Raw genomic sequence first — 57,671 nt, 5'->3', positions numbered from 1 at the left:
CGGGGTAGACGACCTCCATCGGGTGCGGGTCGAACGTCATCAGCACCGACGGCACGTCGCGGGCACGGGCGGCCTTCACCGCGTGCGCGATCAGCTCGGCATGCCCCCGGTGCACACCGTCAAAGACCCCTATGGTCAGCACGCACCTGCCCCAGTCCGTGGGGATCTCGTCCTGGCCACGCCACCGCTGCACGACCGCAAGCCTACGGCGTGACCGCCCGCGACAAATCTCGTGGCAGGCAACCTGCCCGCCGCGACGCGGATTTAGGCCTGCATTGCCTAAGATTTGTTGTTGTGAGGGCTGACGAAGAGCCTGGCGGGCTCACCGCGGTCGCCCAGGACTACCTGAAAGTCATTTGGACGGTCCAGGAGTGGTCGCCGGACGGGGCTCCGCAAAAGGTGAGCACCAAGCTGCTGGCCGAAAAGCTCGGGGTGTCCGCCAGCACCGCCTCGGAGTCCATCCGCCGCCTCGCCGAGCAGGGTCTGGTCGACCACGAGAAATACGGCGCGGTGACGCTGACCGAGTCGGGACGGCGCGCGGCGCTGGCGATGGTGCGCCGGCACCGGTTGCTGGAAACGTTCCTCGTCGACGAGCTCGGCTACGGCTGGGATGAGGTGCATGACGAGGCCGAGATCCTCGAGCACGCCGTCTCGGATCGGATGATGGCCCGGATCGACGCCAAGCTCGGCTTTCCCCAGCGCGATCCGCACGGTGACCCGATCCCGGCCATCGACGGTCAGGTGCCCACCCCGCCGGCCCGGCAACTGTGGGTCTGCGACGACGGCGACACCGGAAAGGTCGCCCGCATCTCCGACGCCGACCCGGAGATGCTGCGGTACTTCGACAGCGTCGGCATCAACCTGGACTCGCGAGTGCGGGTGCTGGCCCGGCGTGAATTCGCCGGGATGATCTCGGTGTCGATCGAATCCGATGATGGCGCGGCGACCACCGTCGATCTGGGCAGTCCGGCGGCCCGGTCGATCTGGGTGGTGGGCTAGGCCCTACCGCTCGGCGCGCTGGTAGGCGGTGACGACGGCCGCGCCGCCCAGACCGATGTTGTGCTGCAGCGCCGCTGTCACGTTGTCGACCTGACGCTTGTCGGCGGTGCCGCGCAGCTGCCAGGTCAATTCCGAGCACTGCGCCAGCCCCGTCGCCCCCAGCGGGTGTCCCTTGGAGATGAGCCCGCCCGACGGATTGACCACCCAGCGTCCGCCGTAGGTGGTCTGGTTGTCGTCGATCAGCTTCGGGGCCTCGCCCTCGCCGCACAGCCCGAGCGCTTCGTAGAGCAGCAGCTCGTTGGCGGAGAAGCAGTCGTGCAGCTCGATCACCTGGAAATCCTCGGGACCGAGCCCGGACTGCTGGTAAACCCGTTGCGCCGCTTGCACATTCATGTCATGACCGATGATGTTGCGGGCGCTGCCGTCAAAGGTTGACTCGAAGTCGGTGGTCATCGCCTGACCCACGATCTCCACGGCCTGGCCGGCGAGGTCGTGCGCAGCGACGTACTCCTCGCTGGCCAGCACCACCGCGGCCGAGCCGTCGGAGGTGGGCGAGCACTGCAGTTTGGTCAGCGGGTCGGAGATCATCTTCGCCGCCAGGATGTCGTCGAGGGTGTACTCCTCCTGGAACTGCGCGTACGGGTTGTTGACCGAATGCCGGTGGTTCTTCAGCCCGATCTTGGCGAAGTGCTCGGCGGTGGTGCCGTACTTCTTCATGTGCTCGCGCCCGGCCGCTCCGAACATCCACGGCGCCACCGGGAAGGCGAATTCGTCGATCTCGGCCAGCGCCTTGACGTGCCGGCCCATCGGCGATTCCCGGTCCTGGGCGCCGCCCTGCAACGCCCCGGGCTGCATCTTCTCGAACCCAAGCGCGAGTACGCAGTCGGCCAGACCACCGCGGATCGCTTGCGCGCCAAGGTATAACGCTGTCGAGCCCGTCGAGCAGTTGTTGTTGACGTTCACGATCGGGATGCCCGTCATGCCCAGTTCGTAGAGGGCGCGCTGCCCGGAGGTGGAGTCACCTGAGCAGTACCCGACGTAGCCCTGCTCGATCTCGGAGTAGTCGACCCCGGCGTCTTCGAGGGCTTTGGTGCCGGACTCCTTGGCCATCTGCGGGTAGTCCCAGCCTTCGCGGCGACCCGGCTTCTCGAATTTCGTCATCCCGACACCGACGACGAAAACTTTGTTGGCGCTCTTACTAGGCATCGTTGCCCCTTCCCACGCGGCTGAGCACAGTCTGCCAAACCGCTGCGGCGCCGAACGTGGGGCCTATGGCGGCGCGGAGGCCGTTTCACCTACCGGAGGCCCACGCTCGGCGCTACAGAGTCGCCGGGCGGATCACCACCACCGACCTGGTCCGCTCCCCCTCGTCCCGCAACAGCGCTATCACCCGGCCGTCGGCGTCGCTCGCGGCGTAAACACCGTCGATTCCGGCGGCAGCGAGCGGCCGGCCGTTGGCGGTCGCGTCGACCTCCGCGGCATCGAGATCGCGGCGGGGAAACATCAGCAGACAGGCCTCGTCCAGGCTCAGGCCCAGCCGCGGGTGCTCCGCGAGCTCGTCGAGCGACACCGCTTGGGTCCGGTCGAAGCGACCCACCCGAGTGCGCCGCAGCGACGTCAGGTGACCCCCCACCGCCAGCGCGTCGCCGAGGTCGCGGGCCAGCGCCCGGATGTAGGTTCCCGACGAGCAGTCGACGGCCACGTCGAGGTCGATGATGTCCGGCCCGCGCCGCACCGCGGTGATGTCGAAGCGGTCGATGCGCACCGGCCGGGCCTGCAGCTCGACGGCCTGGCCCTCGCGAGCCAATTGGTACGCCCGGCGGCCGCCGACCTTGATCGCGCTGACCGCCGACGGGATCTGGCTGATGTCACCGCGCAGGTTCGCGACGGCGGCTGTGATAGCGGTGTCGGTGAGGTGCTCGGTCGAAACCGATTGCAGCAGTTCACCTTCGGCGTCCTCGGTCGACGTCGACTGGCCCAGCCGAATGGTGGCGGTGTAGGACTTGTCGGTTGCGGTCATCAGGCCGAGGATCTTGGTGGCCCGCTCGATGCCGACGACCAGCACCCCGGTGGCCATCGGGTCCAGCGTGCCGGCGTGGCCCACCCGGCGCGTGGCGAAGATGCGCCGGCAACGTCCCACCACGTCATGACTGGTCATCCCGGCCGGCTTGTCGACGATCACCAGGCCGGGGCCGGTCACGCTCACAGCACGATCGCCGTCAACACCAAACCCCGCTCGACCGACCAGCGTCCCGCCAGCGAGGTCAGGGGCGGGCCGGACAGGGCGGCGGGGTCGATCAGGATGCGGGAGACGAACCGGCCGCTGTCGGCCGAATCGGCGTGAAAGGTGATGTGCGCATCCTCGAAGCCCAACCACCGCTTGGTCAGCGGAAACCAGGCTTTGTAGGTGGCTTCCTTGGCGCAGAACAGGATTCGGTCCCAGTGCAGACCGTCCGGCATCGCCTGCGGCATCTCGGCACGCTCGGCGGGCAGGCTGATCGCGTCCAGCACGCCGTTGGGCAGCACGTCGTGCGGTTCGGCGTCGATACCGACGGACCGCACCGCCTCGCTGCGCCCGACGACCGCACCCCGGTAGCCGGTGCAGTGGGTCAGGCTGCCGACGATGCCGTCCGGCCAGCATGGTTCGCCCTTGTCGCCCTTGAGGATCGGCGCCGGCGGCACACCCAGCTCACCCAGCGCGATCCGTGCACAGTGCCGGACGGTGATGAATTCGCTACGCCGCTTGGCGACCGACTTGGCGATCAGCGGTTCCTCCTCAGGCAGTGGCGTCAGCCCCGGCGGATCCGTGTACAACTCGGCGTAGCCCATCTCCTCGGCCAGCGTGTTGGGCAGCAGCGGCGATACCAGCGTTCGCGCCGTCACCGGTTCTGCCGCTGCCGCAACCGTTCCCGGAACTGGGTGGCCTGCGCCCTCATCTCGGGGGTGATCACGAAGTGGCCACCGAAGTCGTTCAGGTAGCCGGGTGCGTACTGCGGATCCGGCAACACCTGGCGCAACCAGCTGTACGGCTTGCGGCGCCGCCACTCGCGCGGGTAACCCACCGACACCTCCTCGAACCGCACGTCGTCATACCAGGTGGTCCGCGGAATGTGCAGGTGACCGTAGACCGAGCACACCGCGTTGTAGCGGGTGTGCCAGTCGGCAGTCAGGGTCGTTCCGCACCACAGCGAAAACTCCGGATAGAACAGCGCCTCGCAGGGTTCACGCACCAGCGGGAAGTGGTTGACCAGCACGGTGGGCTGCATCCAGTCCAACTCCTCCAACCGTGCGCGGGTCTTGGCGACCCGTTCGCGGCACCACGCGTCGCGGGTGGGGTACGGCTCCGACGACAGCAGAAACTCATCGGTGCACACCACATTCCGCTCTTTCGCGATGGCCAGGCCCTCGGCCTTACTCGCGGCGCCGGCAGGCAGAAATGTGTAGTCGTAGAGCAGGAACATCGGCACGATGGTGGCCGGCCCGCCCCGTTCGGTCCACACCGGGAACGGATGCTCGGGAGTGACGACACCCATCTCGTCGCACATGTTGACCAGGTAGTCGTAGCGGTCGCGGCCGAAGATCTGCATCGGGTCCCGGTTGGTGGTCCACAGTTCGTGGTTGCCTGGCACCCAGATCACCTTGGCGAAGCGCCTGCGCAGCAGATCCAGGGCCCAGCGGATCTCGTCGGTGCGTTCGGCGACGTCGCCGCACACGATCAGCCAGTCGTCCGGCGACGAGGGGTGCAGCGACTCGGTGACCGGCTTATTGCCCAGGTGTCCGGTGTGCAGGTCCGAGACCGCCCACAGCGTCGGCTGTCCCCCACCGCCCGACTCATGCCCTGCCACGGTTATCCACCCTAGCGACGAGGTGAATGGTTTCGCTGTGACGGTGCGAACGCTACTTGTACACTCCCGGCAATAGGACTGCCGAGAGCAGGGGGTGTCGTGTTTGCCAAGGTACGTCTGGCTGCAGCGCTGAGCGCGCTGGTCACCGCGATCATGGTGGGCTTAGCGGGCTGGCACTACCAGGCACCACCGGCCGGCCGCGGCGCCGTCGAGTTGCGGTCGACCGCGCAACCGATGGAAACCACCATGAAGAGCCCGATCGTGGCGACCAGCGATCCGAGCCCTTTCGACCCCTGCACTGACATCCCGTTTGACGCCGTCCAGCGGCTCGGCCTGGCCTACACACCTCCGCAACCGCTGGAGGGACTGCGTTGCCAGTTCGACGCCGGCAACTACCAGCTTGCGGTTGAACCGATCATCTGGCGCACCTACGCCCAGACGTTGCCCCCCGACGCCGTCGAGACCACGATCCAGGGCCACCGCGCCGCCCAGTACTGGGTGCTCAAGCCCACCTACCACAACAGCTTCTGGTACATCTCCTGCATGGTCACCTTCAAGACCGACTACGGGGTGATCCAGCAGTCGTTGTTCTACTCCACGGTCTACTCGGAGCCGGACGTCGACTGCCCGTCCACGAATCTGCAGCGCGCCAACGAACTCGCTCCGTTCTACAAGTTCTGAGCCGATTTCCTAACCTGGGAATGTGAGCACCACTTCCCTGCGGCGCGACCAGGCACGGTTGCGCCCACTGAGCACTGGCGGCCGGTTCGCGCTGGGCGCGCTGGGTGCGGCGTTGCGTCTGCCCCGCGCCAGCACCCGTTTCACCGTCAACCGCGTCGAGATCCCGATGCGCGACGGCGTCCGCCTCGTCGCCGACCATTACGCACCGCAGACGGCTACTCCCGCCGGCACCCTGTTGGCACGGGGTCCGTACGGCCGCAAGTTGCCGTTCTCGCTGGCATTCGCGCGGTTGTACGCCGCCCGCGGCTACCACGTCGTGCTGCAGAGCGTGCGCGGCACCTTCGGGTCGGGCGGCGAGTTCGAGCCGATGGTCAACGAGGCCCCCGACGCCGCCGATACGGTCCAGTGGCTGCGTCAGCAGCCGTGGTTCACCGGCCGCTTCGCGACGATCGGCGTGTCCTACCTCGGCTTCACCCAGTGGGCGCTGCTCGACGATCCGCCGCCCGAGCTGGCTGCGGCGGTGATCACGGTGGGCCCGCACGATTTCCACGAATCCGTGTGGGGCACCGGGTCGTTCTCGGTCGACTTCCTGGCCTGGAGCGAACTGGTCTCCCGCCAGGAGGATCCGCGCCGGCTCCGGGCCTTGATTGCCCGCGTCCGCGCCCCGCGCAAAGTATCCCGCGCCGCCAGCGAGGTGCCTTTGGGTAAATCGGCCCGCAAGCTGCTTGGTGACGGCGCGCCCTGGTTCGAGTCGTGGCTGGAACACAACGAAGCCACCGACCCGTTCTGGGACCCGATGCGCTTCCCGGGCGCACTGGACCGGGTGTCGGTCCCGGTGCTGTTGCTGTCGGGCTGGCAGGACATCTTCGTGCGCCAGACGATTCAGCAGTACCGGCACCTGCGGGACCGTGACGTCGACGTCGCACTGACGGTGGGGCCCTGGACGCACATCCAGATGCTGACCAAGGGCCTGGCGATATGCGTGCGGGAAACCCTGGATTGGCTGGACACCCACCTGGGCCACGCGCCGGCGGCGCGGCGCCCGAGCCCGGTCCGGATTTACGTCACCGGACAGGGGTGGCGCCACCTGCCGGACTGGCCGCCGGCGACCACCGAACGGTCGTTGTACCTGCAGCCCTACGGGCACCTGGGCGACACCCCGCCTGAGATCAACACCCGGCCGGCCAACTTCCGCTACGACCCGGCCCATCCCACGCCGACCACGGGTGGTCCGCTGCTGTCGCCCAAGGGTGGCTACCGGGACGACACCGAGCTGGCGCTGCGCGACGATGTGCTCAGCTTCACCGGGGCCGCCCTGGACGCCGACCTCTACGTGTACGGCAACCCCGTGCTCGAGTTGTCGCACAGCTCCGACAATCCCCACGCCGACCTGTTCGTCCGGGTCAGCGAGGTCGACGCCAAGGGCCGGTCCCGGAACGTGAGCGACGGTTACCGGCGCCTGGCCGACGGCGAACGCACCGTGCGTATCGAGTTGGATCCGATCGCGCACCGGTTCGAGGCGGGATCCCGCATCCGCGTGCTGATCGCGGGTAGTTGGTTCCCCCGCTATGCCCGCAACCTAGGCACCGGTGAACCGTTGCTGACCGGGCGTGAGCTGCGGGCGGCCACCCATTCGGTGCATTTCGGGGATTCCCGTCTGCTGCTGCCAGCCGGCTCAGCCGACGGCCTCGCGGACCCGGGCGGCGATGTCGGCTAGCGCGGCGTCGTCGTGCACCGGCTGAGCCAACGCAGGTTCGACGGGCAGCTGCACCCAACTGGTGCAGCCCGCATAATCCGGGGTCCGGCTCAGCCGCACCGGCTCGGTGAGCGGGGCCGCGGCGACGACGAGCACGGCGAGCTTGTGTTTGGGCCGGAAGTCGAGCCGGTCCGCGCGCACCGACTCCGCCGTCCAGATGTGCAGGTCCTCGATCCGTTCCAGGCCGTCCGGCTGGTTGACGGGCAGCGCCGCAACGACTTTGGCCGCTGCCCGCACGACGATGTGTTCGTCCGTGCTGTCGTCGGCCGCGGGTTCAAGCAGGTCCCGGTGCTCGGGCCGGACCCGCTGCGCGTGGCTGTGCGCTGTCGTCGGGAACAGCAGGAATTCCCGGGCGGCGACCTCGAACCGCTTTTCGCCGATGCCGCCCTTGCGCAGCAGGATGGTCTGACGCCCGTCGAGTAGCGCATGCACGGCGGCGCTCCACTCCTTGAGCGCCGGCCTCATTGCGGTCCCGCGAGTCGGGCGATGACCTCGGGCCGGCGCAGCGGCGGGATGGTCCTGGGCGGCTGGCGGCGTTGCGGCAGGGCGTCCAGCAGCCGGGCGGTGGTGGCGGTGACCTCGGCGACCGCCGCTTCGAACGCGTCGGCGTTGGCCGCCGACGGACGTGTGATCCCGCTGACCTTGCGGACATATTGGCGCGCCGCGGCCGCGATCTCCTGGGCAGTGGCGGGCGGTTCCAGCCCACGCAGTTCGGTGATGTTCCGGCACATGCTTTTCACGATAGGCGCCGCGGTGGGTTGCGTTAGGTTGCGCGAGCAGACGCGAAATCCCCCGACACGCCGAGCGTGCGGGGGATTTCGCGTCTGCTCGCGCACGGGGGTGCCCAGGCCGCCCACCGGCGCGTGGCTACGGTGAAGTCATGACCGACGACATCCTGCTGATCGACAACGACGAGCGGGTACGCACCCTGACCCTGAACCGCCCGCAGTCCCGCAACGCGCTGTCCTCGGCGCTGCGGGACCAGTTCTTCGGCGCGCTGGCCGACGCGGAGAGCGACGACGACGTCGACGTCATCATCGTCACCGGCGCCGACCCGGTGTTCTGCGCCGGACTGGACCTCAAAGAGCTGGGCGGCCAGACCGCGCTGCCGGACATCTCGCCGCGGTGGCCTGCGCTGACCAAACCGGTGATCGGCGCGATCAACGGCGCCGCCGTAACCGGCGGCCTGGAGCTGGCGCTGTACTGCGACATCCTGATCGCCTCCGAGCAAGCGCGCTTCGCTGACACCCACGCCCGGGTGGGCCTGCTGCCGACCTGGGGGCTCAGCGTGCGGCTGCCGCAGAAGGTGGGCGTGGGCCTAGCCCGGCGGATGAGCATGACCGGCGACTACCTGTCGGCCGCCGATGCGCTGCGCGCGGGGCTGGTCACCGAGGTGGTGCCGCACGACCAGCTGTTGCCCACCGCCCGGCAGGTCGCGGCGTCCATCGTCGGCAACAACCAGGGCGCGGTCCGCGCGCTGCTGGCGTCCTACCACCGGATCGACGACGCACAGACCAGCGGCGGGCTCTGGTTGGAGGCCTCCGCGGCCCGGCAGTTCCGGACCAGCGGTGACGACATCGCCGCGAACCGCGAGGCGGTGTTGCAACGGGGACGCTCGCAGGTGCGCTAGCGGCGATCGCGAGCGCGGCGCAGCCGGGCGAAGCGGATCGCCGCCATCAGACCAGCCGCGATCGCAAGCGCGGCGCAGCCGGGCGAAGCGGGTCGCCGCCATCAGACCAGCGGCGATCGCGAGCGCGGCGCAGCCGGGCGAAGCGGATCGCCGCCATCAGACCAGCCGATCGCGAGCGCGGCGCAGCAGGGCGAAGCGGGTCGCCGCCATTAAGCCGAGCCCACGCGGGTCTCGGTTCGGCTGTCGAAGAAGCGCACCTCGTTCGGGTGCGGCACGATCGCCAACTCCTCCCCGACCCGCACCGCCGTGCGACGGTCGGTGCGGAACACAATTCGTTCGGCGAGCGACGCCCAACCCTCCCGCCCCACCGGCGTCGCGTAGACGAACGATTCGAAGCCGAGTTCCTCGACGAGCTCGACGTGCACCGCCAGTGAACCCGCCGCGCCGGCGGGCACCACGTCCCAGGACTCCGGACGGATACCGACCAGCACCCGCTCGGCGGTCCCGCGGGGCACCGGGATCCCCAAGTCGGGTGAGCGCACCACACCGTCGGCCACCGCGGCGTCGATAAGGTTCATCGACGGGGCCCCGATGAACGTGGCGACGAAGGTGTTGACCGGGTTGTCGTAGAGGGCACGCGGGGTGTCGACCTGTTGCAGTACACCATCTTTGAGCACGGCGACCCGGTCGCCCATGGTCATCGCCTCCACCTGGTCGTGGGTGACGTAGACGGTGGTGGTGCCGAGCTGACGTTGCAGCCCGGAGATCTGCGACCGGGTGCTGACCCGCAACTTGGCATCCAGATTCGACAGCGGCTCGTCCATGCAGAACACCTGCGGCCGGCGCACGATCGCACGTCCCATCGCCACCCGCTGGCGTTGCCCGCCGGACAGCTTCGCGGGCTTACGGTCCAGCAGCTCAGTCAATTCCAGCATCGCGGCGACTTCCTGGACACGCCGGCGCGTGTCGGCGCGCGACATGCCGGCATTGCGCAGGGCGAATCCCATGTTGGCGGCCACCGTCATGTTCGGGTACAGCGCATAGTTCTGAAACACCATCGCCACGTCGCGGGCCCGCGGCGGCAGATCGGTGACGTCCACGTCTCCAATCGTTATGCGGCCGCTCTCAACGGTTTCCAGTCCCGCCAGCATCCGCAGGGTGGTGGACTTGCCGCAACCCGAAGGACCGACTAGGACCAGGAATTCGCCGTCGGCGATCTCGAGGTGCAGGTTGTCCACCGCCAGCCCCTGCGCGCCGGGGTAGCGATGGCTGACCGCGCGGTACCGCACTTCAGCCATGGCGGAAACCCGCGAGCTTGCGTTTGATCTGGCGGTCGTAGATGACCTGCAGCTGCTTGTTCATGTCGCTGAATGTCGCACTGACATCGGATCCCTTCAGCCCGATGGACTCCAGTCCGGACGCGATGACGCGCTCGGCGCCGGGTAGGAAGACACGGGCATAATCCTGCGGGCGGGTGTGCGCGAGCTGATCGAAAGCGACTCGGGCATTGGGGTTTTCGGTGAGATACCGCTGCTCACTCGGGTCATCGACCGCAGACTTGCGCACGGCGAGGTAACCCGTGCGCTGGCTGAAGTAGACGGTGGATTGCGGGTTCGTGAGGTAGGCAATGAACTTCAGCGCGTTGATCTTTCGCTCGTCGGACAACTTGGTCGGGATGGCCAGCCCAGCCCCGCCGGTCGGGCACGCGGGCGCCCCGCCGGGGCCGGTCGGCAGCGGCGCCACCCCGAAGTCGAATCTGGCCGCGGCGGTGATGCCGACCAGCGCGCCCGTCGACGCCACCGCCGAAGCCAAAATGCCGGTGGCGAACTCATTGGCGACATTGTTGGCGACCACGGCATACCTGCCGCCATGAATGGAGTCGCGGAAGAAGTTGCCGGCCGCAATCGTCGCCGGGTCAGTGAATTTCAGGTCCCATTTGTCTGAATATGCGCCTCCGAACGCCCAATTCGGCCCTTCAAACGTCCAGGAGATGGCTTCGGAGTTCGCCCAGCCGTGCGCCCAGTTCCGGCCGCCGACCACCCGCTGCAGCCGCGGACCCCAGTCCGCGAGCTCCTGCCAGGCGACCGGTCCGCGATCCGGTAAGCCGGCGCGCTCCCACACGGCCTTGTTGTAGTAGAACAGCGGCGTCGAACGCGCATAGGGCAGCGCATAGCGTTGGCCGTCGAACTCGTAGTCGGCCAGCAACGAGTCCACATAGTCGGGTGTGTCCACGCCCACTTCACGCATCAACTCGTCGAGTGGCGCGATGACACCGCTCAGGGCGAAATGGAACCACCAGATATCATCCAGCACAACGACATCGGGGACATCGGTGCCGATCAGCGCGGCGTTGAATTTCTGCGCCACCTCGTCGTAGTCCTTGCCGGCGTCGATCAACTTGACCTGCAGGCCGGGAAACTCCGCCTCGAATCGGCCGATCAGCTCTTTTTCCACCGCGGTCGACATACCGGGGTGATTGGACCAGAATGTCATCGGCCCGTTTCCGGACTTCACCCCACCGCTGCCGCCCATTCCCGCGCAACCGGCGGTCATTCCCGCCGCGCCGATCAGCGTGAGCAACTGCCTGCGGTTCACGGCATCCACGGCTAACCCTTGACCGCGCCAGAGGTGAGGCCCTTGATCATCTGCCGTTGCAGCGCAATGAAGATGAGCAGGATAGGCAGCATCGCCAGCAGTGTCACCGCCATCACCGGACCCCAGTTGGTCACTCCCTCGGCCTGCTGCAGGAACGTCAGGCCCACCGGCAGCGGCGCCACCGATTCGTCGTCGGCCATCAGGAACGGCCATAGGTACTCGTTCCATTCGTTGACCACGGTGATGAGCCCGAATGCCACCATGGTGGGCCCCGACATCGGCAGCACGACGCGCAGCAGCAGCTGCCACCACCGCGCGCCGTCCATCCGGGCGGCTTCGATGACCTCGGCGGGCAACGACAGAAAGTGGTTGCGCATCAGGAAGGTTCCGAACGCGACACCGGCCAGCGGCAGGATGATGCCCGGAAAGGTGTTGCGCAGGCCCAGTTGGGATATCAACGCGTAGTTGGAGATCACCGTGATCTGATTGGGCACCATCAGCGCGGCGATGATCAACAGGAACACCGCGTTACGGCCCGGGAACCGGATGAAAACCAGGCCGAATGCGCTGAGCACGCCGAGGACGAACTTCACCAACGCCAGCGCCGAGGTGAGAATCACCGAGTTGCGCAGGAAGGTCCAGAACGGAATCTGGTGAGTGGCAGTCCGATAATTCTGCGGATGCCAGTGCGGCGGCCACCAGGTGGTCGGCTGGGAGTAGATGTCGGGCTGCTGCTTGAACGAGGTGAAGAAGACGAATGTCAGCGGCCCGGCGACGAGGGCCACCACCAGCAGCATCGCCAGATAGCCGAACACGCGGGCCAGGCGCGCGGACCTCATTGGCGCTGACCCCGATCCATCACCCGCACCTGGTAGTAGGTGATCGCCAGCAGCACCAGGAACATGATGGTGGCGACGGTGGCGCCGTAGCCGGCGCGGAAGTTCCGGAAGGTTTCCAGATAGACCTGGTACACCATGGTCGTGGTGCCGGTGCCCTCCGGCCCGCCCCGGGTCATCACGTTGATGACGTCGAACACCTGCAACGAGTTGATCAGCACGGTGATCGACAGGAAGAACGTCGTCGGACGCAGTTGCGGCAGCAGCACTCGGCGAAATGTGGTCCACCGGCTCGCGCCGTCGATCTCGGCCGCTTCCAACAGGTCTCGGCGCACACCCTGCAGAGCGGCCAGGTAGATGACGAAGGTGTAGCCGAGGTTCTTCCAGACATAGGTGACGACGATCATGAACATCGCCCAGCGCGCGTCCTGGTAGAAGTCCGGCACACCGGCACCGAGGCGGCGCAGCAGATCCTGCACCAGGCCGAAATGGGGGTCGAAGACGAACTGGGCGGCCAGACCAATCGCCGCACCGGAGATCACAAACGGCGCAAACACCGTGGACCGCACCAGGTTTCGCCCGCGTAGCGGCTGGTCCAGCAGCATGGCCAACGCGAGCCCCAGAACCATCGAGCCGACCACCGCCGCCACGGTGAAGATCGTCGTGTTCAGCACGATCTGCCGCGTGTCGGTGCGGGTGAACCACTCCGCGTAGTTGGAGAACCCGACGAACTCGGCCCGCGGGTCCGAGATGTTCCAGTCGAAGAACGACAGCCGGATGTTGTCGGCCAGCGGCCGGTAGATGAACAGCATCAGCAGCGCCAGGTTCGGCCCGACCAGCACGACGAACAACGCGTAATCGCCCCACGACCGACGCCGGGTCCGTTGGGTCGTCACCGGCGCAGTGTAGCGCCGGGATTGGCCGGACTCAGCGAGTGCCGGTCACGGCCCAGCGTCCCGACACGGTGCGCCAGCCGCCGAAGATCAGCCGCAGCACCATGAATGTGCTCAACCCGGACCAGATGCCGGCCAACCCCCACCCGTAGGCCAGCGACAGCCAGATCAACGGCAGGAATCCGATCAGCGCACTCACGACGGTGGCGGTGCGCATGAACGCGGCGTCTCCGGCGCCCAGCAGGACTCCGTCCAGGGCGAAAACGATTCCGGCAACTGGCAACTGGGCCACCAGGAACCACCACGGCACCGTCACCGCGGAAAGCACCGACGGGTCGTCGGTGAAAAGGTCGGGCAGCACCCCGGCACCGACGCCGAAGACGGTCGCCAACAACGCGGCGGCAAGCAGCGAGAACAGCGTCACCCGCCACGCCACCCACTTGGCGTGCGCCGCGTCGCCGGCCCCGAGCGCCGCGCCCACCAGCGACTGCGCCGCGATCGCCAGCGAATCGAGCACCAGCGCCAGAAACGACCACAGTTGCAGCACGATCTGATGGGAGGCCAGCGCGGCGGCGCCGAACCGGGCCGCCACCGCGGCGGCCGAGACATAACAGGTCTGGAACGCCAGGCTGCGCAGGATCAGATCGCGTCCCATCACCAGCTGGGATCGCAACGCGGCGCGGTCCAGCCGCAGCGGCACCCGTTCGGCCAGCAGGGCGCCGCAGAACAACAGTGCGGCCAGCCACTGGCCGCACAGATTCGCCACCGCCGAACCGGGCAGTCCCACCCTGGGCAGCCCGAACCAGCCGTAGACCAGCGACGGGCACAACAACGCCGACACCGCGAACCCGGTGACCACATAGCGCAGCGGCCGCACGGTGTCCTGCACTCCGCGCATCCACCCGTTTCCGGCCAGCGACACCAGGATCGCCGGTACGCCCAGGATCGCGATCCGCAGCCACGGCAGGGCCGCCGATGCAGTGCTTTTTCCGTCACCGCCCGAGCCCGCGATCGCCGATACCACCGGCACCGCCGCGGCCTGCACCACCACGACGATCGCGGTGCCCAGGCCCAAACCCAGCCACGTCGCCTGCACACCTTCGTTCACCGCCGCCGCCCGGTCGGCCGCCCCGAAGTACCGGGCCGCGCGTGCGGTCGTGCCGTAGGACAGGAAGGTGAGCTGGGTGCTGACCAGGCCGAGCACCAGGCTGCCGATCGCCAGACCGGCCAGGGCCACTGCCCCGAGCCGGCCGACCACCGCGGTGTCGAACAGCAGATACAACGGCTCGGCCGCCAGCACACCCAAGGCGGGCAGGGCCAGCCTGGTGATCTGACGAAAGTCAGCCAAGAGCCGCGCGCAGCGCCGCCACCACGTCGTCGATGGAGCCGGTGGTCGAGTAACCGGCCGCAAGACGGTGCCCGCCCCCGCCGAATCCGGATGCGACGGCGGCCAGGTCCACAGCGGTCTTGGCGCGCATGGAGACCGACCACTGCTGCGGGTCGACCTCCTTGAACACCGCCGCGACTTCGGCCTCCTGCGTGGTGCGCACGATGTCGACCACGCTCTCCACCTCCTCGGGGCGTGAACCGAGCCAATCCTGGTGCGCGACAACGGCATACACCAGTCCGCGACCTTCGACGGCCTCGGGCACCAGGCGCGCGGAACCCAGGACCCGCGACAGCAGCGGCAGCCACGCGAACGGATGGCTGTCCATCAGCGACCGGCTGATGGACGCGTTGTCCACCCCGATCTCGAGCAGCCGGGCCGCCAGCCGGAACGCCCGCGGGCTGGCCCAGCGGAACGACCCGGTGTCGGTGGTCAGCCCGGCGTAGATGCAGTGCGCGACTGCCGGGCTGATCGGCTTGCCCCACGCGTCGAGGATCTCGGCGACCATCATCGTCGTCGAATCCGCCTTCGCGTCAACGAAATTCGCCGTCCCGAACAGGCCGTTGGAGGCGTGGTGGTCGATCACCAGCAGCTGCTGATCGGGCTCGGCCAGCTCGCGCAGCCGGCCGAGCCGGTGAATGCTCGGCACGTCGACGGTCACCACCAGGTCGACGTCGCGTCGCAACTCTTCCGGACCGACCAGCAGCTCGCAGCCGGGCAGCGAGCGCAACGACTCCGGTAGTGCCGCCGGTGCGGCGAAGCTGACCTGCACTTTCTTATCGCAGCCGTCCAGCACCAGGGCCAGCGCCAGGCCCGCACCGATGGTGTCCGCGTCCGGGTGAACATGGCAGATCACGGCGACGGTGTTCGCGGTCTCCAGCAGCTCGGCGGCGCCGACCGCGTCGACACGCGCCCCGGTAAAGCGAGGCATGCCCGTCAGCTCAGTCTTCGGATCGATCGTGCGATCGGTTGTGGTCATCGGTGTCCTTAGCCTCGCCAAGTCCCCCGGCGGCCGGCGTCTCGGCCGCCGACCCACTATCACGGTACGGGTCGGCCTCCCCAGCCGGCTTCGCACCCACCCGAACGCGGGCCAGATCGGCGTCGGCGGCGCGGGCGCGGGCCAGCAGCTCCTCCATCCGATTGACCGTGTCGGTCGTGGTGTCACGCTCGAACGTCAGGGTCGGCGTGAAGCGCACGCCGGTGCCGGCACCCACCTTAGTGCGCAGCACCCCCTTGGCCCGGTCCAGCGCCGCGGCGGCGCCGGCCAGGTCCGGCTCGTCGTCCAGCGTCGGACCCATCACCGTGTAGTAGACGGTCGCGTCGTGCAGGTCGTTGGTCACCTTCGTGTCGACGATGGTGACCCCGGCCAGCCTCGGATCCTTGATCTCATATTCGATCGCCGAGGCGACGATAGTGCTGATTCGTTTGGCCAGGCGGCGCGCCCGGGCGGGATCAGCCATGCCGGGTCACGACCGTTCCTTTTGCACGAGCTCGAAGGACTCGATGATGTCGCCTTCCTTGATGTCGGAGTACCCCAGCGTCAGACCGCACTCGAAACCTTCGCGGACCTCGGTGACGTCGTCCTTCTCCCGCCGCAGCGAGTTGATCGTCAGGTTCTCGGTGACCACGATGTTGTCCCGCAGCAATCGCGCCTTGGCGTTGCGGCGCACCACACCCGAGGTGATCATGCAACCGGCGATGATGCCCACCTTCGAGGACCGGAAGATCGCGCGGATCTCCGCGCGGCCCAGCTGGTTCTCCTCGTAGATCGGCTTGAGCATGCCGCGCAGGGCCTTCTCGATCTCGTCGATCGCCTGGTAGATCACCGAGTAGTACCGGATGTCCACGCCTTCGCGGTTGGCCAGCTCCGTCGCCTTGCCTTCGGCGCGCACGTTGAAGCCGATGATCACCGCGTCCGAAGCCGACGCCAGGTTCACGTTGGTTTCGGTGATGCCACCGACGCCGCGGTCGATGACGCGCAGCTGCACCTCGTCGTCGATCTCGATCCCCATCAAGGCCTCTTCGAGCGCCTCGACCGTACCGGCGTTGTCGCCCTTGAGGATCAGGTTCAGCTGACTGGTTTCCTTCAGCGCCGAGTCCAGGTCCTCCAGGCTGATGCGCTTGCGACTGCGCGCCGCCAGGGCGTTGCGCTTGCGAGCACTGCGCCGGTCGGCGATCTGGCGGGCGATGCGGTCCTCGTCGACAACCAGGAAGTTGTCACCGGCGCCGGGCACCGAGGTGAACCCGATGACCTGCACCGGCCGCGACGGCAACGCCTCCTCGACGTCGTCGCCGTGCTCGTCGACCATGCGCCGCACGCGGCCGTACGCGTCGCCGGCCACCACCGAGTCGCCGACCCGCAGGGTGCCGCGCTGGATCAGCACGGTGGCCACCGGCCCGCGACCGCGGTCCAGGTGCGCCTCGATGGCCACACCCTGGGCTTCCATGTCGGGGTTGGCACGCAGGTCCAACGCCGCGTCGGCGGTCAGCAGCACCGCCTCGAGCAGTGCCTCGATGTTGGTGCCCTGCTTGGCCGAGATGTCGACGAACATCGTGTCGCCACCGAAATCCTCTGCCACCAAACCGTATTCGGTGAGCTGGCCGCGGATCTTGGCCGGGTCGGCGCCTTCCTTGTCGATCTTGTTGACCGCCACCACAATCGGCACATCCGCGGCCTGCGCGTGGTTGATGGCCTCAACCGTCTGCGGCATCACGCCGTCGTCGGCCGCGACCACCAGGATCGCGATGTCGGTGGCCTTGGCCCCGCGGGCCCGCATGGCGGTGAACGCCTCGTGACCGGGGGTGTCGATGAAGGTGATGAGCCGCTCGTTGCCGTCCAGATCGACGGCAACCTGGTAGGCACCGATGTGCTGGGTGATGCCGCCGGCCTCGCCCTCGCGGACGCTGGCCTTACGGATGGTGTCCAACAGGCGCGTCTTACCGTGGTCGACGTGACCCATCACGGTCACCACCGGCGGACGGGTCTGCAGGTCTTCCTCGCCGCCCTCGTCTTCGCCGTAGGTCAGGTCGAAGGACTCGAGCAGTTCGCGGTCCTCGTCCTCGGGGCTGACGACCTGAACGTTGTAGTTCATCTCGCTGCCCAGCAGCTCGAGCGTCTCGTCGCCCACCGATTGGGTGGCCGTCACCATCTCGCCGAGGTTGAACAACGCCTGCACCAGCGAGGCCGGGTTGGCGTTGATCTTGTCGGCGAAGTCGGACAGCGAGGCGCCCCGGGCCAGCCGGATGGTCTCGCCGTTGCCGTGCGGCAACCGCACGCCGCCGACGACCGGCGCCTGCATGTTCTCGTACTCGGCGCGCTTCGCCCGCTTCGACTTGCGGCCACGCCGCGGCGCACCACCCGGACGCCCGAACGCGCCGGCCGCGCCACCGCGCTGACCGGGGCGTCCACCCCCACCGCCGGGGCCACCGCCACCGGGACGACCGCGGTAATTGCCGCCGGCGCCGCCGGGTGCTGCTCCGACGCCGCCGCCACCGCGGTAGTTACCGCCGCCGCCGCCGTCACGTCCGCCGGGACCACCGGGGCGGGCACCGCCGGGACGCGGGCCGCCGGCGCGCGCCGGACGGGGACCGCCGGCGGCGCCACCGGGACGCGGCGGCATGCTGCCGGGCGAGGCACCGCCGGGCCGGGGCGCGCCCGGCCGGGGTGCGCCGGGGCGCGGAGCCTGCGGGTGCGGACGCGGGATCGGCCGGTCGACGGGCTGCGCCGACGAGAATGGATTGTTACCGACGCGCGGGGTGCGCACGCCGGGTTTGGGGGCCGGTCCCGGACGCGGTCCGGGCGTCATGCCGGGCTGCGGGGCCTGTGGGCTGGCCGGCTGACCGGGGGTCGGAGCCGCCGGTCGGGGCGTCGGGGGCGCCGGGGCCGCGGGCTTGGCGGCGCTGGCGGCCGGGGCCACCGGACTGGCGGGCGCGGCACCGCCCGGCCGACCGGGGGCGGCGGGCTTGGCCGGTGCGCTGGTCGACGCGCCGTTGCCGGTCGGGTCGATCGCCTTGTCGAGCGCGCGGTCCAGGGCCGAATCGGCCTTGGCTGCGCCGGGGACCGGACCGGCCTTCTCGGGGGCCTTGCCTTGCGGACCGGCCGCGGGACCCTTGGCGGCCGGCTTACCGCCGCCGAACGACTCGCGAAGGCGCCGGGCAACCGGCGCTTCTACCGTCGACGACGCGGATTTGACGAATTCGCCCTGTTCATTAAGTCGGGCGAGGACTTCCTTGCTGGTGACACCGAGTTCCTTGGCTAACTCGTGTACGCGGGCCTTACCTGCCACTACATCTCCTGTCTAAGAGGCGACAGTCAGTGGGCCGCGCCTCGGGTTTAGCTATGACACATGGTCATCGGGACTTCACGGTGTGCTCATGTTCGTTGCTACCTGTTCTGTTGCGCCGTGGGACGAGCTCACCTGCTCGACCACCGCGGATGTATCCGGTGAACCGGTGATGCGCAGCGCGCGGTTGAAAGCCCGCCGCCGATTCGCTTGTTGTACGCACTGCGGCGCGGGATGCAGCCATGCACCTCGCCCCGGCAGGCTTCTGGCCGTGTCAACGATTACGGCGTAGCTGCCGTTCCCCGTAGACGAGGCCACCACTCGAAGCAGTTCGACGGCCAACTCTCGCTTCCGGCATCCGACGCACGTCCGCACGGGTCCGCTGGGGTTGTCCGGGCGTCTGCGCGCCGAGGCCGAAGGCTCGCGCTGGATCACGGCTAAGTCTAGCGTCACTCGGACTTCAGTCCGAACCGCCCGTGCGCCGAATGCGCGAGCAGACGCAAAAGCTCCCAATCACACGGCGTGTCGGGGGCTCTTGCGTCTGCTCGGCCAGAGATTAGTGGGTCATCCCGTGGCTGGCGCCGTGTTCGGGGTGCCCGGCGGACTGGCCGGGCGCGTCGCCACGAATATCGATGCGCCATCCGGTCAGCCGCGCGGCCAGCCGCGCGTTTTGCCCCTCCTTACCGATGGCCAGCGACAACTGGAAGTCGGGCACCACCACGCGGGCGGCACGGGCGGTCTGGTCAATCACCGACACCGACACCACCTTGGCCGGCGACAACGCGTTCGCGACGAAGCGGGCCGGGTCCTCGTCGTAATCGATGATGTCGATCTTCTCGCCGGACAACTCGCTCATCACATTGCGGACCCGCTGTCCCATCGGGCCGATGCAGGCGCCCTTCGCATTGAGCCCGGGCACCCGCGATGTCACGGCGATCTTGGATCGGTGGCCGGCCTCGCGGGCGACCGCCACGATCTCGACCGACCCGTCGGCGATCTCCGGCACTTCCAGCGAGAACAGCTTGCGCACCAGATTGGGGTGGGTGCGCGACAGCGTGATCAGCGGCTCGCGGGAGCCACGGCTCACCCCGACGACATAACAGCGCAGCCGGTTGCCGTGTTCGTAGCTCTCCCCCGGCACCTGTTCGGCCGCCGGAATGACGCCCTCAGAGGCCTTGGCTTCGGTGCCCATCCGGACGACCACCAGACCGCGGGCGTTCGCACGGCTGTCGCGCTGGATGACGCCGGCCACGATCTCACCTTCGCGGGTGGAGAACTCACCGAAGGTGCGCTCGTTCTCGGCGTCGCGGAAACGCTGCAGCATCACCTGGCGGGCGGTCGTGGCGGCGATGCGGCCGAACCCCTCCGGAGTGTCGTCCCACTCGCTGATCAGGTTGCCGTTTTCGTCGGTCTCGCGGGCAATGACGCGCACCACCCCGCTCTTGCGGTCGATCTCGATGCGGGCGTCGGTCTGGTGGCCTTGAGTGTGCCGGTAGGCGGTGAGCAGCGCGGACTTGATGGTTTCCAGCAATTCGTTGACCGAGATGCCCCGGTCCACCTCGATCGCGTGCAGCGCGGCCATGTCGATGTTCATGTGTCGGCCTCCGTCTCAGCGCCCCCACCCGCCTGAGCCGGCTGCGCCAGCTCCAGCTCTGCTTGTGCGGGTGGCGAAAACTCGACCTGGACGACCGCGTTCGTGACGTCAGCGAGCGCGATCTCACGCACGGCCCAATCGCGGCCCTGCCGGATGACCAGCGCCGTCACGCCGTCCCGCGTCTCGCCGATGCGGCCGGACAGCTCGGTGCCGTCGGAAAGCGCCAGTGCGACCTTGCGGCCGCGGGCGCGCCGGAAATGCTTCTCACTGGTCAGGGGGCGCTCCACGCCGGGTGAGCTGACCTCGAGGACGTACTGGGGGCTCGCGTCGGCGAGGTCGTCCAGCAAAGTCGATGCCGAGCGGGACAGGTCGGCGATGGTGTCCAGGTCCAGGCCCGTGTCGCCGTCCGCAATCACAGTGATCCGTGGCGGACGGGTGCGGCTGTCGATGACCACGTCTTCGATCTCGTAGCCGGCGCGCGCGAACTCACCACTGAGTAGCTCGATCACCTGCGTCTGCGACGGTAGCCCGGTGGTCACGGCGAGCTCCTCATCTGAAGTTGTCCGGTCACTGGCGAGCCAGCTACCAACGATACGCCAGGATCGGGCAATGACACCGTGATCGTGGCAGGCGTTCTCCCGCGACGCGGTGATGGCAGGATGTGGGGCGTGCCCAGAGCAGTACCCGTCATCAGCAGGCGGGGTGTGCTCGCCGGTGGTGCCGCTCTCGCACTTGGGGTGGTGGCCACCGCGTGTGGCGAGCCCGCCCCCAAACCCCCGGCTGTCGAGGAGTTGTTAGGCCCGCTGGAGCAGGCCCGCCGCGACAGCGCGCTGGCGACGGCGGCCGCTGGAGCCATCGGCAGCCCGCCCCAGGTTGCCGCCGCGCTGAGCGTGGTGGCCTCCCAGCGCGCAGCGCACGCCCGGGCGCTGGCCACCGAGGTCGCGCGGGCTGCGGGCAAGTTGGTGTCGTCGACCAGCGAGACGAGCAGTTCGACCACGACCACCTCCACCGATCCGGAGGCTCCGCCGCCGCCCCCGCCGCCGGTGTCGGACGTCATCGACTCGCTGCGTAAGTCCGCCGAGGACGCGAATCGCCTGGTGGCCACGATGTCGGGGTACCGAGCAGGGCTGCTGGCCTCAATCGTTGCGTCCTGCACCGCCTCCTACGAGGTGGCGCTGGTGCCCGGAGGGCCGTCGATATGACGTCGTCGGAACCCAGCTTCGGCGCCAGCCCGAAACGTTCCCCCGCCGGCAAAGACGCCGACATCACGGCACTGAACGACGCGCTGTCCGTCGAGCACGCCACCATCTACGGCTACGGCATCGTGTCGGCGATGTCGCCACCCAGCGTCAACGACCTGGTGGTGGAGGCACTCAATCAGCATCGCCAGCGCCGCGACGACGTCATCGCCATGCTGACCGCACGCAAGGCCACCGCTGTCGTCGCCGCGCCCGGCTACCAGTTGCCGTCACCGGTGGGCTCCCCCGCCGAGGCCGCGCGGCTGGCGGCGCGGATGGAGAACGACGGCGCGACGGCATGGCGGGCCGTCGTGGAGTACGCCGACTCCGCCGACGACCGCGCCTTCGCCTCCACTGCGCTGAGCCAGAGCGCGGTGATGGCCTCCCGCTGGAACAAGGTGCTCGGCGGTTGGCCGATCACAGCGCCTTTCCCGGGCGGCAACGAGTAGTCAGCCGCTGATGGCGGCCAACAGATCGGTCACCAGCGCATCGTTGACGGCAAGCTCGGTCGTCTGGCCGCTGAACCGGTCGCGCAGCTCGATCCGGCCGTCCGCCCACCCGCGGCCCACCACCACGATCCACGGCATGCCGAGCAACTCGGCGTCCTTGAACTTCACCCCCGGCGATGCGGTGCGGTCGTCCAGCAGCACCTCGACACCCACCTTGTCCAGGTCGGCGGCCAGCTTGGCCGCGCCCAGGCGCGCTTCGGGGTCCTTGTTGGCGATCACCAGGTGCACGTCGAACGGCGCGACCGAGGACGGCCAGCGCAGCCCGAGCTCGTCGTGGTGTTGTTCGGCGACGACGGCCACCAGGCGTGACACCCCGATGCCGTAGGAGCCCATGGTCAGCCGGACCGGTTTGCCGTCCTCGCCGAGCACATCGGCGGTGAAGGCGTCGGTGTACTTGCGGCCGAGCTGGAAGATGTGGCCGATCTCGATGCCCCGCGCCATGACCAGCGGGCCGGCGCCGTCGGGCGAAGGATCGCCCTCCCGCACCTCGGCTGCTTCGATGGTGCCGTCGGCGGAGAAGTCGCGGCCGGCCACCAGCCCGACGACATGGCGGCCGGGTGAGTCCGCGCCGGTGATCCAGCTGCTGCCATCCACCACACGCGGGTCGACAAGGTAGCGAACTTCGTTGTCGCGCAGCGCTTTCGGGCCGATGTAACCCTTGACCAGAAACGGGTAACGAGCGAAGTCGGCGTCGTCGAGCAGGGCGTACTCGGCCGGCTCCAGCGCCGCGCTCAGGCGCTTGTCGTCGATATCGCGGTCGCCGGGCACCCCGATCGCGAGCAATTCCCAGTCCCCGCCGGGCTGGCGCACCTTGACCAGGACATTCTTGAGGGTGTCCGCGGCGGTGACGGTCCGGCCCAGGCCGGCCTCGTTGGCCCAGGCCACCAGGGTGGCGATGGTCGGTGTGTCGCCGGTGTCGTGGATTTGCGCCTCGGGCAGACCGTCGACGGGTTTTGCCTCGGGTTGGGCGGTGATGACCGCCTCGACGTTGGCCGCGTACCCGGATTCCAGGCAGCGCACGAAGGTGTCCTCGCCGATCGGGCTTTCGGCCAGAAACTCCTCGGAGGCGCTGCCACCCATCGCACCCGAGACCGCCGAGACGATGACGTAACGCACCCGCAGCCGGTCGAACATGCGCTGATAGGCCTCCCGGTGCGCGTGATAGGAGGACTTGAGGCCGGCGGCGTCGATATCGAACGAATAGGAGTCCTTCATCACGAACTCGCGGCCCCGCAGAATCCCGGCGCGGGGCCGCGCCTCGTCGCGGTACTTGGTCTGAATTTGGTAGAGGGTCAGCGGAAAGTCCTTGTAAGAGCTGTATTCGCCCTTGACAGTCAGGGTGAACAGCTCCTCGTGGGTGGGTCCGAGCAGGTAGTCGTTGCCGCGACGGTCTTTGAGCCGGAACACGCCGTCGCCGTACTCGGTCCAGCGGTTCGTCGTCTCGTAAGGCGCACGCGGCAGCAGGGCGGGAAACAGGATCTCCTGGCCGCCGATCGCGTTCATCTCCTCGCGCACGATGCGCTCGATGTTGCGTAGGACGCGCAGGCCCAGCGGCAACCAGCTGTACAACCCGGGCGCGATCGGCCGGACGTATCCCGCGCGGATCAACAGTTTGTGACTGGGCACTTCCGCGTCGGCGGGGTCGTCGCGCAGCGTGCGCAGGAACAGCTCGGACATCCGGGTGATCACAGGCGGCAAGCCTAGCGGGCGGGTTGGTGCGGCGAACGTCACGCCAGCGTGGCAGCCGGCAGCGGACGCCACGCCAGCGTGACGTTCAGCGAAAGCTCGGGGTAAGCCGCGCGGGAAGCTAGAGCTCCCCGGCGTCGATCGCTTCCTTGACTTCCTGCGCGTGCGCAACCTGTTCCGGCGTATAACCGATGAACAGCGCCGCACAGCCGACGATCACCGCCGTGCCGGCCACCCACAGCAGGCCGTAGGTGTAGCCCTTGTCGAGAGCGAGCAACTGGGCTTCGTTCATGAACTTGACCGGGCCGGTGATTCCACCGAGGTAGAGCGTGCGCGACGTGATCACGGCCTGGATGACGGCCAGCACCAACGGCCCACCGAGGCTCTGCAGCATCAGCGTCATGGCCGAGACCGGACCGATCTGGTCGAAGCCGACGCCCGCAATGGCCGACAGGGTCAGCGGCACGACCACCATGCCAATCCCGATACCGCCGACGACGATGGGCAACACCAGGTTGGGGAAGTACGGCGCACCGCGGTGCATGCAGAACGAGCCGTAGAGCATCGCCCCCAGCAGCAACCAGCCGCCGCCGATCGTCAGCACGCGCGGCGAGAATCGGGACACCAGCTGCGAGGAGATCCCGAGGCCGATGCCCATCGCGATGACGAACGGGATGAAGCCGACACCTGCGCGCAGCGCGCTGTAGCCCAGGATGTCCTGCACGTACAGGCCGATGGACACGGTCAGGCTGAACATGACGCCACCGGCCAGGAAGATGGCACCGAAGGTGACCAACCGGTTGCGGTCGCGGAAGAGGCCGAACGGGATCACCGGGTTTTCGGCGGTGCGTTCCACGATGGCGAAGGCGATGGCCGCGGCCAGCGCAACGACGCCCGAGCCGATGGTGGTGACCGAGATCCAGCCCTTTTCCGGGCCGATGGAGAAGGCGAATACGGCGGCGGTGCAGGCCAGGGTGGCCAGCATGGCCCCGGCCGCGTCGAGCTTCATCCGCTCGCGGTTGGTCTCGCGCAGCGCGGTGCGGGCCAGATAGATCATCACCAGACCGATCGGGACGTTGACCAGGAAGGCCAGCCGCCAGGAGTACTCGGTCAGGAATCCGCCGACCACCAGACCCATCACCGAACCGATGGCGGTCATCGCGGCGAACACCGCGGTTGCGGCGTTACGGGCAGGCCCCTTGGGGAATGTCGTGGCGACCAGCGCCAGTCCGGTGGGCGAGGCGATGGCCGACCCGATGCCCTGTGAGAGCCGGGCGATGACCATGGTCACTTCGTCCCACGCCACCGCGCACAGCACCGAGGAAATGGTGAACAGGGCGACACCGACGATGAAGGTGCGCTTGCGCCCGATGGTGTCGCCGAGGCGCCCACCGAGCAGCATCAGCCCACCGAAGGTCAGCACATAGGCGGTAATCACCCAGCTGCGGCCGGCATCGGACAGGCTGAGCTCGTCCTGAATCTTAGGAAGCGCCACGATCGCGACCGTGCTGTCCATGGTGGCCAGCAGCTGCATCCCGCCGATCGCGATGACCGCCGCGATGAAGCGGTAGGAAGGCATCCACGCCGGATAATACCTGCTCAAGCGCTGCAAAGGGGTCTCCACCGAACGCGCGGGACGCTCCTGGGCCGAACGTTCTGAGCGCCCCTCGGTCCAAGTGTGAACCGCGCGCTCTGAGTCGTTGAGAGCCGTCATAGCAGGTTACCTTACAGTAATCTTAAGAATTGTTTAAAGCCTCAGCGGCAGTGAGGCCCGCCACTGGGCCGATAACGATGATTGCGGGAGGTCGGATCCCCTCTGCACGTACCCGCTCCGGCGTGTCAGCCAACCTTGTCCGCAACGTTTGTTGCGCGGGCGTCGTCCCGTGTTGCACCACCAAAACCGGAGTATCCGCAGGTCGGCCGCCTTTTAGCAGTGCGGCGACGAAGAGTTCGATGCGTTCGACCGCCATCAGCAAAACGATGGTGCCGGACATTGCTGCTAAAGCATCCCAATTGACTAACGATTCGGGATGGTCGGGCGCCAAATGGCCGCTGACCACCACGAACTCGTGATTTGTGGCCCGATGCGTGACCGGAACGCCGGCCAGAGCGGGCACCGCTATGGCGCTGGTCACACCTGGCACCACGGTCACCGGAATCCCCGCTTCGGCACACGCCAGCACTTCCTCGTAGCCCCTCGCGAACACGAACGGGTCGCCCCCCTTGAGGCGGACCACGAACTTGCCAGCGCGGGCCCGTTCGACCAGGACGGCGTTGATGGCGTCCTGGGCCATGGCCCGGCCGTATGGAATCTTGGCGGCGTCGATCACCTCGACGTGGGGCCCCAATTCGGCCAGCAGTTCCGGTGGCGCCAGCCGGTCGGCGACCACCACGTCGGCCTGCGCGAGCAGTCGGCGGCCGCGGACGGTGATCAGCTCGGGGTCCCCCGGCCCGCCGCCGACCAGAGCGACGCCGCCTCGGACGACTTCGGATCCGACCTGTCCGTCCGGAGTGATCACGCCCGTCTGCAGGGCCTCGCGGATCGCCGAGCGGATGGCCGCAGAACGCCGGTGCTCACCGCCGGCCAGCACGCCCACCGACAGCCCGGCGTACTCGAACGACGCCGGGGTGACCGCGGTGCCCTCGACGGCGATGTCGGCCCGGACGCAGAAGATGCGGGAGCGTTCTGCCTCGGCGACGATCGCCGCGTTGACGTCGGGGTCATTGGTGGCGGCCAGCGCGTACCAGGCGCCGTCCAGGTCGCCGTCGGCGTACTCACGCAGCGACAGGGTGATCCCGTCCATCGCCTCGACGGAACGGGTGGCGCTTCGGGAGATGACGTGCACGTCGGCGCCGCTGGCGATCAGCAGCGGTAGTCGGCGCTGCGCGACGCTGCCCCCGCCGACGACCACGACCTTCCGGCCGGCAAGTCGCAGTCCCACCAGGTAGGGGCTCTCGGTCACCGGGCAAGTTTAATGTTCTACCGCGCTGTGGCTAGCGGCGTGCGAGACGAAGCGCGCGACGGCACCCGGCGTCGCCGCCGGATGGGTGTGCAGATACGACGCGTGCACGCCGCGGTGCACCGCACCGTCGCGGACCCGGTCCACCTGTTGGCCCCGGTACACCCAGGCCGGCTGGTAGCTGCCGGTGAATGTGACTGCGGTGCGGTGGAATTCGTGTCCCACCACCCGCTCGCCGGCCGAGTACAGCGATGATTCGGCCACCGCGACCGCGTCGCGGTAACCCAGGTTGAGGTGCTGGGTGAAGCGCGCCGATCCTTCCAGCACCCCGCACATCGGGTGTCCGTCGAGTTCGGCCGCCAGGTAGATCAGGCCCGCGCATTCGGCGTGCACGGGCGCACCGGCGGCCGCCAGTTCGGCGATCTGCCGTCGGGCGGTGTCGTTGGCGGACAGTTCCGCGGCGAACTGCTCGGGAAACCCGCCGGGCAGCAGCACCGCGTCGGTGCCGTCGGGCAGGGCTTCGCTCAGCGGGTCGAATTCGGTGACCTCGGCGCCGGTGGCTTGCAGCAACTCCGCGTGCTCGGCGTAGCCGAAGCTGAATGCCTTTCCGGCCGCCAGCGCGACGACGGGGCGCCGATCGGTGGCGATGTCGCCGACCGCGCCTGTCGGGTCCCACGGCGGGTCGTCGACCCTGCTCCCGGCGGTCGCCAGGACCGCGCCCAGGTCGACGTGCCGGGCCACCAGCGCGGTCATCGCCTCGATCGCCTGCTGGGCGTGGCGGCCGTACTCCACCGCGGTGACCAGCCCCAGATATCTCGTCGGGAGTTCCAGTTCGTCGTTGCGGGGAATCGCGCCCAGGACCGGGACACCGGCCTGCTCGCACGCTTGCCGCAGCACCTGCTCGTGCCGGGCCGAGCCGACCCGGTTGAGGATCACGCCGCCGATCCGGGTTTGGGCGTCGAAGGTGGAAAAGCCGTGCAGCAGTGCTCCGATGCTGTGGCTCTGACCGCGCGCGTCGACAACCAGGATCACCGGCGCCCGCAGCAGGCCCGCGACGTGGGCGGTAGAACCCTGCGCCGGCCCGGTCGAGACCTCGCCGATGCGACCGTCGAAAAGTCCCATCACGCCTTCGATCACCGCGATGTCGGTGCCCCGGGTGCCGTGCTGGAACAGCGGGCCGATCAGCCGCTCCCCCACCAGCACCGGGTCCAGGTTGCGACCGGGTCGGCCCGCGGCCAGGGTGTGGTAGCCGGGGTCGATGAAGTCCGGACCGACCTTGAACGGCGCCACCCGGTGCCCGGCCTGGCGCAGTGCGCCGATCAAACCCGTTGCCACCGTTGTCTTTCCGCTGCCGGAGGCCGGTGCGGCGAGGACGACGGCCGGCGTGCTTACCACCGGACGCCCCGATGGCGCGAGGGTGCGCGGAGTGCCAAGTAACGCGGCGTGTCGCCGTGCAGACACGCACCCTCGGGAGCACCACGCCGCACTCTCACCACTCGATGCCCTTCTGACCTTTGCGGCCGGCATCCATCGGGTGCTTGCGCTTGGTCATCTCGGTCACCAGGTCGGCGGCGTCGGTCAGTTGTGGCGGGGAGTCGCGGCCGGTGATCACCACGTGCTGATGGCCGGGCCGGTCGATCAGGGTCCGCACCACGTCGTCGACGTCCACCCAACCCCACTTCAGCGGGTAGGTGAACTCGTCGAGCACATAATAGTCGTGGCGCTGCTCGGACAATCGGTGCGCGATCTCCGCCCAGCCGTCGGCGGCCGCGGCCGCGTGGTCGACCTCGCTACCGTGCTTGCGCGACCAGGACCAGCCGGCACCCATCTTGTGCCACTCCACCGCGCCGCCCACGCCCAGCTGATTGTGCAGCTCGCCCAGGCGCCGAAAGGCCATCTCCTCGCCCACCTTCCACTTCGCGCTCTTGACGAACTGGAAGACGGCGACATTGAGGCCGGCGTTCCAGGCGCGCAACGCCATCCCGAACGCGGCCGTCGACTTGCCTTTCCCGTCGCCGGTGTGCACGGCCAGCACCGGCGTGTTGCGCCGGGCCCGGGTGGTCAGGCCGTCGTCCGGGATGTCGATCGGATTCCCTTGCGGCATGGTCGATTACCGGTCCCTACGCCACGCTGCGGACGGCCCGGGTCAGCTGCTCGGCGTGCAGCTGTTCGAGCCGCATCACCGGCGCACCCAATTGGCGGGCGAGCTGTCCGGCCAGTCCCAGCCGGACGAAGGACGTCTCGCAGTCCACCACCACGGCGGCGGCACCCTCGGCAACCAGCCGCTTGGCCGCAATGCGACTGCGGCTCAACGGGTCCGGGCCGGCGGTCGCGCGACCATCGGTGAGCACGACGACCAGCGGGCGCCGCGCCCGGTCCCGCACCCGTTCCCGGACCACGAGTTCGCGCGCGGCCAGCAGACCCTCGGCCAGCGGCGTCCTGCCGCCGGTGTCGAATCGGGCCAGCCGCCGCCCGGCGATGTGCGCCGAAGACGTCGGGGGCAGCAGCAGCGTGGCCGCGTGCCCGCGAAAGGTGATGACCGCGACCTTGTCGCGTCGCTGGTAGGCATCGCGCAACAACGACAAGGTGGCCCCGCCGACCGCCGCCATCCGGTCCCGGGCGGCCATCGAGCCGGACGCGTCGACGACGAAGATCACCAGGTTGCCCTCCCGGCCTTCGCGGACGGCGCGACGCAGATCGTTGGGGCGCAACGCCAACGGCCCGGCGGCGCAGGCATTTTCGGCCGCTGACAACACCGTGGCGAACAGGTGCAGACCGTGCCCGTCGGGGTCCGCGGGATCGGCGGCGGCGATCACGCTCCCCGAGGCGTTGCGGGCTCGCGAGCGCCGGCCGGGCGCGCCTTCACCCACTCCTGGGACGGTCAGCGCTTTGGTGCGAAACACCTTCGACGGTGGCGCGCTGGGCCTTGGCGGCTGTGGGCTGTCTTGGGGATTCCGTTGCTGCGTGGGTGAATCCGCGTTTTCCGAGCGGCCACCACCGGGCGGGTCGGGATCGGGTTCTGGTTCTGGTTCGGGCTGGGCATCGGCGGCGGCCTGGGCCAAGGCTTCGTCGAGCTGGTCGCGGTCGATGCCGTGCTCGTCAAAGGGGTCCCGACGGCGACGATGCGGCAACGCCAGCTCGGCCGCCACCCGGATGTCCTGTTCCTCGACGGTGTGCGCGCCGCGCCACGCGGCATGTGCCGCGGCCGTGCGAGCCACCACCAGGTCGGCCCGCATACCGTCGACGTCGAACGCGGCGCACAGCGCCGCGATGCGCCGTAATTCGCTGTCCGGCAGCATAATATCGTCGACGATCGCCCGGGCCGCGGCGATGCGCCGGGCCAGTTCGGTGTCGGCGTCGGCATAGCTCGCCGCGAATCCGTCCGGGTCGGCCTCATACGCCATCCGCTGGCGGATCACCTCCACCCGTACGTCGACGTCGCGGGAGGCCTGGACATCGACGGTGAGGCCGAACCGGTCCAGCAGTTGCGGACGCAGTTCGCCCTCTTCGGGATTCATGGTCCCGATCAGCACGAAGCGCGCCTCGTGCGAATGGGAGATGCCGTCCCGTTCGATGTGCACCCGGCCCATCGCGGCGGCGTCCAGCAGGATGTCGACCAGGTGGTCGTGCAGCAGGTTGACCTCGTCGACGTAGAGCACGCCGCCGTGGGCGCGTGCCAGCAGACCCGGCGAGAAGGCGTGCTCGCCGTCGCGCAGTACCCGCTGCAGGTCCAGCGAACCCACCACCCGGTCCTCGGTGGCGCCCAGCGGCATCTCGACCAGCCCGGCGCCGTCGGTGCCGGTCGCGCTCGACAGCAAGGCGGCCAGCCCGCGCACCGCCGTCGACTTCGCGGTTCCCTTCTCGCCGCGGATCAACGCCCCGCCGATCTCCGGGCGTACGGCACACAACAGCAGCGCCAGGCGCAGCTGGTCGTGCCCGACGATCGCGCTGAACGGGTAGGGCTTCACCGCGCCCCCGCCGGCCCGGTGCCGGGCTTGAGCATCGGCACGTGGGGTATGCCGTCGTCGAGGAAATCGGCGCCGTCACGGACGAACCCGTGCTGGGCGTACATGTCACTGAGGTACTTTTGCGCGTCGATGCGGCAAGGGTAGTCGCCGACCTCGGCGAGCGCGGCACGCAGTAACCGGGTGGCGTGGCCCTGGTTGCGGGCGGTGCGTTTAGTGCACACCCGGCCGATCCGGAATACCTTCTCCCCGCCGGCGTGTTCCTCCATCAACCGCAGCGTGCAAATGACTTCTCCCTCAGTCGTTTCCAACCAGAAGTGCCGGGTCTCGGCGAGCAGATCACGCCCGTCGAGTTCGGGGTAGGGGCAGGCCTGCTCGACCACGAACACCTCTACCCGAAGCTTGAGCAATTCGTAAAGTATCTGCGCATCAAGGTCTTTGGCCCAGACGCGGCGCAACGCTTCACTCATCTGCGCCACTCTCCCCCGCGAGCGGGAGGTGCCCCCACAGCATCGCTCCGCTCTGCATCGTCGCCGGCGCGCGTCATGCCGCCGCGTCCAGCTGCAGAGCCTTGCCAGTCCACGAACGCAGTTCGTCGTACAACGCCGGCTCATCGGACAACTGGGCTCCCAGGGACGGCACGATCTCCTTCAGCGTCGGCAACCACGAGTGATACCGCGCCGCGAAACACCGTTGCAGCACATCCAGCATCGCCGGGACGGCGGTCGAGGCTCCCGGCGAACCGCCCAGCAGCCCGGCGATGCTGCCGTCGGCCGCACCCACGATCGTGGTGCCGAACTCCAGCACCCCGCCGTTGCCCTTGTCCCGCCGAATCACCTGCACCCGCTGGCCGGCCACCGTCAGCTCCCAGTCCGAACCAACCGCGCTAGGCACGAATTCGCGCAGTGCGGCAATGCGACCGGGGCCGGTGAGCCGCAGCTGGCCGATCAGATAGCTCACCAGGGTCAACTCCCGCACTCCGACGCCGAGCATCGACACCAGGTTGTCGGGCCGGATCGAGCGTGGCAGATCGCTGAAGTGCCCGTGCTTCAGGAACTTCGGCGACCATCCGGCGTAGGGCCCGAACACCAGCCACGGCCTGCCGTTGACGAAGCGCAGATCCAAATGCAGGGCACCCAGCGGCGGCGCTCCCGGCGCGGGGCTGCCGTACACCTTGGCTCGATGCGCCGAGGTGAGCGCGGGGCGGGCGGCTCGCAGGAACCGGCCGCCGATCGGAAAACCGGCGAAGCCTTTGATCTCGGCGATGCCGGCTTTCTGCAGCACGGGCAGCGCATCACCGCCGGCACCGACGAAGACGAACTTGCCGTTGAGTTTGCGCTCGTCCCCGGTGCGGCGGTTGACCACGGTCAACGTCCAGCTGCCGTCGCCCTGGCGGGACAGGTCGCGCACCTCGTGACCGAACCACACCGCCGCGCCGGTGCGCGCGCAATAGCCGATCAGCTGCCTGGACAGCGCACCGAAGTCGACATCGGTGCCGTCGGCCGCCCAGTTCAGGGCCACCGGTTCGGTGAAATCCCGCTCGGCGGCCATCAGCGGCAACCGACGGGCGAACTCGTCGGGATCCTCGATCAACTCGGTTTGGGCGAACAACGGATTGTGCACCAGAGCCTCGCGGCGCCGGCGCAGATAGGAGACCCCGGCCGCGCCGCGGACAAAGCTCACGTGCGGAACGCGGTTCAGAAAACCCCGGACGTCGGTCAGGACGCCGTTCTCTGCCGCGTAGGCCCAGAACTGGCGGGTGACCTGGAACTGCTCGTTGACGAAGACCGCCTTGGTGATGTCGATCGATCCGTTGGGCCGGGCCGGGGTGTAGTTCATCTCGCACAGTCCCGCGTGGCCGGTGCCGGCGTTGTTCCACGGACCGCTGCTCTCCGCGCCGACGCCGTCCAGCCGCTCGACGACGGTGATCGACCAATCCGGTTCCAGCCGCCGCAGAATCGCACCCAGGGTGGCGCTCATGATGCCGGCACCCACCAGTACGACGTCGGTTCTGGTCAGCTTTGCCACCGGGTGGTCGGTCCTTCCTCGAGGCGTGGCGGTTCACCAAGGTTATCGCCGGTGGCGGCGCCCTCGCCGGGCGGCGGACCGGCGGCGGCTCCGATCGCGCTCTAAGCTTGCCTGCGTGACTGGCTGGGTGCCCGATGTCCTGCCCGGTTACTGGCAATGCACCATTGCGCTGGGACCCGATCCCGACGGTGAGGGCGAGGTCGTCGGGACGCTGATACGGCGCGGCGACAGACCCTCGGCGGACCGGGCGGTGCTGGCAGTACACGGCTATACGGACTATTTCTTCAACACCGCGCTGGCCAACCACTTCGCCGAGCGCGGCTTCACGTTCTACGCGCTCGACCTGCGCAAGTGCGGCAGATCCCGGCGGCCGGGCCAGACGCCGCACTTCACCACCGATCTCGCCTACTACGACGACGAGCTCAGCCGAGCCGTCGGCGTGATCCGCGAGCAGTCCCCGGCCGTCGAGGTGCTGATGTACGGGCATTCGGCAGGCGGCCTGATCGTCTCGCTATGGCTGGACCGGCTGCGCCGCAAGGACGCGCTGAACGGTGTGACTGGCCTGGTGCTCAACAGCCCGTTCCTGGATCTGCAGGGCCGGGCTATCCTGCGCCTCGGCGTGACCACGGCGACCATCGCGGCGGTGTCGCGCATGCGCAGTAAGGGGATCGCGCGGGCCAGCGGTACCGGCGGCTACGGCTCCAGCCTGCACCGCGACTACCACGGCGAGTTCGACTACAACCTGGAATGGAAGCCGCTGGGCGGGTTCCCGGTGACATTCGGCTGGTTGCACGCGATACGCCGCGGCCATGCGCGGCTGCACCGCGGGCTCGACGTGGGTGTGCCGAACCTGATTCTGCGGTCGGATCACACGGTGAGCGAGGACGCCGGACCGGCCGCCCTGCAACGCGGCGACGCGGTGCTCGACGTCAGTCAGATCGCCCGCTGGGCGGGCTGTATCGGGAACCGCAGCACCATCATCCCGGTGCCCGACGCCAAACACGATGTGTTCCTGTCCGTGGAGCAACCCCGCCGGATAGCCTATCGCCATCTCGACCGCTGGCTCGACGACTACCTCAGCACCGCCTCGGCATTGTCAGGGAAAGGGTAAGCAGCCCAATGGAAACCTACGACCTTGCCATCATCGGAACCGGGTCGGGCAACACGATCGTCGACCAACGGTTCACCAAGAAGCGGGTGGCGATCTGCGAGCAGGGCACCTTCGGTGGCACCTGCCTGAACGTCGGGTGCATCCCGACCAAGATGTTCGTCTATGCCGCCGAGGTGGCGCAGACCGTCCGGGACGCCGCGCGCTATGGCGTGGACGCGCACATCGACGGGGTGCGTTGGGACGACATCGTTTCGCGCATCTTCGGACGCATCGACCCGATCGCGCACAGCGGCGAGGATTATCGGCGGGCGCTGCCCAACGTCGACGTCTACAGCCAGCACACCCGGTTCGGGCCGGTCCAGTCCGACGGCCGTTACCTGCTGCGCACCGACGGCGGCGACGAGTTCACCGCGGATCAGGTGGTGATCGCGACGGGCTCCCGGGCCACGGTGCCGCCGGCCATCGCGGCGTCCGGCGTCACCTACCACACCAGCGACACCGTGATGCGCATCCCGGAACTGCCCGAGCACCTGGCGATTGTCGGAAGCGGTTACGTGGCAGCGGAATTCGCGCATGTCTTCTCCGCCCTCGGGGTGCGAGTGACCATCATCATGCGTGGCGGCACCCTGTTGAAGCACGCCGACGACGCCATCTGCGAGCGGTTCACCCGCATCGCGTCCAACAAATGGGAGCTGCGCGCGTTGCGCAATGTGGTCAACGCCGCAAACCGTGGCCACGGCGTCGCACTCGAACTGGACGACGGCAGCACGCTCGACGCCGACCTGCTGCTGGTGGCCACGGGCCGCGTCGCCAACTCCGATCTGCTGGACGCCGATCAGGCCGGTGTCGACGTCGCGCAGGGCCGGGTGGTGGTGGATGAATACCAACGGACCACGGCGCGTAACGTTTTCGCGCTAGGCGATGTTTCCTCGCCGTACCAGCTCAAGCATGTGGCCAACCATGAGGCTCGGGTGGTGCAGCACAACCTGCTGTGCGACTGGGACGACACCGGTTCAATGCAGGTCACCGACCACCGGTTCGTACCGTCGGCGGTTTTCACCGATCCCCAGCTGGCCAGCGTCGGGTTGACCGAAAACCAAGCGTTGGCACAGGGATACGACATCTCGGTGAAACTGCAGGAGTACGGTGACGTCGCCTACGGATGGGCGATGGAGGACACCACCGGGGTGGTCAAGCTGATCGCCGAGCGCGGCACCGGCAAGTTGCTTGGTGCGCATTTCATGGGTTATCAGGCTTCGTCGCTCATTCAACCGCTGATCCAGGCGATGAGCTTCGGGCTCACCGCCCACGAGATGGCGCGTGGTCAGTACTGGATTCACCCGGCGCTGTCCGAGGTGGTCGAGAACGCTCTGCTGGGCCTGGACTGACTCCGGCCGGTGACTCCCCGTGACGCCGCTCCGATGACGATGGGTCTGTCGTCAGTGCAGTGGTGGCGGTTGGGAACGATGTTCGCCGTCATCGCCGGGCTGCACCTGATCGGTTGGGCGACGCTGCTGTTGGTCGTGGAGCCGGCCCATTTGACGCTGGGCGGCAAGGCTTTCGGGATCGGCATCGGCCTCACCGCATACACCCTTGGCTTGCGGCACGCCTTCGACGCCGACCATATCGCGGCAATCGACAACACCACCCGCAAGCTGATGGACGACGGGCAACGACCACTTGCCGTCGGATTCTTCTTTTCGCTGGGCCATTCCACCGTGGTGTTCGCACTGGCCCTGCTGCTGGCGTTCGGGTTGCGGGCCGTTGTCGGACCGGTGCAGCAGGACGACTCGCAGCTGCGCCACTACACGGGTCTGATCGGCACCAGCGTCTCGGGGCTGTTCCTCTATCTGATCGCGATCCTCAATGTCCTCGTGCTGATCGGCGTCATGCGGGTCTTCATCAAATTGCGTCAGGGCGTATTCAGCGAAGCCGAACTCGAGCGGCAGCTGGACAACCGGGGATTGATCAACCGTTTTCTCGGCCGCTTCACCAGATCGATCGGGAAGTCCTGGCACATGTACCCGGTAGGCATTCTGTTCGGCCTGGGTTTCGACACCGCCACCGAGATCGCCCTGTTGGTGCTGGCCGGCACCACCGCGGCGTCCGGGCTGCCCTGGTACGCCATCCTGTGCCTGCCGGTGCTTTTCGCCGCGGGAATGTGCTTGCTAGACACCGTGGACGGCTCTTTCATGAACTTCGCGTACGGGTGGGCGTTCTCCAATCCGGTGCGAAAGATCTACTACAACATCGCGATCACCGGCCTGTCTGTGGTAGTCGCGTTGCTGATCGGCACCGTGGAGTTGCTCGGCCTGTTCGCCGAGCAGCTCCATTGGCAGGGCCCGTTCTGGGATTGGCTGGCGGGTCTGGACCTCAACACGATCGGCTTCGTCGTGGTGGGAATGTTCGTGGCCGCCTGGGCGCTGGCCCTGCTGGTGTGGCGCTACGGTCGTATTGAGGAAAAGTGGACTTCGGCCGCCGCTGCCGAATCGCCATGACCGTCTCGTGAAAGGTGCTCGCAATGGGCAGATTCCACCGCCACGACGATGGGACCGTGCACAGCCATGAGCACGACCACGGCGACCACAGCCACTACGACACCGGTGCGCAGCGCGCCGAGGTGCTAGAGGAGATCTTCACCGAAAACGACGTGCGGGCGGACTTCAATCGTGCCGCTTTCGACAACAACGGGATTCGGGCGCTGAACCTGATGAGCTCACCGGGATCGGGCAAGACGACCGTGCTGCAGGCGACGCTGGACGAGCTCGCCGGGGAACTCGCCATCGGTGTGATCGAGGGTGACATCGCGACCGACCTGGATGCCGCCAAACTCAGTGGGCGCGGCGCCCAGGTGTCACTGCTGAACACCAGCAACGGTTTCGGCGGCGAGTGCCACCTCGACGCGCCGATGGTCAACCGGGCCCTGCCCGGCTTGGACCTGCCGAACCTGGATCTGGTGATCATCGAGAACGTCGGCAACCTGGTATGCCCGGCGGAGTTCGACGTCGGCGAACACGCCAAGGCGATGGTCTATTCGGTCACCGAGGGCGAAGACAAACCGCTGAAGTACCCGGTCATGTTCCGTGCCGTCGATCTGGTTCTGCTCAACAAGATAGATCTGGTGCCCTATCTGGATGTCGACGTCGACGCCTACATCGCACACGTCCGCCAGGTGAACCCGGCCGCCACGGTGCTGCCGATCAGCGCCCGCACCGGCACCGGAATGACCGCCTGGTTCGGCTGGTTACGACGATTCGCCGACGGCACCGTGACCGCGTGACTTCGTGCCACACTGACGTCGTGCCCAACTCAATATGCGAGGTGCTGCCCAGCACGGCCGCGTTGCTGGGCGTACCAGGCGCCGACGACACGCTGGGCCTGTGGGCGTCGATCGGTGCCGTCGACCGGGTGGCGGTGGTGCTCGTCGACGGAATGGGCTGGCACCTGTTGCCGGAGCTGGCCGGTGACGCGCCGCTGCTCGCGTCCGTGGTGGCCGGCGACGTGGGCCGCTTGCGCCGGTTGTGCTGCACTTTCCCGTCCACCACGCCGACCAGCCTGGCGTCCCTGGGTACCGGCGCCCAGCCCGGTGAACACGGCATCCTGGGCTTCACGCTTAACATCCCCGGCACCGACCGCGTGCTCAGCCACATCCGTTGGCGCGACGAACCCCCGCCTGAGCAGTGGCAGCCCGTTCCCACGTGGTTCGAGCGGACGGCACGCGCCGGGGTCGGCGCGCGTGCGGTACTGCCGGAGTGGTTCATCGGCAGCGGGCTGACCGAGGCTGCCTATCGCGGCGCGTATTTCGTACCCGTCCGATCCGACGACGACTACGCCCAACAGATGATCGACGAGCTACGTGCCGCGCCGGGCCTGGTGTACGGCTACACCGCAGACCTGGACACCGCGGCGCATGTCTTCGGTGTGGGATCCATCGAATGGCACGAGGCGGCTGCTCGGGTCGACGCGCTGCTGAGCAGGCTGGTCGAGGCGATGCCGGCCGGCGCCGCACTGCTGGTGACCGCCGACCACGGCGGCCTCAATGTGCCGCCGGACGCGCGCATCGACCTGGACGCCGACCCACGGTTGCGCGCGGGCATCCGAGTGGTCGCCGGTGAACCGCGAGTTCGGTATCTGCACACCGAGCCCGGTGCGACAGCCGACGTCCTGTCGGCGTGGCGCGAAATCCTCGCCGGTCGGGCCGACGTGCTGGCCCGCGACGAGGCCGTTGCTTCAGGTCTGTTCGGTCCGATGGATCCCCGGCACCTCGCCCGGATCGGTGACGTCGTGGTGGTCTGCACGAGCGATTCCGCGGTGTTGGCTACCGCACACGAACCGCCGGAGACGGCCCGCCTCGTCGGCTTTCACGGCGCCGGCACCCCGGCCGAAATGGCGATCCCGCTGATAGAGCTGCTCTAGCAGCAACCCGTTCTAGAGCGGGGTCACGTAGGCGGAACTGATGCCGCCGTCGACCAGGAACGTCGACGCGGTGATGAAGGATGCGTCATCGCTGGCCAAAAACGCCACCGCTGCGGCGATTTCGTCAGGATCGGCGAACCGGCCCAACGGCACGTGCACCAGACGCCGCGCCGCGCGCTCGGGGTCCTTGGCGAACAACTCCTGCAACAGCGGCGTGTTGACCGGCCCCGGACAAAGCGCATTGACGCGGATGCCCTGCCGGGCGAACTGCACACCGAGCTCCCGCGACATGGCCAGCACACCGCCCTTGGACGCGGTGTAGGAGATCTGCGACGTCGCCGAGCCCAGTACCGCCACGAACGATGCCGTGTTGACGATCGACCCACGTCCCGCCGACACCATGTGCCGCAACGCCGCCCGGCAGCACAGATACACCGACTTCAGGTTGACGTCCTGCACGTGCTGCCAGGCCGCCAGTTCGGTGTTCTCGATCAGGTCGTCCTCGGGCGGCGAGATCCCGGCGTTGTTGAATGCGATGTCGACCGAACCGCAGGTGCCGGCCGCGGAGTCGAAAAGTTTGTTCACCGAGTCCTCGTCGGAAACATCCACCGGGACAAACAGACCGGAGAGTTGTTCGGCCGCCGCGCCGCCGGAATCGGCGTCGATGTCACCGATGACCACCGTCGCGCCCTCGGCGTGCATGCGCCGCGCCGCGGCCAGGCCGATACCGCTGCCGCCGCCGGTGATCACCGCCACCCGGCCCGCCAGCCGCTGAGTCAGGTCAACTGCAACCACTAGGCCTCCCCTTCGAAGTCGTTGACGGCAATGAACACATTCTTGGTCTCGGTGAAATGCAAGGGCGCGTCCGGGCCGAGCTCACGACCCAGACCCGACTGCTTGAATCCACCGAACGGGGTGCTGTAGCGCACCGAGGAGTGCGAATTCACCGACAGATTGCCGGCTTCCACCGCCCGGGACACCCGCAGTGCCCGGGACAGGTCATTGGTCCAGATCGAGCCGGACAGGCCGTATTCGGTGTGGTTTGCCAGCTCGATAGCATCGCCCTCGTCGTCGAACGGCAACACCGTCACGACCGGCCCGAAGATCTCCTCGGTCACACTGCGATCGGTGCGCTGCGGGGTGAGAACGGTTGGCGGAAACCAGAACCCGGGACCGGTCGGTGCGCTGCCCCGAAACGCCACCGGTGTGCCCTCGGGCACGTAGGAGGCCACCTTCTCCCAGTGCGGGCGGGAAACCAGGGGGCCCATCTCCGTATCGCGTGACGCCGGGTCGCCGACCACGACGCTTTTGACTGCCGGTTCGAGCAATTCCATGAACCGGTCATAAACGCTGCGTTGCACCAGGATTCGGCTGCGGGAACAGCAGTCCTGGCCAGCGTTGTCGAAGACCCCGCCAGGCGCGGTCGCGGCCGCGCGCGCCAGATCACAGTCGGCGAACACGATGTTGGCGCTCTTGCCGCCCAGTTCCAGGGTCACCCGCTTCACTTGCGCCGCAGCGCCGGCCATCACCTTCTTGCCGACTTCGGTGGACCCGGTGAACACCACCTTGCGGACGTCGGGATGGGTGACCAACCGCTCCCCCACCACCGATCCCCGGCCGGGCAGTACCTGCAACAGGTCCGGGTCCAACCCGGCTTCGACGGCCAGCTCGCCGAGCCGGATGGTGGTCAGCGGTGTCCATTCGGCCGGCTTGACCAGCACCGCGTTGCCGGCGGCCAGCGCCGGGGCGATCCCCCACATCGCGATCACCATCGGGAAGTTCCACGGCGTGATCACCCCGACCACGCCCATCGGCTCGTTGAAGGTGACGTCGATTCCGCCGGCGACCGGAATCTGCTTGCCGGACAGACGTTCTGGGCTTGCCGCGTAATACTGCAGCACGTCGCGGACGTTGCCGGCCTCCCATTTGGCCGAGCCGATCGGATGGCCGGAGTTGGCCACTTCCAGCGCCGCGAGTTCGTCGACGTGGGCGTCGACGACAGCGGCGAAGGCGCGCAGGGCGCCGGCCCACTCGGCCGGCGCCAGCCGTGCCCAGCGGCGCTGTGCCGACTTCGCCCGCGCCACCGCCTCGTCGACGCCCGCCACGTCGACGTGTTCGACCGTCCGCAGCATCTCCTCGGTGGCGGGATTGATCAGTTCGGTGGCGGTCATCGGTGTGCGTGCGATCGCGCGGCGTCGATCAGGGCGGTGAACAGCCGCAGGTCGTCCAGCGACTTCTCCGGATGCCATTGCACCGCAAGCACAAAGGTGTCCCCGGGCAGCTCCACCGCCTCGACCACCCCGTCGGCGTCCCAGGCGCCGACCACCAAGCCGTCGCCGACCCTGTCGATGGCCTGGTGGTGATAGCACGGCACATCGGCGGTGTCGCCGAGCAACGCGGACACCCGGGTGCCCGAAACGGTGCGCACGGGCAGCCTGCTGAACACGCCGTTGCCGGCGCGATGCCCGGAATGGCCGATCACCTCGGGCAGGTCCTGGTGCAGGGTGCCGCCGAACGCGACATTGAGCAGCTGCGCGCCGCGGCAGATGCCCAGGACGGGTAGCCGCCGCTGCACCGCGGCGCGCAACAGCGCGAACTCCCACGCGTCGCGGTCGCCGCGGGGCCGGTCGGTGGTGGGGTGGGGTTGCTGTCCGTAAGCGCCGGGGTCCAGGTCGTATCCGCCGGTGATCACCAGCGCGTCCAGGCTGTTCAGCACCCGCTCGACAGTGTCGGTGGTGACCGGTTGCGGCGGCAGCAACACCGGAATGCCGCCGGCCAGCATCACGCCCTCAAAGTAGTCGGCGGGCAGGTAGGCCGCCGGAATGTCCCAGACCCCGGTCCGAATCTGCTCGAGGTACATCGTCAAACCGACGACGACGCTGCTAGAGGCGTTCAAAACCGCGAATCCTCTCCCAATCGGTGACCGCGGCGTTGAACGCCGTCAGTTCCACGCGCGCGTTGTTCAGGTAGTGGGCGACCACATCGTCGCCGAAGGCGGCGCGGGCCAGCTCCGACGTCCCGAACACCTGGGCGGCCTCGGCCAGCGTGGTCGGCAACCGCTCGACATCGCCGGCCTGGTAGGCGTTACCGGCGTAGGGCTCACCGGGCTCCAGTCCTTGTTCAACACCGTACAGACCGCCGGCGATCACCGCCGCCACCGCCAAGTACTGGTTGACATCGCCGCCGGGCACCCGGCACTCGACCCGGATGCTGCTTCCGTGTCCGACCACCCGCAACGCACAGGTCCGGTTGTCCAGACCCCACGCAACCGCAGTGGGAGCAAAGCTACCGTCGGCAAATCGCTTGTAGGAGTTGATGTTCGGCGCGAAGAACAGCGTCAGTTCCCGCAAACCGGCCAGCAGACCGGCGACGAAGCTGCCGAAGGTGGCCGACATGCCGTGCGGCTCGTCGGCGTCGGCGAACACCGCCGTGCCCTCGGCATCCCGCAACGACAGATGGATATGACAGCTATTGCCTTCGCGCTCATCGTATTTCGCCATGAAGGTCAAGCTCTTGCCGTGCTGATCGGCGATCTCCTTGGCGCCGTTCTTGTAGATGGCGTGGTTGTCGCAGGTGATCAGCGCTTCGTCGTAGCGGAAACCGATCTCCTGCTGGCCGTTGTTGCATTCGCCCTTGATGGCTTCGACGCGCAGGCCCGCACCCTGCATGCCCAGCCGGATGGCACGCAGCAGGGGCTCCATCCGCGACGACGCCATGATCGCGTAGTCGATGTTGTAGTCGCTGGCCGGCGTGAGGTCGCGGTAACCGCTGGCCCATGCCTGGCGATAGGACTGGTCGAACACGATGAACTCGAGCTCGGTGGCGACATCGGCCGTCAGCCCCCGTTCTTGCAAGCGGTCCAGCTGGCGGCGCAAAATGGCGCGCGGCGAGACCGCGACCGGGCTGCCGTCGGCCCAGGACAAATCGGCGATCACCAGCGCGGTGCCCGGCTGCCAGGGAATGCGGCGCAGCGTGCTCAGATCGGGCGTCATCACCATGTCGCCGTAGCCGGTTTCCCAGTTCGACATCGCATAGCCGGCCACTGTGTTCACGTCGACGTCCACGGCCAGCAGGTAGCTGCAGCACTCGGCGCCATGGGCGGCCACCTGCTCGACGAAGAACGCGCCGGATACCCGCTTGCCCACCAGGCGGCCCTGCATATCGGTGAACGCCACCACCACGGTGTCGACCTCGCCGGCCGCGACCAGGTGTTCCAGGTCGGCCCGCGAGAGCAGTCCAGTCATGACTGTCGTTACCAGCCGCTGGTGCGCAGCACGATTTCGGTGGCCAGCTGCGCCGTCGACTCGTGTGCATTGCGGCGTCCGAGCAGATCAACCACCCGGTAGTCACCGAAGACGAACCGCTGGCCCTCCCGGGCCGCCTCCCGGGCGGCCGGCGAACTCACCAGGACCGTGGTCGCGATCTCTACCGGCGGGCAGCTGTCGTCCCGAATCGCGCCGGCCGCATCGGGCACCCGCGGATGCGCGCGGTCAATGGCGACCAGCCCGGCGAACCGACCCAATTTGGTGGCCGCCAGTTTCCAGGCCAGATCCGCGCTGGCTCGGTCGCCCACCACCACCGCCCAGGAGATACCCAGCGAGTCAAGCAGGCCGATGACCGATTTGGCCGTGAGGCGGGGGTCTGCGCCGATGACGACGGTGCGCAATGACGCGTTGTGCAGTCGTTGGCAGAGGGCGTCGTACGCGCCGGGCGGGCGTTGGTCGGCGGCCAGCAGGACGACGACGGTGCCGTTTTCGGGACCGGACACCGCCACCGGAACGGCGAATCCTTCGAGCGTCGTCATCAAGTTGGGCACTCCCGAAAAGTTACCGGCAATTTGGCTCGCGTGCGCGGTTCACTTCGGTAATCACGTCCAAGTTTCCCACCGCCGGAGCGATTGACCGCCACGTCGACACCAAGAATTGCCTCTGAATCCGCTGCCGTCACGAACTCCGGCGACGCGAAAACAGGGGACGCTTAGGGCGTGGTGAGGATTTCGGCGCCGGTGTCGGTGACCAGAAGCGTGTGTTCGAACTGGGCGGTCCACTTGCGGTCCCGGGTGACCACTGTCCAGCCGTCGTCCCAGATCTCGTAGTCCAGCCCACCCAGATTGATCATCGGCTCGATGGTGAAGGTCATGCCGGGCTGGATGATGGTCTCAACGGCGGGCTGGTCGTAGTGCAGAACCACCAGACCATTGTGGAACGTGGTACCGATGCCATGGCCGGTGAAATCGCGAACGACGTTGTAGCCGAACCGGTTTGCGTAAGCCTCGATGACTCGGCCGATCACCGACAACGCGCGTCCCGGCTTGACGGCCTTGATGGCACGCATGGTGGCCTCGTGGGTGCGTTCGACCAGCAGCCGGTGCTCCTCGGACACGTCGCCGGCCAGGAAGGTCGCGTTGGTGTCGCCGTGCACGCCGTTGATGTAGGCGGTGACGTCGATGTTGACGATGTCGCCGTCTTCGATCACGGTCGAGTCGGGGATCCCGTGGCAGATGACCTCATTGACCGACGTGCAGCAGGACTTGGGAAAACCCTTGTAGCCCAGCGTCGACGGGTACGCGCCGTTGTCGACCATGTACTCGTGCGCGATCCGGTCGAGTTGGTCGGTGGTGACGCCGGGTGCGACGGCCTTGCCGGCTTCCTGCAGGGCGCGGGCCGCGATGCGGCCGGCCACCCGCATCTTCTCGATGACCTCGGGCTCCTGCACCCATGGCTCGCTACCCTCTTTGGCGGTCGGCTTGCCGACGTATTCGGGGCGCGCGATCCACTTGGGCACCGGCAGCGTCGGGGACAGCACGCCGGGAGATAGCGCGGTACGAGCAGGCATGGCAGACAGCTTAGCGATTCGGGCTGCTTAAGCGCGTGCCGCTGCGTTGCCGAGACTGAAATCCGGCAGGGCCGCACTCGCACTTTCGCTGCAGATTTTCAGTGTCGATCAACGCCCGCGCTCACAACCTGGGGCGGCGCAGCAGCGCGCGGCGCGGACCACGGATGATCACCGAGCCGAACACCAGCTGGCCGGTCAGGATCACGTGCGGGTTGCCCTCGGCCGGCGGGTCTTTGCGACGGTCACTCGCGCTGCCCACATAGGCCTCGACGTCGTCGATCGAAGCACTGGCACCCTCGGGCAACCGCAGATCCAGTGAGCCGAACTTCATGTCGATCTCGATGACCACAACCGGTCCGGCGAACCTCGCCTTGGTCAGGTCCAGGTCGATGTTGCCGAATCGCCGCACCAGCGACAGCCGGGTGGGCACCGTCCATTCGCCGTGCCGCTTGAGGGAGCCCGCCCAGCCGCGCAGTTCCACCCGGTCGGTCGCGGAGGTGACGATCGCACCCGGCCCGGGCAGGTCGCTGACCAAGCCGTCCAGCTCGTCGCGGGTCCGCGCGAAGGAAACCCCGCGCGAGCGCTGCTCGAACTCGTCGATGTCGATCAACCCGAGCGCCAGGGCGTTGTTCAGACGCCGCATGGTCCCGTTACGGTCGGCGTCCGACACCCGCATCGACACCATGTCCCCGCCGGACTCAGTCATCGCGGCCCCGGAAGCTCACCCTCGCAACTTACCGCGAGCTGGCGTCCGGGTCCGCGTCAAGCCAGGTAGCCGGGGGGCAGGGAGTCGAACATCACTTTGGTCATCCGCACCGCGTATTCCGAGCTGCCGCCCCCGACGATGAGCGCCGCGAACGCCAAGTCGCCCCGGTACCCGGCGAACCAGGAATGCGATCCGCCGGCGAACTCGGCCTCCCCCGTCTTGCCGTACACCTCGCCGCAGCCGGCGATGTCCTTGGCGGTGCCGTTGGTGACCACCAGCCGCATCATCGGGCGCAGCGCCTCGACCATTTTCGGGCTGATCGGAGTGTTATCGCCGGCGACCGCGGTCGGCCGGCCGACGATCAGTTGTGGCACCGGGGTTTTGCCGGCGGCGACCGTGGCCGCCACCAGCGCCATGCCGAACGGGCTGGCCAGGACGCGGCCCTGGCCGAAGCCGTCCTCGGTGCGCTCGGTCAGATCCACGGTCGGCGGTACCGAGCCGGTCACCGTGGTGATGCCCTCGACCTGATAGTCCAACCCGATGCCGTAGCGGCTGGCGGCCTGGGTGAGGCCGCGCGGCGGCAACTTGCTGCTGAGCTCGGCGAAGGTGGTGTTGCAGGAGCTGGCGAACGCCCGGGATAACGGCACCACGCCCAGGTCGAAGCCGCCGTAGTTCGGGATGGTGCGGTGGCCGATGTCGAGGTGGCCGGGGCAGCCCAGCATTGTGTTGGGGGTGGCCATGTCCCGCTCGACGGCAGCGCCGGCGGTGACCATCTTGAACGTCGACCCGGGCGGGTAGAGACCGGTGGTGGCCAGCAGGCCCTCGGCGTTGGCGCCGGCGTTCTGCGCAACCGCCAGGATCTCCCCGGTCGACGGCTTGATCACTACCAGCATCGCTTTGCCGCCCCGGGTGTCGACCGCATGCTGGGCAGCGTCCTGCACGGCTCGGTCCAGCGTGATCGATACCGACGGCGCCGGTGAGCCCTCGACCTCGTGCAGGACGGCGACGTCGACACCGTTCTGATTGGTACTGACGATCCGCCAACCGGCCTGGCCGTCGAGCTGGTCGACCACCGCCTTCTTTACTTCCGCCATGACCGCCGGCGCGAAGTGCGGGTCGGTGGGCAGCAGTTCGGCCTGCGGGGTGATCACCACGCCGGGCAGTGTGCCGATCGCCGGGAAGACCTTGTTGCTGTCGTCGGGCAGCAGCGTCACCAGATCGACCGGCTTGGTCGTCGAGCTGGCCATTTCGGCGAGGAGCTGCGGATCGTTCAGGGTGTCGTTGAACGGCCTCAGCGCGTCCACGACGGCATGTGCCGTCCCGATCAGCGCGGGTCCGGCCTGGCTGGCGTCCAGCGCGTAGTGGTAGATGTAGCCCGGCGCCAGCACGTCGGAGCCGCCTAGCTCGTTCACCGAGGCCCGCCGCGGCTGGTCGGCGCGCAGCGCGAACGTCTGGTGTTCACCCAGCTTGGGGTGCAGCCCGGTGGTGGCCCACCGGACCTGCCAGTGTCCCTCGTCGCGGGCCATCTTCAGCTGGCCGTCGTAGGTCCAGGTCCGGTTCTTCGGCAGGTGCCAGGTGAAGCGGTAGGCGACGGTGCCGGTGTCCTCCGCATACTTGGAACTCAGCACCTGCGCGTCAAGATGGGTGGCCTGCAGGCCGGCCCAGGCGGCGTTGAGCGCTTCGCGGGCGTCGTTGGGGCTGTCGCTGACCTGGGCGGCCGTCGCCGTGTCGCCGACGGACAGCGCCGACAGGAACCTCTCGGCGGCCGGACCGGGACCCTCGGGCTTGGGAGTGCAGCCTGGCAGCGCGATCACCGCGACCAGCATCAAGCCTGTGACAGACGAGGCCAGAGTTGTTCTAGTTACCATCGTTACTGATGTTATGAACAGATGCCGTCACCGCATCGCCGACACACCGAGATCGAACCGTGACGCGCGCTAGTCCAACAGCTAGTCCAGCAGGACCGTGGCGAAAGTCCCGACTTCCTTGAATCCCACGCGAGCGTAGGCGGCGCGGGCCACCGTGTTGAAGTCGTTGACGTAAAGGCTGGCGATCCGTCCGCTGCCGACGATGACCGCGGCCAGCGTCGCGGTGCCGGCCGTGCCGATGCCCAGCCCGCGCCGCTCCGGGTGCACCCACACCCCTTGGATCTGCCCGACGGACGGCGACTGCGAGCCCACTTCGGCCTTGAAGACCACCTGGCCGTGTTCGAAACGGGCCCAGGCCCGCCCGGCCGCGATGAGGCTCGCCACGCGGCGGCGGTAACCCCGCCCGCCGTCACCGACCCGCGGGTCGACGCCGACTTCGCCGATAAACATGTCCACGGCAGCCACCAGGTAGGCGTCGAGTTCCTCGGGGCGCACCTGGCGCACCTCGGTGTCCAGCGCACAGCTGGGGTGGGTGTTGAGCGCCATCAGCGGTTGGTGGTCACGCACGTCCCGCGCCGGCCCCCAGGCGGGCTCCAGCCGCTGCCACATGGGCAGCACGAGGTCGGCCCGGCCGACCAACGACGAACAGCGGCGCGCCGTGCTTTTGGCCTCGTCGGCGAACGCTCTCAGGTCGATCAGGTTGCCGCGCAACGGAATCAGGTTCGCGCCGGCGAAGCACAGCGACTCCTCGGCGCCGCGAACAGTCCAGAGTTCGCCGCCGATCGAATTGGGTTCGACACCGTAGTCAGCGACGCGCGCGGCGACCATGCACGATTCGACGGGGTTGTCGCCCAGCACCTTCCACACGGTGGCGGCGTCACGCACCACCGACACCCGTCGCTCGCCGACAAGGCGCAGGATGGGCGGAGCCGACATCGGGAAACTCTCTGTGGTGCGAACCGAGGGCCAGTGAGCTTTGGCCCTATCAGCTTACGGTCACAATAGGCGAACCGCTTGTTGCCGTCCCGGGATCCGTTTCGGATTGCTCACCCATTTGCTCGGCGAGCCGCATGGCTTCCTCGATCAGCGTCTCGACGATCTGCGCCTCGGGCACGGTCTTGATCACTTCGCCCTTGACGAAGATCTGGCCCTTGCCGTTGCCCGAGGCGACGCCGAGGTCGGCCTCGCGCGCCTCGCCGGGGCCATTGACGACGCAACCCATCACGGCCACCCGCAACGGAACGTCCAGGCCGTCCAGGCCGGCGGTGACTTCGTTGGCCAGCGTGTACACGTCCACCTGGGCGCGCCCACAAGACGGGCACGACACGATCTCCAGCGACCGCGGCCGTAGGTTGAGCGACTCCAGGATCTGGGTGCCGACCTTCACTTCCTCGACCGGAGGTGCGGACAGCGACACCCGGATGGTGTCGCCGATCCCCCGCGACAGCAACGCACCGAACGCGACGGCGGACTTGATGGTGCCCTGGAAAGCCGGGCCGGCCTCGGTGACGCCGAGGTGCAGCGGGTAGTCGCACTGCGCGGCCAGTTGCTCATATGCGGCGACCATGACCACGGGGTCGTTGTGCTTGACGCTGATCTTGATGTTGCCGAAGCCGTGCTCCTCGAAGAGCGAGGCTTCCCACAAAGCCGACTCGACCAGCGCTTCCGGGGTGGCCTTGCCGTACTTCTGCATGAACCGCTTGTCCAGGGAGCCGGCGTTGACGCCGATGCGGATGGGGATGCCCGCGGCGCCGGCGGCCTTGGCGACTTCGCCGACCCGGCCGTCGAATTCCTTGATGTTGCCGGGGTTGACGCGGACCGCGGCGCACCCGGCGTCGATGGCGGCGAAGATGTACTTCGGCTGGAAGTGGATGTCGGCGATGACGGGGATCTGGCTGTGCCGGGCGATCTCACCGAGCGCGTCGGCGTCCTCCTGCCGGGGGCAGGCCACTCTGACAATGTCACAACCCGCCGCGGTCAATTCCGCGATCTGCTGCAGGGTCGAGTTGACGTCATGCGTCTTGGTGGTGCACATCGATTGCACCGAAATCGGGTAGTCGCTGCCCACCCCGACGTCGCGAACCATCAGCTGACGGGTGGTGCGCCGAGGGGCCAGCGTGGGCGCCGGAGATTGCGGCATGCCCAGGCCAACGGTCACTTGTGTTCGCCTTCTCTCTTTATTGGAAGAGCCGGATGGGGTTGACCAGGTCAGCGGTGACGGTCAACAGCATGTAGCCGACCACGAAGATCAGCACCACGTAGGTCGCCGGCATGAGTTTGAGGTAGTTCACCGGCGCCGCGGCCACCTTGCCGCGCGCCGAGCGGATCATGTTGCGCACCTTTTCGAACAGCGCGACGGCGATGTGCCCGCCGTCAAAGGGCAGCAGCGGCAACAGATTGATGGCACCGAGGATCAGGTTCAGCTGCGCCAGGAAGAACCAGAACGCCACCCAGAGGCCGTGGTCGACGGTGTCGCCGCCGATGATGCTGGCGCCGACCACACTCATCGGCGTCTGTGGGTCGCGCTCGCCGCCACCGATCGCGTTGAACAGCGCGCCGACCTTGGTCGGGATGGCGGCCAGCGACTTGCCGACCTCGACAGTCAGCTGGCCGGCGAATGCGATGGTGCCCGGTACGGCCGTGAGCGCGTTGTATTGCGTCGGCTCGTTGCGTGGCGCGCCCACGCCGATGGCGCCGACGGTGGCGGGCTGGACCTGGTTGCCCTGGCCGGTGGGGATGTAGCGCCGGGTGCTTTCGACGTTGACGCTGGTGGTGATGGTCTTGCCGTCCCGCTCGACGACCACCGGCACGGTGCCGTGCAACTTGCGCACCGCCGTCGCCATCTGCTCGAACGTGGAGACCGGGGTGTCGCCCACCTTGACGACGACGTCACCGACCCGGATGCCGGCGAGTGCGGCCGGGCCCTGGCCGTTGCACTTGTCCAACTTGCCCTGCGAGACCTCCTGGGCGACGCAGCCGGTTTCACCGACGATCGCCTTATTCGACGGGTGCAGATTGGGCAGGCCCCAGATCAAGGCAATCGCATAGAGCAGCACCAGGCAGATGACGAAGTTCATCCCCGGCCCGGCGAACAGCACCGCGACCCGTTTCCACGTCGCCTGCTTGTACATGGCCCGGTCCTGCTCGTCGGGCGCGAGTTCCTCGACCGGGGTCATGCCGGCGATGTCGCAGAAGCCGCCCGCGGGGATGGCCTTGATGCCGTACTGGGTTTCTCCGCGCCGGGTGGACCACAGCGTGGGACCGAACCCGACGAAGTAGCGCCGCACCTTCATGCCGGTGGCGCGCGCCGCCCACATGTGGCCGCATTCGTGCAGCGCGACCGAGATGAGGATGGCAAGTGCGAACAGCACAATGCCGATAACGAACATCATCAGCCTGTTACGACCTTTCTCACGCCAAGCCGGAAACTCTGACCGGCGCCGAACCAGCGGTAGCGACCGCGCGTCGCGCTCGCTCACGGGCCCAGCGCTGCGCCTCGAGTACCTCATCCACGGTAGCGGGTGGAACGGCCCATTGGTCGGCGCCGTGCAGCACGTCGGCAATGGTGGCGACAATTGCCGGGAATCGGAGCCGGCCCTCGAGGAAGGCCTGCGCGGCCTCCTCGTTCACCGCGTTGTAGACCGCGGTCAGGCAGCCACCGGCCTCGCCGGCGTGCCGAGCCAGCTCGACGGCCGGGAAAACCTTGCTGTCCAGCGGCTCGAATTCCCAGGTGGAGGCCTTGCTGAAGTCGCAGGCCATTGCGGCTCCGGCGACCCGGCGCGGCCAGCCCAGCGCCAGCGAGATCGGCAGCTTCATGTCCGGCGGGCTGGCCTGGGCGATCGTCGATCCGTCGGTGAAGGTCACCATCGAGTGGACGATCGACTGGGGATGCACGACGACCTCGATGCGGTCGTAAGCGATGCCGAACAACAGGTGGGTCTCGATGAGTTCGAGGCCCTTGTTGACCAGCGATGCCGAGTTCAGCGTGTTCATCGGACCCATCGACCAGGTGGGATGCGCGCCGGCCTGCTGCGGAGTGACGTGCTCGAGGTCGGCGGCCGACCAGCCGCGGAATGGGCCCCCCGAGGCGGTCAGCACCAGTTTGTCGACCTCGCCGGCGGTGCCACTGCGCAGGCACTGCGCCATGGCGGAGTGCTCGGAGTCGACGGGCACGATCTGCCCGGGCCGCGCCGCCCGCAGCACCAGCGGGCCGCCGGCAACGAGTGACTCCTTGTTGGCCAGTGCCAGCCGTGCGCCGGATTCCAGCGCGGCCAGCGTCGGCCGCAGCCCCAGTGCCCCGACCAGAGCGTTCAGTACGACGTCCGCCTCGGTTTCCTGCACCAGCCGGGTGACGGCATCGGGACCCTTGAAAGGGATGTCACCGGCCCGCTCGGCGGCATCGGCGTCCGCGACAGCGATGTTGGTCACACCGGTGGCGGCGCGCTGCTGCAGCAACGTCTCGAGGTTGTTGCCGCCGGCGGCGAGGCCGACGACCTCGAAGCGGTCCGGGTTTGCCGCGATGACCTCCAGCGCTTGGGTACCGATCGAGCCGGTGCTGCCCAGCACCAGCACTCGCGCCCGGCCTTCGACGGGCCCGTCACCGGAGATAGTCACCCACCCATTGTGCCGCTTTTTGCTATTCGGACCCATCCGCAACCTGCCCCGCTCCGAATGACTCAGTGCAGGGGCGACGGCCGTCGTCTCAAAACCATTCTGTTGCAAAGGAATTGGAGAGATGAACACACATGCCAAGACAATCGCCGCGGCCGCGCTGGCAGCGCTCGCGCTCGCGGGGTGCTCGAGCAGCAAACCCGCGGCCCAGGTGAGCCCCGCGGCGGCGCCCAGCATGACCGCCACGGCCGCACCCAGCCCCGCCAAGGCGGATCCGGCCGCCGACCTGATCGGCCCAGGTTGCTCGGAGTACGCGGCGCAGAACCCCACCGGGCCGGGATCGGTCACCGGCATGGCACAGGACCCAGTGGCGACAGCGGCGTCGAACAACCCGATGCTGACCACGCTGACCTCGGCGCTGTCCGGCAAGCTCAACCCGCAGGTGAATCTCGTCGACACTCTCAACAGCGGCCAGTACACGGTGTTCGCCCCCACCAACGCCGCGTTCGACAAGCTCCCGGCGGCCACCATCGACCAGCTCAAGACCGACGCCAAGCTGCTGAACAGCATCCTGACCTACCACGTCGTCTCGGGTCAGGCGAGCCCGGCCAAGGTTCCCGGGACCCACAAGACGCTGCAAGGCGCGGATGTCACGGTGACCGGCGCCGGCAATGACCTGAAGGTCAACACCGCGGGCCTGGTGTGCGGAGGGGTGCACACCGCGAACGCGACGGTCTACATGATCGACACGGTGCTGATGCCGCCCGGTCAATGACGGTTCGCCGATTCGGCGTCGGAGCAAAGGCAGCCCACCTCCGAGTGGGCTGCCTTTGTTTGGCCGGCCGGTGAACCAATCCGGGACCGGCGTCGTGACGAATAACTGACATGTGGACTCTCGCGTTGATCGGATTTCTCGGCGGCCTCATCACCGGAATATCGCCGTGCATCCTGCCGGTGCTGCCGGTGATCTTCTTCTCGGGCGCAAACAGCACTGCGCCAACACAATCCGACGGCGCGGTGGCCGTCCAGACCAAGCCGACCCGGACGGCCGCATCGCGGCCCTACCGGGTGATCGGCGGCCTGGTGCTCAGCTTCAGTGTGGTGACCCTGCTCGGGTCCGCCATGCTGTCCGCGCTGCGCCTGCCGCAGGACGCCATCCGGTGGGTGGCTCTGCTGGCCTTGATCGCGATCGGCCTCGGCCTGATCTTCCCGCGCTTCGAGCAACTGCTCGAGCGCCCGTTCTCGCGTATCCCGCAGAAGCAGATCGTCACTCGCGGCAACGGTTTCGGGCTGGGTCTCGCGCTCGGGGTGCTGTACGTGCCGTGCGCGGGACCGGTGCTGGCCGCGATCGTGGTGGCCGGCGCCACCGCCAAGATCGGCGTCGGGACCGTCGTGCTCACCGCTACGTTCGCAGTCGGCGCCGCGTTGCCGCTGCTGTTCTTCGCGCTCGCCGGGCAACGGGTGGCCCAGCGCGTCAGCGCATTTCGTCGTCGCCAGCGCGAGATCCGGATCGGAGCCGGACTCGTCACGATCCTGCTGGCGGTCGCGCTGGTGTTCAACCTGCCCGCCGCGCTGCAACGCGCCATCCCCGATTACACCGCGTCACTGCAGGACAGGGTCGGCGGCACTGAACAGATCCGGCAACAGCTGGGTGGCATCGTTACCGACCAGAACGCGCAGCTGTCGAACTGCGGCAACGGCGGCACCCGGCTCCAAAATTGCGGCCCCGCACCGGATCTGCGCGGCATCACCGGCTGGCTGAACACACCGGGCGGGCAACCTGTGGCGTTGAATGCGTTGCGCGGCAAGGTGGTGCTGATCGACTTCTGGGCCTATTCCTGCATCAACTGCCAACGCGCCATTCCGCATGTTGTCGGCTGGTATCAGGCGTACCACGACAGAGGCCTGGAAGTCGTCGGCGTGCACACTCCCGAGTACGCGTTCGAGAAGGTGCCGGAGAACGTCGCCAAGGGCGCGGCCGACCTGGGCATCAAATACTCAGTCGCACTGGACAACAACTACTCGACGTGGACGAACTACCGCAACAGTTACTGGCCCGCCGAGTACCTGATCGATGCCAACGGCACCGTGCGGCACCTGCAATTCGGCGAGGGCGACTACGACGCGACCGAAGCGCTGATCCGGCAGTTGCTCACTGACGCCAAGCCGGGCACCCAACTCCCGGCCCCGGTGGACGCGCCCGACATGACACCGAAGACCTTCACCACGGCCGAGACCTACTTCGCCGTCGGCAAGGCAACGAATTACGGCGGCGGTGGCGTGTATGACGAGGGATCGGCGACGTTCCGCTACCCGCCGAACCTGGCGTCGGACAGCTTCGCCTTGACCGGCCCCTGGGCGCTGGACTACCAGGGCGCGACGGCGACCGGCGAGGATTCGGCGGTCAAGCTCAACTACCACGCCAAGGACGTCTACCTCGTCGTCGGTGGCACCGGCACCCTCACGGTGCTGCGCAAGGGCAAACCCACCGCACTGCCGATCGGCGGACCACCGACGTCGCACCACATCGTCGCCGACACGGCGCAGTCGGCCGGGACCATCGAGGTGCGGCCGAGCAAAGGATTGCAGCTTTTTTCGTTCACCTACGGCTGAGACCCATCCGGAATCCGATCCGCTCCGAATCAGCAGTGTCGGGGATAGCCAGCATTCAATGACACTCAAAGAGGAGAACGAGCATGAAAGCCAGAAAGTCGATTGCAGCAACCGGTTTCACGGCCGCGCTGATGGCCGGCGGGGTGGCCTTCGGTGTTGCCCTGGCCCCCACCGCGGCGGCCAGCGACCTGGTCGGCCCCGGTTGCGCGGACTACGCCGCCACCAACCCGAGCGGACCGGCGTCCGTGCAGGGCATGTCGCAGGTGCCGGTCACTGAGGCCGCGGCCAACAACCCGATGCTGACCACCCTGACCTCGGCGCTGTCGGGCAAACTGAACCCGCAGGTGAATCTCGTCGACACCCTCAACAGCGGTCAGTACACGGTGTTCGCACCCACCGACGCCGCGTTCAATAAGCTGCCGCCGGCGACGATCGAGCAGCTCAAGACCGACTCGGCGCTGCTGAACAACATCCTGACCTATCACGTGGTGTCGGGTCAGGCCAGTCCGGCCCGGGTGCTGGGCACGCACAAGACCCTGCAGGGCGGCACCGTCACGGTGACCGGCCAGGGCAACAACATCAGGGTGAACAACGCCGGCCTGGTCTGCGGCGGAGTGTCGACGGCCAACGCGCAGGTGTACATGATCGACACGGTCCTGATGCCGCCCGCGTAACCGGCCAAGGCGATTCCCCCGGGTGCTGACCTGCCCCGGGGGAATTCGTCTGTGCCAGAATGAGGCAGTCCGAGTCCAGTCTGAGCGGAGGAATCCCCGTGCCCAGTACCGAGGTGGAACGCTTCACCGGCGACGTCGACGAAGCCGAAGTGCCGTCCGCGCAGTGGGGATGGAGCAGGATCAACTACCGCACCTGGTACGGCGTTGGCATCTTCGCGGTCATCTTTCTACTGGCGATGCTGCACGGCAACCACGTCGGCCACGTCGAGGACTGGTTCCTGATCGGGTTCGCCGCGCTCACCTTGTTCGTCCTGGTGCGCGACATCTGGGGCCGTCGGCGCGGCTGGTTGCGCTAGCGCTCAGCCCGACGGGTTTTGGCGTTGCGGCCGATCCGGCTGATGACGATCGCGCCCGTCACGACTGCGCCCGCCACCACCAACCACGGCCAGCCGCCGTGCTGGTGCACCCAACCCGCGAGCGTGCCTTGCAGCCGCCCGGCTGCCATGATCACTGCATCCCGCGGGTCGCCGTTGGCGTGGAACAGCCGGATCTCATAGAGGCCGTAGTAGCCGACGTAGCAGCCGACCAGCACCAGCAGCGCTCCGCTGATCCGGTTGACCAGCGGCAGCACCGCCCGCATTCGGTCGATCAGCGCGGAGCCGGCGGTAGCCACCGCGATGGCCAGCGCCCCGACGACCAGCGTCAGGCCGCCGATGTAGGCGCCATAGACGGCGATCGTGTCGAGCACGGCGCCGCCGCGCAGTCCGGCGCCGGTGACCGCCAGGAACGGGCCGACGGTGCACGACAGCGACGCGATCGCGTAGCTGATTCCGTAGCCGTACATGGAGCTCAGGCGCGCGGTCGGCGCCCAGCGGGGCCCGAACGGTTTCAGCGCCGTGATCTCGCGCCCGGATAACAGCCAGCCGCCGAGCACGACGAGCAAGCCGCCGATCAGCACCGTCACGAACGGCAGGTATCGCTGTACCGTCGAGGCCGCCGAGATGGTCAGCGCTCCGAACGCACCAAAGACCGTCACGAAGCCCAGCGCCATTCCGAAGGTTGCCGCCAGGGCGCGCCCGATCGCAGTTACTGGCGCGGTTCGCTGCCCGCGCACCACCAGAACCAGGTACGCGGGCAGCATCGCAAATCCGCACGGGTTCAGCGCGGCCACCAGTCCGGCGGCGAACGCCAACCCGATCAGGGGCTGATTCAACGTCAGGACAGCGCGGCGACCCGGCCGGCCAGCTCCTGTTGCGACATAGCCGAGGTGGTGTTGTTGACGAAAGTGGAGGTGCCATCGGCGCGGTAGAACACCCAGGCCGGTTGCCACGGCACGTTGTAGCGGGCCCAGATCGCGCCGTCGGCGTCGTTGAGGTTGGTGAAGTTGAGGCCGTATTTGGAGACGAAGCCTTGCATCTGCCCGACATCCGAATGTGCCGCTACCCCAACGAAAGTCACGCCCGGGTTGGCGGCCGCCACCTGGCTCAAGCCGGGCGCCTCAGCGTTGCAGAACGGGCAGAACGGCGTCCAGAACCACAGCACCGACGGCTTGCCCTGCAGGGTGGCGCCGTTGAATGGTGCGCCGCTGAGGGTGGTCGCGGTGAAATTCAGGCGTTCGTCGGCCGCGACCGCGCGCGGGGCCGTGCCCAGACCGAGCATCAGCACGGCGGCAATCGCGATCGTTATACACGTCTTGAGCGGGGAGAACAGTTTCATGGCGCACCTCATTCGCTGGCATTTGCCTGATCACGTATTGCCCGCTGGGCATGGTTCAACACCTGTGCGCGTGGCGCCTGGATGTCCCCTCAGTCGCGCGTGGCGTCGAGATTGAAAATCTGCGGGGGTCTACTCGAACTTTGGCTGCAGATTTTCAGTCTGGGCGGGAACGGTCTAACCTTCGGCGGCCAGCTGTCCACAGGCTCAGGCTGAACGGCCCGTGCTCCAGCTACCCGCCTTCGGCGGCCAGCTGTCCACACGCCGCGCTGATCTCCCGGCCCCGGGTGTCTCGCACCGTACACGAAACTCCTTGTGCACGAACACGTTTGACGAACTCGCGCTCAACCGGCTTGGGGCTGGCGTCCCAGTCGCTGCCCGGCGTCGGGTTGAGCGGGATGAGGTTGACATGCGCCAGCGGCCCCAGCGCCCGGTGCAGGCGCTTGCCCAGCAGGTCGGCCCGCCACGGCTGGTCGTTGACGTCGCGGATCAGCGCGTACTCGATCGACACCCGCCGGCCCGTCACGTCGGCGTAGTAGCGGGCGGCCTCGAGTACCTCACTGACCTTCCACCTGTTGTTCACCGGCACCAGCGTGTCGCGCAGCTCGTCGTCGGGTGTGTGCAGCGACAGCGCCAGGGTCACGCCGAGCCGTTCGTCGGCCAGCTTGCGGATCGCCGGTGCCAGCCCGACCGTCGACACCGTCACCGACCGTGCCGAGATGCCGAAGCCGGACGGCGGTGGCTCGACGATGCGGCGCACCGCGGCCACCGTCCTGGCATAGTTGGCCAGCGGCTCTCCCATCCCCATGAACACCACGTTGGACAGTCGCTGCGGTTCGGGTCCGAAGTCGTCCCGCAACGCCACCGCAGCGGCACGCACCTGCTCGACGATTTCGGCGGTCGACAGATTGCGGGTCAGCCCGCCTTGGCCCGTCGCGCAGAACGGGCAGGCCATGCCGCATCCGGCCTGCGAAGAGATGCACACGGTGTTGCGCTGCGGATAGCGCATCAGCACCGACTCGACGGTGGCGCCGTCACCGGCCCGCCACAACGTCTTGCGTGTCTGGCCCGCGTCGCAGGTCACCTCGCGCACCGCGGTGAGCAGCGTCGGGAACATCGTCGTCGCGACCTGGTCGCGCACCGCGGCGGGCAGGTCGGTCATCTGGTGCGGATCGGCGATCAGCCGTCCGTAGTACTGGTGCGCGAGCTGTTTGGCCCGGAACGCCGGCAGGCCGAGCT

General features: G+C 68.0%; 56 protein-coding genes and 1 pseudogene (2 of these 57 running past the window's edge). 15 read left to right on the top strand and 42 right to left on the bottom strand.

Annotated elements, in window-relative coordinates:
- Positions 1 to 193: the 5' end (the start) of a bifunctional riboflavin kinase/FAD synthetase gene (locus tag A5645_RS09790; RefSeq protein WP_065038181.1), read on the bottom strand. The gene continues 776 nt to the left of window position 1, outside the view; only the first 193 of its 969 coding nucleotides appear in the window; it begins with the start codon at positions 191 to 193; its stop codon lies beyond the left edge, outside the window.
- A 101-nt stretch (positions 194 to 294) separates the two neighbouring features.
- Between A5645_RS09790 and mntR the strand changes: the two genes are divergently transcribed.
- Positions 295 to 999, top strand: coding sequence for a manganese-binding transcriptional regulator MntR (gene mntR / locus A5645_RS09785; protein ID WP_065038180.1), 705 nt, complete (start codon positions 295 to 297; stop codon positions 997 to 999).
- Between the two features lie 3 nt (positions 1,000 to 1,002).
- On the opposite strand, the gene A5645_RS09780 is transcribed toward mntR, so the two are convergent.
- The 4 genes from A5645_RS09780 to pptH form a co-directional block, all read right to left on the bottom strand.
- Positions 1,003 to 2,205 carry a lipid-transfer protein gene (locus tag A5645_RS09780; protein ID WP_065038179.1) on the bottom strand — a complete coding sequence of 401 codons (1,203 nt, stop codon included), beginning with the start codon at positions 2,203 to 2,205 and terminating at the stop codon, positions 1,003 to 1,005.
- 112 nt (positions 2,206 to 2,317) lie between these two features.
- A complete protein-coding gene (gene truB, locus A5645_RS09775) occupies positions 2,318 to 3,205 on the bottom strand; it encodes a tRNA pseudouridine(55) synthase TruB (RefSeq protein WP_155767933.1) in 888 nt (295 codons plus the stop codon).
- Positions 3,202 to 3,882 (bottom strand): 4'-phosphopantetheinyl transferase PptT, encoded by a 681-nt coding sequence (pptT, locus tag A5645_RS27640; protein ID WP_155767932.1) that lies wholly within the window; start codon positions 3,880 to 3,882, stop codon positions 3,202 to 3,204. Before pptT ends, truB begins: the two co-directional genes overlap by 4 nt.
- Entirely contained in the window at positions 3,879 to 4,844 is a 966-nt protein-coding gene (gene pptH / locus A5645_RS09765; RefSeq protein WP_065038177.1) for an ACP phosphodiesterase PptH, read from the bottom strand. The genes pptT and pptH overlap by 4 nt, the downstream gene beginning before the upstream one ends.
- A 99-nt stretch (positions 4,845 to 4,943) precedes the next feature.
- On the opposite strand from pptH, the gene A5645_RS09760 reads away from it, so the two are divergent.
- Positions 4,944 to 5,525, top strand: a complete 582-nt coding sequence (locus A5645_RS09760; RefSeq protein ID WP_065038176.1) for a DUF3558 domain-containing protein — start codon at positions 4,944 to 4,946, stop codon at positions 5,523 to 5,525.
- A 22-nt stretch (positions 5,526 to 5,547) separates the two neighbouring features.
- Positions 5,548 to 7,242 (top strand): CocE/NonD family hydrolase, encoded by a 1,695-nt coding sequence (locus A5645_RS09755; RefSeq protein ID WP_065038175.1) that lies wholly within the window; start codon positions 5,548 to 5,550, stop codon positions 7,240 to 7,242.
- On the opposite strand, the gene A5645_RS09750 is transcribed toward A5645_RS09755, so the two are convergent.
- Together A5645_RS09750 and A5645_RS09745 are read right to left on the bottom strand one after the other, a co-directional pair.
- On the bottom strand, positions 7,201 to 7,746 hold the full coding sequence (locus tag A5645_RS09750) for a DUF1802 family protein (protein WP_065038174.1): 546 nt from the start codon (positions 7,744 to 7,746) through the stop codon (positions 7,201 to 7,203). The genes A5645_RS09755 and A5645_RS09750 overlap by 42 nt on opposite strands.
- Entirely contained in the window at positions 7,743 to 8,012 is a 270-nt protein-coding gene (locus A5645_RS09745) for a DUF2277 domain-containing protein (RefSeq protein WP_065038173.1), read from the bottom strand. Before A5645_RS09745 ends, A5645_RS09750 begins: the two co-directional genes overlap by 4 nt.
- A 149-nt stretch (positions 8,013 to 8,161) precedes the next feature.
- Here A5645_RS09745 and A5645_RS09740 point away from each other — a divergent pair, with 149 nt between their 5' ends.
- A complete protein-coding gene (locus A5645_RS09740) occupies positions 8,162 to 8,911 on the top strand; it encodes an enoyl-CoA hydratase (RefSeq protein WP_065038172.1) in 750 nt (249 codons plus the stop codon).
- Here the strand turns inward: A5645_RS09740 and A5645_RS29425 are convergent.
- The 12 genes and pseudogenes from A5645_RS29425 to rimP all read right to left on the bottom strand — a co-directional run.
- A pseudogene (locus A5645_RS29425) lies at positions 8,897 to 9,081 on the bottom strand (gamma-glutamyl-gamma-aminobutyrate hydrolase family protein); the annotation flags it as partial. The gene A5645_RS09740 and the pseudogene A5645_RS29425 sit on opposite strands and share 15 nt — an antisense overlap.
- A 39-nt stretch (positions 9,082 to 9,120) precedes the next feature.
- A complete protein-coding gene (locus tag A5645_RS09735) occupies positions 9,121 to 10,209 on the bottom strand; it encodes an ABC transporter ATP-binding protein (protein ID WP_065038171.1) in 1,089 nt (362 codons plus the stop codon).
- Positions 10,202 to 11,515, bottom strand: a complete 1,314-nt coding sequence (locus tag A5645_RS09730) for an ABC transporter substrate-binding protein (RefSeq protein ID WP_065129353.1) — start codon at positions 11,513 to 11,515, stop codon at positions 10,202 to 10,204. The genes A5645_RS09735 and A5645_RS09730 overlap by 8 nt, the downstream gene beginning before the upstream one ends.
- 2 nt (positions 11,516 to 11,517) lie before the next feature.
- Positions 11,518 to 12,345 carry a carbohydrate ABC transporter permease gene (locus A5645_RS09725; RefSeq protein WP_065038169.1) on the bottom strand — a complete coding sequence of 276 codons (828 nt, stop codon included), beginning with the start codon at positions 12,343 to 12,345 and terminating at the stop codon, positions 11,518 to 11,520.
- Positions 12,342 to 13,238 carry a carbohydrate ABC transporter permease gene (locus A5645_RS09720; protein WP_065038168.1) on the bottom strand — a complete coding sequence of 299 codons (897 nt, stop codon included), beginning with the start codon at positions 13,236 to 13,238 and terminating at the stop codon, positions 12,342 to 12,344. The genes A5645_RS09725 and A5645_RS09720 overlap by 4 nt, the downstream gene beginning before the upstream one ends.
- Positions 13,239 to 13,269: 31 nt before the next feature.
- Positions 13,270 to 14,583, bottom strand: coding sequence for an MATE family efflux transporter (locus A5645_RS09715; RefSeq protein ID WP_065129352.1), 1,314 nt, complete (start codon positions 14,581 to 14,583; stop codon positions 13,270 to 13,272).
- Positions 14,576 to 15,601: a DHH family phosphoesterase gene (locus A5645_RS09710; protein WP_081288252.1), complete on the bottom strand. Its 1,026-nt coding sequence runs from the start codon at positions 15,599 to 15,601 to the stop codon at positions 14,576 to 14,578. The genes A5645_RS09715 and A5645_RS09710 overlap by 8 nt, the downstream gene beginning before the upstream one ends.
- Positions 15,564 to 16,082, bottom strand: coding sequence for a 30S ribosome-binding factor RbfA (gene rbfA, locus A5645_RS09705; protein WP_065129350.1), 519 nt, complete (start codon positions 16,080 to 16,082; stop codon positions 15,564 to 15,566). Before rbfA ends, A5645_RS09710 begins: the two co-directional genes overlap by 38 nt.
- A 6-nt stretch (positions 16,083 to 16,088) precedes the next feature.
- Positions 16,089 to 18,908, bottom strand: a complete 2,820-nt coding sequence (gene infB, locus A5645_RS09700; RefSeq protein WP_065129349.1) for a translation initiation factor IF-2 — start codon at positions 18,906 to 18,908, stop codon at positions 16,089 to 16,091.
- A gap of 75 nt (positions 18,909 to 18,983) precedes the next feature.
- The gene (locus A5645_RS27000) at positions 18,984 to 19,223 is read right to left on the bottom strand and encodes a YlxR family protein (RefSeq protein WP_436405480.1); all 240 of its coding nucleotides are present in this window, start codon (positions 19,221 to 19,223) and stop codon (positions 18,984 to 18,986) included.
- Between the two features lie 238 nt (positions 19,224 to 19,461).
- On the bottom strand, positions 19,462 to 20,499 hold the full coding sequence (gene nusA, locus A5645_RS09695) for a transcription termination factor NusA (protein WP_065129348.1): 1,038 nt from the start codon (positions 20,497 to 20,499) through the stop codon (positions 19,462 to 19,464).
- A complete protein-coding gene (gene rimP, locus A5645_RS09690; RefSeq protein ID WP_065129347.1) occupies positions 20,496 to 21,038 on the bottom strand; it encodes a ribosome maturation factor RimP in 543 nt (180 codons plus the stop codon). Before rimP ends, nusA begins: the two co-directional genes overlap by 4 nt.
- A gap of 129 nt (positions 21,039 to 21,167) precedes the next feature.
- Here rimP and A5645_RS09685 point away from each other — a divergent pair, with 129 nt between their 5' ends.
- Both A5645_RS09685 and A5645_RS09680 read left to right on the top strand, forming a co-directional pair.
- The gene (locus A5645_RS09685) at positions 21,168 to 21,701 is read left to right on the top strand and encodes a hypothetical protein (protein WP_065129380.1); all 534 of its coding nucleotides are present in this window, start codon (positions 21,168 to 21,170) and stop codon (positions 21,699 to 21,701) included.
- Positions 21,698 to 22,186: a ferritin-like domain-containing protein gene (locus A5645_RS09680; protein ID WP_065129346.1), complete on the top strand. Its 489-nt coding sequence runs from the start codon at positions 21,698 to 21,700 to the stop codon at positions 22,184 to 22,186. The genes A5645_RS09685 and A5645_RS09680 overlap by 4 nt, the downstream gene beginning before the upstream one ends.
- On the opposite strand, the gene A5645_RS09675 is transcribed toward A5645_RS09680, so the two are convergent.
- From A5645_RS09675 to mqo, 8 genes are all read right to left on the bottom strand, one after another.
- On the bottom strand, positions 22,187 to 23,935 hold the full coding sequence (locus A5645_RS09675) for a proline--tRNA ligase (protein WP_065129345.1): 1,749 nt from the start codon (positions 23,933 to 23,935) through the stop codon (positions 22,187 to 22,189). It abuts the gene before it with no gap.
- A 118-nt stretch (positions 23,936 to 24,053) separates the two neighbouring features.
- Positions 24,054 to 25,646, bottom strand: a complete 1,593-nt coding sequence (locus tag A5645_RS09670) for an MFS transporter (protein ID WP_065129344.1) — start codon at positions 25,644 to 25,646, stop codon at positions 24,054 to 24,056.
- Between the two features lie 22 nt (positions 25,647 to 25,668).
- Entirely contained in the window at positions 25,669 to 26,895 is a 1,227-nt protein-coding gene (cobA, locus tag A5645_RS09665; protein ID WP_065129343.1) for a uroporphyrinogen-III C-methyltransferase, read from the bottom strand.
- Positions 26,896 to 26,904: 9 nt separating this feature from the next.
- Positions 26,905 to 28,287: a cobyrinic acid a,c-diamide synthase CobB gene (locus A5645_RS09660; protein ID WP_065129342.1), complete on the bottom strand. Its 1,383-nt coding sequence runs from the start codon at positions 28,285 to 28,287 to the stop codon at positions 26,905 to 26,907.
- Between the two features lie 94 nt (positions 28,288 to 28,381).
- Positions 28,382 to 28,996 (bottom strand): cob(I)yrinic acid a,c-diamide adenosyltransferase, encoded by a 615-nt coding sequence (gene cobO / locus A5645_RS09655; RefSeq protein WP_065129341.1) that lies wholly within the window; start codon positions 28,994 to 28,996, stop codon positions 28,382 to 28,384.
- A 16-nt stretch (positions 28,997 to 29,012) separates the two neighbouring features.
- The gene (locus tag A5645_RS09650) at positions 29,013 to 30,860 is read right to left on the bottom strand and encodes a magnesium chelatase subunit D family protein (protein WP_065129340.1); all 1,848 of its coding nucleotides are present in this window, start codon (positions 30,858 to 30,860) and stop codon (positions 29,013 to 29,015) included.
- Entirely contained in the window at positions 30,857 to 31,327 is a 471-nt protein-coding gene (locus tag A5645_RS09645; protein WP_065034345.1) for a GNAT family N-acetyltransferase, read from the bottom strand. Before A5645_RS09645 ends, A5645_RS09650 begins: the two co-directional genes overlap by 4 nt.
- Before the next feature lie 73 nt (positions 31,328 to 31,400).
- Entirely contained in the window at positions 31,401 to 32,885 is a 1,485-nt protein-coding gene (gene mqo / locus A5645_RS09640) for a malate dehydrogenase (quinone) (protein WP_065129339.1), read from the bottom strand.
- A gap of 115 nt (positions 32,886 to 33,000) precedes the next feature.
- Here mqo and A5645_RS09635 point away from each other — a divergent pair, with 115 nt between their 5' ends.
- Genes A5645_RS09635 through A5645_RS09615 form a run of 5 tightly spaced genes read left to right on the top strand, consistent with a single transcriptional unit; the run spans position 33,001 to position 38,412 of the window.
- Positions 33,001 to 33,996 carry an alpha/beta hydrolase gene (locus A5645_RS09635; protein WP_065129338.1) on the top strand — a complete coding sequence of 332 codons (996 nt, stop codon included), beginning with the start codon at positions 33,001 to 33,003 and terminating at the stop codon, positions 33,994 to 33,996.
- 8 nt (positions 33,997 to 34,004) lie between these two features.
- Positions 34,005 to 35,384 (top strand): mycothione reductase, encoded by a 1,380-nt coding sequence (mtr, locus tag A5645_RS09630; RefSeq protein ID WP_065034348.1) that lies wholly within the window; start codon positions 34,005 to 34,007, stop codon positions 35,382 to 35,384.
- Positions 35,385 to 35,417: 33 nt separating this feature from the next.
- On the top strand, positions 35,418 to 36,494 hold the full coding sequence (nicT, locus tag A5645_RS09625) for a Nickel transporter NicT (protein WP_065129337.1): 1,077 nt from the start codon (positions 35,418 to 35,420) through the stop codon (positions 36,492 to 36,494).
- Positions 36,495 to 36,517: 23 nt separating this feature from the next.
- Positions 36,518 to 37,276 (top strand): hydrogenase nickel incorporation protein HypB, encoded by a 759-nt coding sequence (gene hypB, locus A5645_RS09620; RefSeq protein ID WP_065034350.1) that lies wholly within the window; start codon positions 36,518 to 36,520, stop codon positions 37,274 to 37,276.
- A gap of 20 nt (positions 37,277 to 37,296) precedes the next feature.
- Positions 37,297 to 38,412, top strand: a complete 1,116-nt coding sequence (locus tag A5645_RS09615) for an alkaline phosphatase family protein (protein WP_065129379.1) — start codon at positions 37,297 to 37,299, stop codon at positions 38,410 to 38,412.
- Positions 38,413 to 38,424: 12 nt separating this feature from the next.
- Here A5645_RS09615 and A5645_RS09610 read toward each other — a convergent pair whose 3' ends face one another.
- From A5645_RS09610 to dxr, 12 genes are all read right to left on the bottom strand, one after another.
- Positions 38,425 to 39,207: a 3-oxoacyl-ACP reductase gene (locus tag A5645_RS09610; RefSeq protein ID WP_065034351.1), complete on the bottom strand. Its 783-nt coding sequence runs from the start codon at positions 39,205 to 39,207 to the stop codon at positions 38,425 to 38,427.
- Positions 39,207 to 40,583, bottom strand: coding sequence for an aldehyde dehydrogenase family protein (locus A5645_RS09605; RefSeq protein WP_065129336.1), 1,377 nt, complete (start codon positions 40,581 to 40,583; stop codon positions 39,207 to 39,209). The genes A5645_RS09610 and A5645_RS09605 overlap by 1 nt, the downstream gene beginning before the upstream one ends.
- Positions 40,580 to 41,329 (bottom strand): gamma-glutamyl-gamma-aminobutyrate hydrolase family protein, encoded by a 750-nt coding sequence (locus tag A5645_RS09600; protein ID WP_301336986.1) that lies wholly within the window; start codon positions 41,327 to 41,329, stop codon positions 40,580 to 40,582. Before A5645_RS09600 ends, A5645_RS09605 begins: the two co-directional genes overlap by 4 nt.
- Positions 41,295 to 42,656: a glutamine synthetase family protein gene (locus A5645_RS09595; RefSeq protein ID WP_065034354.1), complete on the bottom strand. Its 1,362-nt coding sequence runs from the start codon at positions 42,654 to 42,656 to the stop codon at positions 41,295 to 41,297. The genes A5645_RS09600 and A5645_RS09595 overlap by 35 nt, the downstream gene beginning before the upstream one ends.
- A gap of 8 nt (positions 42,657 to 42,664) precedes the next feature.
- Positions 42,665 to 43,216, bottom strand: coding sequence for an alpha/beta hydrolase (locus A5645_RS09590; RefSeq protein ID WP_065034399.1), 552 nt, complete (start codon positions 43,214 to 43,216; stop codon positions 42,665 to 42,667).
- 173 nt (positions 43,217 to 43,389) lie between these two features.
- Positions 43,390 to 44,247: a type I methionyl aminopeptidase gene (gene map / locus A5645_RS09585; RefSeq protein WP_065034355.1), complete on the bottom strand. Its 858-nt coding sequence runs from the start codon at positions 44,245 to 44,247 to the stop codon at positions 43,390 to 43,392.
- A gap of 121 nt (positions 44,248 to 44,368) precedes the next feature.
- The gene (locus A5645_RS09580; RefSeq protein ID WP_065034356.1) at positions 44,369 to 44,953 is read right to left on the bottom strand and encodes a DUF1707 SHOCT-like domain-containing protein; all 585 of its coding nucleotides are present in this window, start codon (positions 44,951 to 44,953) and stop codon (positions 44,369 to 44,371) included.
- Between the two features lie 56 nt (positions 44,954 to 45,009).
- The gene (locus tag A5645_RS09575) at positions 45,010 to 46,821 is read right to left on the bottom strand and encodes a penicillin-binding transpeptidase domain-containing protein (RefSeq protein WP_065034357.1); all 1,812 of its coding nucleotides are present in this window, start codon (positions 46,819 to 46,821) and stop codon (positions 45,010 to 45,012) included.
- An 81-nt stretch (positions 46,822 to 46,902) separates the two neighbouring features.
- A complete protein-coding gene (locus A5645_RS09570; protein ID WP_065034358.1) occupies positions 46,903 to 47,757 on the bottom strand; it encodes a GNAT family N-acetyltransferase in 855 nt (284 codons plus the stop codon).
- Positions 47,758 to 47,806: 49 nt separating this feature from the next.
- Positions 47,807 to 48,979 (bottom strand): flavodoxin-dependent (E)-4-hydroxy-3-methylbut-2-enyl-diphosphate synthase, encoded by a 1,173-nt coding sequence (gene ispG, locus A5645_RS09565; RefSeq protein WP_065034359.1) that lies wholly within the window; start codon positions 48,977 to 48,979, stop codon positions 47,807 to 47,809.
- A gap of 19 nt (positions 48,980 to 48,998) precedes the next feature.
- Positions 48,999 to 50,213, bottom strand: a complete 1,215-nt coding sequence (locus A5645_RS09560; RefSeq protein ID WP_065034360.1) for a M50 family metallopeptidase — start codon at positions 50,211 to 50,213, stop codon at positions 48,999 to 49,001.
- A gap of 19 nt (positions 50,214 to 50,232) precedes the next feature.
- Positions 50,233 to 51,435, bottom strand: a complete 1,203-nt coding sequence (gene dxr / locus A5645_RS09555; protein ID WP_155767930.1) for a 1-deoxy-D-xylulose-5-phosphate reductoisomerase — start codon at positions 51,433 to 51,435, stop codon at positions 50,233 to 50,235.
- Between the two features lie 121 nt (positions 51,436 to 51,556).
- Between dxr and A5645_RS09550 the strand changes: the two genes are divergently transcribed.
- The 4 genes from A5645_RS09550 to A5645_RS09535 all read left to right on the top strand — a co-directional run bounded on the left by A5645_RS09550 (position 51,557) and on the right by A5645_RS09535 (position 55,075).
- Positions 51,557 to 52,207: a fasciclin domain-containing protein gene (locus A5645_RS09550; protein ID WP_065129334.1), complete on the top strand. Its 651-nt coding sequence runs from the start codon at positions 51,557 to 51,559 to the stop codon at positions 52,205 to 52,207.
- Positions 52,208 to 52,317: 110 nt separating this feature from the next.
- A complete protein-coding gene (locus A5645_RS09545) occupies positions 52,318 to 54,045 on the top strand; it encodes a cytochrome c biogenesis protein DipZ (protein ID WP_065129333.1) in 1,728 nt (575 codons plus the stop codon).
- Positions 54,046 to 54,128: 83 nt separating this feature from the next.
- Positions 54,129 to 54,719: a fasciclin domain-containing protein gene (locus A5645_RS09540; RefSeq protein ID WP_065034364.1), complete on the top strand. Its 591-nt coding sequence runs from the start codon at positions 54,129 to 54,131 to the stop codon at positions 54,717 to 54,719.
- A 98-nt stretch (positions 54,720 to 54,817) separates the two neighbouring features.
- Positions 54,818 to 55,075 carry a DUF2631 domain-containing protein gene (locus tag A5645_RS09535; RefSeq protein ID WP_036354697.1) on the top strand — a complete coding sequence of 86 codons (258 nt, stop codon included), beginning with the start codon at positions 54,818 to 54,820 and terminating at the stop codon, positions 55,073 to 55,075.
- On the opposite strand, the gene A5645_RS09530 is transcribed toward A5645_RS09535, so the two are convergent.
- The 3 genes from A5645_RS09530 to rlmN form a co-directional block, all read right to left on the bottom strand.
- Entirely contained in the window at positions 55,072 to 55,932 is an 861-nt protein-coding gene (locus A5645_RS09530; RefSeq protein WP_065034365.1) for a cytochrome c biogenesis CcdA family protein, read from the bottom strand. The two genes, A5645_RS09535 and A5645_RS09530, sit on opposite strands and share 4 nt — an antisense overlap.
- 2 nt (positions 55,933 to 55,934) lie before the next feature.
- Complete coding sequence (gene dsbE / locus A5645_RS09525; protein WP_065129332.1) at positions 55,935 to 56,447, bottom strand: disulfide bond-forming protein DsbE; 513 nt, start codon at positions 56,445 to 56,447, stop codon at positions 55,935 to 55,937.
- 217 nt (positions 56,448 to 56,664) lie between these two features.
- On the bottom strand, positions 56,665 to 57,671 hold the 3' portion of the coding sequence (rlmN, locus tag A5645_RS09520; RefSeq protein WP_065034367.1) for a dual-specificity RNA methyltransferase RlmN. 109 nt of this gene lie beyond the right edge of the window; 1,007 of the gene's 1,116 nt are visible here — the last part of the coding sequence; its start codon lies beyond the right edge, outside the window — the gene reads right to left on this strand; it ends in the stop codon at positions 56,665 to 56,667.

Origin of the sequence: Mycobacterium asiaticum (assembly GCF_001673635.1) — a bacterium.
Classification (GTDB): Bacteria; Actinomycetota; Actinomycetes; order Mycobacteriales; family Mycobacteriaceae; genus Mycobacterium; species Mycobacterium asiaticum_C.
The sequence above is the reverse complement of the archived record's forward strand: the minus strand, read 5'-3'. Positions and strand labels throughout refer to the sequence as shown.

Coding starts and splice junctions, on each gene's coding strand:
- A5645_RS09780 (WP_065038179.1), bottom strand. CDS start 2,205: ATGCCTAGTAAGAGCGCCAACAAAGTTTTCGTCGTCGGTGTCGGGATG.
- A5645_RS09750 (WP_065038174.1), bottom strand. CDS start 7,746: ATGAGGCCGGCGCTCAAGGAGTGGAGCGCCGCCGTGCATGCGCTACTC.
- A5645_RS09745 (WP_065038173.1), bottom strand. CDS start 8,012: ATGTGCCGGAACATCACCGAACTGCGTGGGCTGGAACCGCCCGCCACT.
- A5645_RS09740 (WP_065038172.1), top strand. CDS start 8,162: ATGACCGACGACATCCTGCTGATCGACAACGACGAGCGGGTACGCACC.
- A5645_RS09735 (WP_065038171.1), bottom strand. CDS start 10,209: ATGGCTGAAGTGCGGTACCGCGCGGTCAGCCATCGCTACCCCGGCGCG.
- A5645_RS09725 (WP_065038169.1), bottom strand. CDS start 12,345: ATGAGGTCCGCGCGCCTGGCCCGCGTGTTCGGCTATCTGGCGATGCTG.
- A5645_RS09710 (WP_081288252.1), bottom strand. CDS start 15,601: ATGACCACAACCGATCGCACGATCGATCCGAAGACTGAGCTGACGGGC.
- rbfA (WP_065129350.1), bottom strand. CDS start 16,082: ATGGCTGATCCCGCCCGGGCGCGCCGCCTGGCCAAACGAATCAGCACT.
- nusA (WP_065129348.1), bottom strand. CDS start 20,499: ATGAACATCGACATGGCCGCGCTGCACGCGATCGAGGTGGACCGGGGC.
- A5645_RS09680 (WP_065129346.1), top strand. CDS start 21,698: ATGACGTCGTCGGAACCCAGCTTCGGCGCCAGCCCGAAACGTTCCCCC.
- A5645_RS09670 (WP_065129344.1), bottom strand. CDS start 25,646: ATGACGGCTCTCAACGACTCAGAGCGCGCGGTTCACACTTGGACCGAG.
- cobO (WP_065129341.1), bottom strand. CDS start 28,996: ATGCCGCAAGGGAATCCGATCGACATCCCGGACGACGGCCTGACCACC.
- A5645_RS09645 (WP_065034345.1), bottom strand. CDS start 31,327: ATGAGTGAAGCGTTGCGCCGCGTCTGGGCCAAAGACCTTGATGCGCAG.
- mtr (WP_065034348.1), top strand. CDS start 34,005: ATGGAAACCTACGACCTTGCCATCATCGGAACCGGGTCGGGCAACACG.
- nicT (WP_065129337.1), top strand. CDS start 35,418: ATGACGATGGGTCTGTCGTCAGTGCAGTGGTGGCGGTTGGGAACGATG.
- hypB (WP_065034350.1), top strand. CDS start 36,518: ATGGGCAGATTCCACCGCCACGACGATGGGACCGTGCACAGCCATGAG.
- A5645_RS09605 (WP_065129336.1), bottom strand. CDS start 40,583: ATGACCGCCACCGAACTGATCAATCCCGCCACCGAGGAGATGCTGCGG.
- A5645_RS09595 (WP_065034354.1), bottom strand. CDS start 42,656: ATGACTGGACTGCTCTCGCGGGCCGACCTGGAACACCTGGTCGCGGCC.
- A5645_RS09590 (WP_065034399.1), bottom strand. CDS start 43,216: ATGACGACGCTCGAAGGATTCGCCGTTCCGGTGGCGGTGTCCGGTCCC.
- map (WP_065034355.1), bottom strand. CDS start 44,247: ATGCCTGCTCGTACCGCGCTATCTCCCGGCGTGCTGTCCCCGACGCTG.
- A5645_RS09580 (WP_065034356.1), bottom strand. CDS start 44,953: ATGACTGAGTCCGGCGGGGACATGGTGTCGATGCGGGTGTCGGACGCC.
- A5645_RS09575 (WP_065034357.1), bottom strand. CDS start 46,821: ATGGTAACTAGAACAACTCTGGCCTCGTCTGTCACAGGCTTGATGCTG.
- A5645_RS09570 (WP_065034358.1), bottom strand. CDS start 47,757: ATGTCGGCTCCGCCCATCCTGCGCCTTGTCGGCGAGCGACGGGTGTCG.
- A5645_RS09560 (WP_065034360.1), bottom strand. CDS start 50,213: ATGATGTTCGTTATCGGCATTGTGCTGTTCGCACTTGCCATCCTCATC.
- A5645_RS09550 (WP_065129334.1), top strand. CDS start 51,557: ATGAACACACATGCCAAGACAATCGCCGCGGCCGCGCTGGCAGCGCTC.
- A5645_RS09545 (WP_065129333.1), top strand. CDS start 52,318: ATGTGGACTCTCGCGTTGATCGGATTTCTCGGCGGCCTCATCACCGGA.
- A5645_RS09540 (WP_065034364.1), top strand. CDS start 54,129: ATGAAAGCCAGAAAGTCGATTGCAGCAACCGGTTTCACGGCCGCGCTG.
- dsbE (WP_065129332.1), bottom strand. CDS start 56,447: ATGAGGTGCGCCATGAAACTGTTCTCCCCGCTCAAGACGTGTATAACG.